The organism is Microbulbifer maximicatervae (SeqCode) (genome assembly GCF_052468295.1).
The window spans coordinates 5,049,507-5,107,177 of record NZ_CP174340.1 but is presented as its reverse complement, the minus strand read 5'-3'; the positions used below and the strand labels follow the sequence as shown (position 1 = coordinate 5,107,177).

The 57,671-nt window shown below is 49.0% G+C and carries 49 protein-coding genes and 1 tRNA gene (2 of these 50 cut by a window edge); 22 read left to right on the top strand and 28 right to left on the bottom strand.

Translation table 11 applies throughout. The features are described from left to right. From ACJJIQ_RS22535 to ACJJIQ_RS22525, 3 genes are all read left to right on the top strand, one after another. Window positions 1-1,322 carry the 3' portion of a PrkA family serine protein kinase gene (locus ACJJIQ_RS22535; RefSeq protein ID WP_413664238.1) on the top strand. 601 nt of this gene lie to the left of the window's left edge, so 1,322 of the gene's 1,923 nt are visible here — the last part of the coding sequence; its start codon lies beyond the left edge, outside the window; its stop codon occupies window positions 1,320-1,322. 238 nt (window positions 1,323-1,560) lie between these two features. Further along, a complete protein-coding gene (locus tag ACJJIQ_RS22530) occupies window positions 1,561-2,838 on the top strand; it encodes a YeaH/YhbH family protein (RefSeq protein WP_445363098.1) in 1,278 nt (425 codons plus the stop codon). Then, window positions 2,838-4,427: a SpoVR family protein gene (locus ACJJIQ_RS22525; protein WP_444912041.1), complete on the top strand. Its 1,590-nt coding sequence runs from the start codon at window positions 2,838-2,840 to the stop codon at window positions 4,425-4,427. Before ACJJIQ_RS22530 ends, ACJJIQ_RS22525 begins: the two co-directional genes overlap by 1 nt. 76 nt (window positions 4,428-4,503) lie before the next feature. Here the strand turns inward: ACJJIQ_RS22525 and ACJJIQ_RS22520 are convergent, their stop codons facing one another. Continuing rightward, entirely contained in the window at window positions 4,504-5,076 is a 573-nt protein-coding gene (locus ACJJIQ_RS22520) for a helix-turn-helix domain-containing protein (RefSeq protein ID WP_413664235.1), read from the bottom strand. A gap of 532 nt (window positions 5,077-5,608) precedes the next feature. Between ACJJIQ_RS22520 and ACJJIQ_RS22515 the strand changes: the two genes are divergently transcribed. The 5 genes from ACJJIQ_RS22515 to ACJJIQ_RS22495 all read left to right on the top strand — a co-directional run bounded on the left by ACJJIQ_RS22515 (window position 5,609) and on the right by ACJJIQ_RS22495 (window position 10,846). Next, entirely contained in the window at window positions 5,609-6,829 is a 1,221-nt protein-coding gene (locus ACJJIQ_RS22515; protein WP_445363097.1) for a multifunctional CCA addition/repair protein, read from the top strand. Then, entirely contained in the window at window positions 6,822-7,550 is a 729-nt protein-coding gene (locus tag ACJJIQ_RS22510; RefSeq protein WP_444899182.1) for a pteridine reductase, read from the top strand. Before ACJJIQ_RS22515 ends, ACJJIQ_RS22510 begins: the two co-directional genes overlap by 8 nt. Before the next feature lie 108 nt (window positions 7,551-7,658). Then, the gene (locus ACJJIQ_RS22505; RefSeq protein WP_413664232.1) at window positions 7,659-8,354 is read left to right on the top strand and encodes a response regulator transcription factor; all 696 of its coding nucleotides are present in this window, start codon (window positions 7,659-7,661) and stop codon (window positions 8,352-8,354) included. Continuing rightward, window positions 8,338-9,585: a sensor histidine kinase gene (locus ACJJIQ_RS22500; RefSeq protein WP_445363096.1), complete on the top strand. Its 1,248-nt coding sequence runs from the start codon at window positions 8,338-8,340 to the stop codon at window positions 9,583-9,585. Before ACJJIQ_RS22505 ends, ACJJIQ_RS22500 begins: the two co-directional genes overlap by 17 nt. Before the next feature lie 202 nt (window positions 9,586-9,787). Then, entirely contained in the window at window positions 9,788-10,846 is a 1,059-nt protein-coding gene (locus ACJJIQ_RS22495) for a type 1 glutamine amidotransferase domain-containing protein (protein ID WP_445363095.1), read from the top strand. A 21-nt stretch (window positions 10,847-10,867) separates the two neighbouring features. Here ACJJIQ_RS22495 and ACJJIQ_RS22490 read toward each other — a convergent pair whose 3' ends face one another. Further along, window positions 10,868-11,329: a winged helix-turn-helix transcriptional regulator gene (locus ACJJIQ_RS22490; protein WP_282934464.1), complete on the bottom strand. Its 462-nt coding sequence runs from the start codon at window positions 11,327-11,329 to the stop codon at window positions 10,868-10,870. 148 nt (window positions 11,330-11,477) lie between these two features. On the opposite strand from ACJJIQ_RS22490, the gene ACJJIQ_RS22485 reads away from it, so the two are divergent. Further along, window positions 11,478-12,590, top strand: a complete 1,113-nt coding sequence (locus ACJJIQ_RS22485) for an NADH:flavin oxidoreductase (protein WP_445363094.1) — start codon at window positions 11,478-11,480, stop codon at window positions 12,588-12,590. A 69-nt stretch (window positions 12,591-12,659) separates the two neighbouring features. Here ACJJIQ_RS22485 and folK read toward each other — a convergent pair whose 3' ends face one another. From folK to tsaD, 3 genes are read right to left on the bottom strand one after another with little or no spacing between them, the layout of a single operon-like run. After that, window positions 12,660-13,151 (bottom strand): 2-amino-4-hydroxy-6-hydroxymethyldihydropteridine diphosphokinase, encoded by a 492-nt coding sequence (gene folK, locus ACJJIQ_RS22480; RefSeq protein WP_445363093.1) that lies wholly within the window; start codon window positions 13,149-13,151, stop codon window positions 12,660-12,662. A gap of 2 nt (window positions 13,152-13,153) precedes the next feature. Beyond that, the gene (gene folB / locus ACJJIQ_RS22475; RefSeq protein WP_020411528.1) at window positions 13,154-13,543 is read right to left on the bottom strand and encodes a dihydroneopterin aldolase; all 390 of its coding nucleotides are present in this window, start codon (window positions 13,541-13,543) and stop codon (window positions 13,154-13,156) included. Window positions 13,544-13,587: 44 nt separating this feature from the next. Continuing rightward, a complete protein-coding gene (tsaD, locus tag ACJJIQ_RS22470; RefSeq protein ID WP_445363092.1) occupies window positions 13,588-14,622 on the bottom strand; it encodes a tRNA (adenosine(37)-N6)-threonylcarbamoyltransferase complex transferase subunit TsaD in 1,035 nt (344 codons plus the stop codon). 173 nt (window positions 14,623-14,795) lie between these two features. On the opposite strand from tsaD, the gene rpsU reads away from it, so the two are divergent. The 9 genes from rpsU to ACJJIQ_RS22425 all read left to right on the top strand — a co-directional run bounded on the left by rpsU (window position 14,796) and on the right by ACJJIQ_RS22425 (window position 24,845). Further along, on the top strand, window positions 14,796-15,011 hold the full coding sequence (gene rpsU / locus ACJJIQ_RS22465) for a 30S ribosomal protein S21 (protein ID WP_020411530.1): 216 nt from the start codon (window positions 14,796-14,798) through the stop codon (window positions 15,009-15,011). 197 nt (window positions 15,012-15,208) lie between these two features. Continuing rightward, on the top strand, window positions 15,209-15,655 hold the full coding sequence (locus ACJJIQ_RS22460) for a GatB/YqeY domain-containing protein (RefSeq protein ID WP_108731584.1): 447 nt from the start codon (window positions 15,209-15,211) through the stop codon (window positions 15,653-15,655). A gap of 15 nt (window positions 15,656-15,670) precedes the next feature. Continuing rightward, entirely contained in the window at window positions 15,671-17,635 is a 1,965-nt protein-coding gene (gene dnaG, locus ACJJIQ_RS22455; RefSeq protein WP_445363091.1) for a DNA primase, read from the top strand. Window positions 17,636-17,831: 196 nt separating this feature from the next. Beyond that, a complete protein-coding gene (gene rpoD / locus ACJJIQ_RS22450; RefSeq protein ID WP_444895333.1) occupies window positions 17,832-19,700 on the top strand; it encodes an RNA polymerase sigma factor RpoD in 1,869 nt (622 codons plus the stop codon). 90 nt (window positions 19,701-19,790) lie between these two features. Continuing rightward, entirely contained in the window at window positions 19,791-20,210 is a 420-nt protein-coding gene (locus ACJJIQ_RS22445) for a diacylglycerol kinase (protein ID WP_282934471.1), read from the top strand. Between the two features lie 284 nt (window positions 20,211-20,494). After that, a tRNA-Ile gene (locus tag ACJJIQ_RS22440) sits at window positions 20,495-20,571 on the top strand. Between the two features lie 317 nt (window positions 20,572-20,888). Beyond that, a complete protein-coding gene (locus tag ACJJIQ_RS22435; protein WP_445363090.1) occupies window positions 20,889-22,700 on the top strand; it encodes an ATP-dependent nuclease in 1,812 nt (603 codons plus the stop codon). Between the two features lie 22 nt (window positions 22,701-22,722). Further along, window positions 22,723-23,775: a DNA cytosine methyltransferase gene (locus tag ACJJIQ_RS22430; protein WP_444906530.1), complete on the top strand. Its 1,053-nt coding sequence runs from the start codon at window positions 22,723-22,725 to the stop codon at window positions 23,773-23,775. A 56-nt stretch (window positions 23,776-23,831) separates the two neighbouring features. Then, the gene (locus ACJJIQ_RS22425) at window positions 23,832-24,845 is read left to right on the top strand and encodes a zinc-dependent alcohol dehydrogenase family protein (RefSeq protein WP_444906531.1); all 1,014 of its coding nucleotides are present in this window, start codon (window positions 23,832-23,834) and stop codon (window positions 24,843-24,845) included. 58 nt (window positions 24,846-24,903) lie between these two features. On the opposite strand, the gene ACJJIQ_RS22420 is transcribed toward ACJJIQ_RS22425, so the two are convergent. Then, complete coding sequence (locus tag ACJJIQ_RS22420) at window positions 24,904-25,848, bottom strand: GlxA family transcriptional regulator (RefSeq protein WP_445363089.1); 945 nt, start codon at window positions 25,846-25,848, stop codon at window positions 24,904-24,906. Window positions 25,849-26,353: 505 nt separating this feature from the next. On the opposite strand from ACJJIQ_RS22420, the gene ACJJIQ_RS22415 reads away from it, so the two are divergent. Further along, window positions 26,354-27,442 (top strand): hypothetical protein, encoded by a 1,089-nt coding sequence (locus tag ACJJIQ_RS22415; RefSeq protein ID WP_445363088.1) that lies wholly within the window; start codon window positions 26,354-26,356, stop codon window positions 27,440-27,442. A 128-nt stretch (window positions 27,443-27,570) separates the two neighbouring features. Next, complete coding sequence (locus ACJJIQ_RS22410) at window positions 27,571-27,846, top strand: hypothetical protein (protein WP_444892674.1); 276 nt, start codon at window positions 27,571-27,573, stop codon at window positions 27,844-27,846. A gap of 62 nt (window positions 27,847-27,908) precedes the next feature. Here ACJJIQ_RS22410 and ACJJIQ_RS22405 read toward each other — a convergent pair whose 3' ends face one another. The 5 genes from ACJJIQ_RS22405 to pepB all read right to left on the bottom strand — a co-directional run bounded on the left by ACJJIQ_RS22405 (window position 27,909) and on the right by pepB (window position 34,095). Further along, the gene (locus ACJJIQ_RS22405) at window positions 27,909-28,625 is read right to left on the bottom strand and encodes a CARDB domain-containing protein (RefSeq protein WP_445363087.1); all 717 of its coding nucleotides are present in this window, start codon (window positions 28,623-28,625) and stop codon (window positions 27,909-27,911) included. Between the two features lie 292 nt (window positions 28,626-28,917). Beyond that, on the bottom strand, window positions 28,918-29,964 hold the full coding sequence (locus ACJJIQ_RS22400; RefSeq protein ID WP_445363086.1) for a DUF3667 domain-containing protein: 1,047 nt from the start codon (window positions 29,962-29,964) through the stop codon (window positions 28,918-28,920). A gap of 67 nt (window positions 29,965-30,031) precedes the next feature. Further along, complete coding sequence (locus tag ACJJIQ_RS22395; protein ID WP_445363085.1) at window positions 30,032-31,186, bottom strand: DUF3667 domain-containing protein; 1,155 nt, start codon at window positions 31,184-31,186, stop codon at window positions 30,032-30,034. A 232-nt stretch (window positions 31,187-31,418) separates the two neighbouring features. Then, entirely contained in the window at window positions 31,419-32,573 is a 1,155-nt protein-coding gene (locus tag ACJJIQ_RS22390; RefSeq protein ID WP_445363084.1) for a DUF3667 domain-containing protein, read from the bottom strand. 232 nt (window positions 32,574-32,805) lie between these two features. Continuing rightward, entirely contained in the window at window positions 32,806-34,095 is a 1,290-nt protein-coding gene (gene pepB, locus ACJJIQ_RS22385) for an aminopeptidase PepB (RefSeq protein WP_445363083.1), read from the bottom strand. Between the two features lie 357 nt (window positions 34,096-34,452). Between pepB and ACJJIQ_RS22380 the strand changes: the two genes are divergently transcribed. Next, entirely contained in the window at window positions 34,453-35,679 is a 1,227-nt protein-coding gene (locus tag ACJJIQ_RS22380) for a tetratricopeptide repeat protein (RefSeq protein ID WP_445363082.1), read from the top strand. 6 nt (window positions 35,680-35,685) lie between these two features. On the opposite strand, the gene ACJJIQ_RS22375 is transcribed toward ACJJIQ_RS22380, so the two are convergent. The 11 genes from ACJJIQ_RS22375 to ACJJIQ_RS22325 form a co-directional block, all read right to left on the bottom strand. Further along, complete coding sequence (locus ACJJIQ_RS22375) at window positions 35,686-36,051, bottom strand: thiol-disulfide oxidoreductase DCC family protein (protein WP_445363081.1); 366 nt, start codon at window positions 36,049-36,051, stop codon at window positions 35,686-35,688. A 35-nt stretch (window positions 36,052-36,086) separates the two neighbouring features. Further along, a complete protein-coding gene (locus tag ACJJIQ_RS22370; protein ID WP_444906539.1) occupies window positions 36,087-36,554 on the bottom strand; it encodes a cupin domain-containing protein in 468 nt (155 codons plus the stop codon). Between the two features lie 53 nt (window positions 36,555-36,607). Continuing rightward, the gene (locus ACJJIQ_RS22365; protein ID WP_444906540.1) at window positions 36,608-38,011 is read right to left on the bottom strand and encodes a rhomboid family intramembrane serine protease; all 1,404 of its coding nucleotides are present in this window, start codon (window positions 38,009-38,011) and stop codon (window positions 36,608-36,610) included. A gap of 138 nt (window positions 38,012-38,149) precedes the next feature. Continuing rightward, entirely contained in the window at window positions 38,150-40,312 is a 2,163-nt protein-coding gene (locus ACJJIQ_RS22360; protein WP_445363080.1) for a mechanosensitive ion channel family protein, read from the bottom strand. Between the two features lie 99 nt (window positions 40,313-40,411). Beyond that, window positions 40,412-40,984: a DUF6515 family protein gene (locus ACJJIQ_RS22355; protein WP_445363079.1), complete on the bottom strand. Its 573-nt coding sequence runs from the start codon at window positions 40,982-40,984 to the stop codon at window positions 40,412-40,414. Window positions 40,985-41,112: 128 nt separating this feature from the next. Continuing rightward, a complete protein-coding gene (locus ACJJIQ_RS22350) occupies window positions 41,113-42,369 on the bottom strand; it encodes a PepSY-associated TM helix domain-containing protein (protein WP_445363078.1) in 1,257 nt (418 codons plus the stop codon). 77 nt (window positions 42,370-42,446) lie between these two features. Then, window positions 42,447-44,546 (bottom strand): TonB-dependent siderophore receptor, encoded by a 2,100-nt coding sequence (locus ACJJIQ_RS22345; RefSeq protein ID WP_445363077.1) that lies wholly within the window; start codon window positions 44,544-44,546, stop codon window positions 42,447-42,449. Window positions 44,547-44,784: 238 nt separating this feature from the next. Continuing rightward, window positions 44,785-45,903, bottom strand: a complete 1,119-nt coding sequence (locus ACJJIQ_RS22340) for an efflux RND transporter periplasmic adaptor subunit (RefSeq protein WP_445363076.1) — start codon at window positions 45,901-45,903, stop codon at window positions 44,785-44,787. Further along, window positions 45,900-48,995, bottom strand: a complete 3,096-nt coding sequence (locus tag ACJJIQ_RS22335; protein ID WP_444926540.1) for an efflux RND transporter permease subunit — start codon at window positions 48,993-48,995, stop codon at window positions 45,900-45,902. Before ACJJIQ_RS22335 ends, ACJJIQ_RS22340 begins: the two co-directional genes overlap by 4 nt. A 231-nt stretch (window positions 48,996-49,226) precedes the next feature. Then, window positions 49,227-50,042 (bottom strand): LytR/AlgR family response regulator transcription factor, encoded by an 816-nt coding sequence (locus ACJJIQ_RS22330; protein ID WP_445363075.1) that lies wholly within the window; start codon window positions 50,040-50,042, stop codon window positions 49,227-49,229. A gap of 4 nt (window positions 50,043-50,046) precedes the next feature. After that, complete coding sequence (locus ACJJIQ_RS22325) at window positions 50,047-51,135, bottom strand: sensor histidine kinase (RefSeq protein ID WP_282934512.1); 1,089 nt, start codon at window positions 51,133-51,135, stop codon at window positions 50,047-50,049. 121 nt (window positions 51,136-51,256) lie between these two features. On the opposite strand from ACJJIQ_RS22325, the gene ACJJIQ_RS22320 reads away from it, so the two are divergent. Next, on the top strand, window positions 51,257-51,727 hold the full coding sequence (locus tag ACJJIQ_RS22320; RefSeq protein ID WP_445363074.1) for an EVE domain-containing protein: 471 nt from the start codon (window positions 51,257-51,259) through the stop codon (window positions 51,725-51,727). Here the strand turns inward: ACJJIQ_RS22320 and ACJJIQ_RS22315 are convergent. The 6 genes from ACJJIQ_RS22315 to ACJJIQ_RS22290 form a co-directional block, all read right to left on the bottom strand. After that, a complete protein-coding gene (locus ACJJIQ_RS22315) occupies window positions 51,724-51,915 on the bottom strand; it encodes a DUF3094 family protein (RefSeq protein WP_413664201.1) in 192 nt (63 codons plus the stop codon). The two genes, ACJJIQ_RS22320 and ACJJIQ_RS22315, sit on opposite strands and share 4 nt — an antisense overlap. Window positions 51,916-52,024: 109 nt before the next feature. Beyond that, complete coding sequence (locus ACJJIQ_RS22310; RefSeq protein ID WP_445363073.1) at window positions 52,025-53,806, bottom strand: acyl-CoA dehydrogenase C-terminal domain-containing protein; 1,782 nt, start codon at window positions 53,804-53,806, stop codon at window positions 52,025-52,027. A 175-nt stretch (window positions 53,807-53,981) separates the two neighbouring features. After that, window positions 53,982-54,347, bottom strand: a complete 366-nt coding sequence (locus tag ACJJIQ_RS22305) for an HIT family protein (RefSeq protein WP_444934754.1) — start codon at window positions 54,345-54,347, stop codon at window positions 53,982-53,984. A 575-nt stretch (window positions 54,348-54,922) separates the two neighbouring features. Continuing rightward, complete coding sequence (locus tag ACJJIQ_RS22300) at window positions 54,923-55,930, bottom strand: S66 family peptidase (RefSeq protein ID WP_413664197.1); 1,008 nt, start codon at window positions 55,928-55,930, stop codon at window positions 54,923-54,925. Between the two features lie 83 nt (window positions 55,931-56,013). Continuing rightward, window positions 56,014-56,841, bottom strand: coding sequence for a hypothetical protein (locus tag ACJJIQ_RS22295; protein WP_445363072.1), 828 nt, complete (start codon window positions 56,839-56,841; stop codon window positions 56,014-56,016). A 59-nt stretch (window positions 56,842-56,900) separates the two neighbouring features. After that, window positions 56,901-57,671, bottom strand: the 3' portion of a protein-coding gene (locus tag ACJJIQ_RS22290) for an amino acid--tRNA ligase-related protein (RefSeq protein WP_445364846.1). It continues 150 nt past the right edge of the window; only the last 771 of its 921 coding nucleotides appear in the window; its start codon lies beyond the right edge, outside the window — the gene reads right to left on this strand; the stop codon is at window positions 56,901-56,903.

Below are 57,671 nucleotides of genomic sequence, written 5' to 3'. Positions count from 1 at the left end.
ATCAAGTTGCCATCTCAAAAACAGAGCCCGGTGATGAAAATAACCAGGATATTTCATCACTAGTTGGCAAGATCGACATTCGTAAGCTTGAGGATTTCCCCCAGAATGACCCTGATGCCTATAGTTTTTCTGGTAGTTTATGTAGGGCCAACCAGGGACTGATGGAGTTTGTCGAGATGTTCAAAGCGCCTATCAAGGTGCTTCACCCCCTACTAACTGCAACACAAGAAGGGAATTACAACAGTACTGAGGGGTTGGGGTCAATTCCGTTCAACGGTACAATCCTCGCTCATTCCAATGAATCAGAATGGCAATCCTTCCGCAATAATCGCAACAATGAGGCTTTCCTGGATCGTATTTATATCGTCAAGGTGCCCTACTGTGTAAGAGTGCAGGAAGAAATACGAATCTATCAGAAACTGCTAGAAAATAGCTCCTTGTCAAAAGCTCCCTGTGCACCAGACACCCTGCGGATGTTGGCGCAATTCTCTGTATTGTCGAGAGTTAAAAACCCTGAGAACTCCAGCCTTTATTCAAAGATGCGTATCTATGACGGTGAAAACCTGAAGGATACCGACCCCAAAGCAAAAACCATTCAGGAATACAGAGATAATGCAGGGGTAGATGAAGGCATGAACGGACTATCCACCCGTTTCTCCTTTAAGATCCTCTCAAAAGTTTTCAATTTCGATGCTACTGAGGTGGCGGCAAATCCAGTCCACCTACTCTATGTTCTGGAACAGCAAATAGAGCAGGAGCAATTTCCACCAGAAGTGCAAGAGACTTACCTCGGGTTTATCAAGGAATATTTAGCTCCAAGATATGTAGAATTTATCGGTAAGGAAATCCAAACAGCTTACCTGGAATCCTACGCTGAATACGGCCAAAACTTGTTTGATCGCTATGTCACTTACGCTGATTTTTGGATACAGGACCAGGAATATCGTGACCCAGAAACCGGTGAAATACTGGATCGCGGCGCCCTTAATGAAGAGCTTGAAAAGACAGAAAAACCTGCAGGAATTTCCAATCCGAAAGATTTCCGCAATGAAATAGTCAATTTTGTACTCCGCGCCAGGGCTAACAATCAAGGAAAAAATCCCGACTGGAGATCTTACGAAAAATTACGTGCCGTTATCGAGAAAAAAATGTTCTCCAATACGGAAGATCTTCTGCCAGTTATATCCTTTAATACCAAGGCGTCAGCAGATGATAAACGCAAGCATGCAGACTTCGTTGCGCGTATGGTTGAACGGGGCTATACCGAGAAGCAGGTTAGACTGTTATCCGAATGGTATCTACGCGTGAGAAAATCTCAATAGTAAGGTTTTCCTCCATTAAGGTCACTGGAAAAACACGAGGAAGCCAAACCCGGATACTGATTAGATCATTAACTTTTAGTGAGCACTTAAATGATTTCACAGCATCTCATCGGAACTCTCAGTGGCTCGCTATAGTGAAGATACCAATAATTGTGTTTGGTGGATTCAGCAGGAAATATTCTGAATAGATTTATGGCGATGGATGCCTGTGAGCTTTATTCAGAACAAAGGCAGAAATATGAGCTATATCATCGACCGCCGCTTGAATGGAAAGAAAAAGAGTACCGTTAATCGGCAGCGATTCTTAAGGCGCTATAAGGCTCACATTAAGAAAGCTGTCGGCGACGCCATGAATAGCCGCTCTATTATGGACATGGATAAGGGAGAACAAATCAGTATCCCTACTCGGGATATCAGCGAACCCTTATTTTCTCACGGTAGCGGTGGGCACGTAGAGCGAGTATTACCCGGAAACAAGCAATTTACTGCTGGTGATCGTATCCCTCGTCAAGGTCAGCGAGGCGGTGATGGAAATGGTGGTGGTGCCAGTGATAGCGGGGAAGGGGTTGATGAATTTGTCTTCCAGATATCACAAGAAGAGTTTCTGGACTTTATGTTTGAGGGACTCCAGCTGCCCAATATGATCAAGCAACGCCTGGCCGGCAACGAGTCTTTTCAAATAGTACGTGCCGGAATTAGTAATGAAGGAACTCCAGGTCGTCTCAATGTGATCCGCTCACTCAGGGCTGCCCATGCAAGACGCATAGCCTTGACCAGTAATAAGCGAAGAAACCTACGCAATTTAGAGGAAGACCTATCCCAAGAAGAAAACAAAGATACTGCTCTGCGAGACCAGCGCAAAATTGAGGCTCTTAAAAACCAAATCGCCGAACTTCGCAGCCGTATCAATCGAGTCCCTTTCCTCGATGATTTCGACCTGAAATATAACCTGCTGATTCGACAACCAAAACCTCGATCTAGGGCGGTGATGTTTTGCCTGATGGATGTATCCGGTTCGATGAACCAAGCCACAAAGGATATGGCCAAACGCTTCTTCTTGCTTTTGTATTTGTTCCTACAGCGCAGTTATGAATATACAGAAGTCGTTTTTATTCGACACCACACTAGCGCCAAAGAAGTTGATGAAGAGGAGTTTTTCTATTCACGGGAAACTGGCGGCACCATTGTCTCAAGCGCGCTCAAATTAATGCGACGTATTATAAGAGATCGCTACCCCGCCAGCGAATGGAATATCTATGGAGCCCAGGCCTCAGATGGTGATAACTGGAACGACGACTCCAGTACCTGCCACCGAATCCTTATCGACGATATTATGCCCCATGTGCAGTATTACTCTTATGTGGAAATCACTCCCAGAGATCACCAGGCCCTGTGGGAAGAGTATGAAAGTGTCCGCACTTTATTCCCCAATCACTTTGCTATGGAGCAGATTGTCGATGTACAGGATATTTATCCGGTGTTCCGACAACTGTTCCGCCAAAAGGTGACTGCCTGATGCTCGACAAATTTGCCAGTGGCGCTGAAGCATCTGAATCTGAGTCGCGTCAGCCCATATCAACAAGCTCAGAATGGACTTTTGAATTAATTCAGGAATATGATCGCGCCATCGGCGCACTGGCAGAAGAGTTTGGGTTAGATACCTACCCAAATCAGATTGAGGTTATCTGCTCAGAGCAGATGATGGATGCCTACTCCTCGGTAGGAATGCCAGTGGGTTATCACCACTGGTCTTTTGGCAAGCAATTTATCAGCGTGGAAAATAATTACCAGCGCGGATTGATGGGGCTGGCTTATGAAATAGTCATTAATTCTAATCCCTGCATCGCTTACCTCATGGAAGAAAATACCATGACAATGCAGGCTTTGGTGATTGCTCACGCCTCCTATGGGCACAATTCTTTCTTTAAAGGGAATTACCTGTTTCGCTCCTGGACAGATGCCAGCAGTATTATTGACTATCTGATCTTTGCCAAAAATTATATTTCCCGCTGTGAAGAGCGCTACGGGCTTGATGAAGTCGAGGCCATTCTCGACTCCTGTCATGCCCTAATGAACTACGGTGTAGATCGCTATAAACGCCCTTACCCAATCTCGGCTATTGAAGAAGAACGCCAACAGCAAGAGCGAGAAGAGTACCGCCAAAGACAGCTCAATGATTTATGGAGGACCATCCCAAAACTCGGTGACGGTATAGAGGAGACAAAGGAGAAACGCTTCCCCGAAGAGCCTCAGGAGAATATCCTGTACTTTGTTGAGAAAAATGCCCCTCTCCTGGAAAACTGGCAACGGGAGCTAGTGCGCATTGTACGTAAGCTGGCCCAATACTTTTATCCACAGCGGCAAACCCAAGTAATGAATGAGGGCTGGGCTACCTTCTGGCACTACACTCTCTTAACCGAGCTGTACAAGCGCGGGCGGGTGACTGAAGGCTTTATGATGGAGTTTCTACAAAGCCACACCAATGTTATCTACCAACCCTCTTTTGACAGCCCTCACTACAGCGGTATCAATCCCTATACCCTGGGCTTCAGTATTTTTACTGACTTACGGCGTATCTGTGAAAGCCCCACTGAAGAGGATCGCCGCTGGTTCCCAGACATTGCTGGAAGTAACTGGCGTGAAACCCTTCAATTCGCCATGCGCGACTTCAAAGATGAAAGTTTTATTTTACAATTCCTGTCTCCCAAGGTTATGCGAGACATGAAACTGTTTTGTATCAGCGACAACGATAAAGAGAACGATATCATTGTCAGCGCAATTCACGATGAGAGCGGTTATCGCCAGTTAAGAGAGAACCTTGCGGGACAGTACAACCTGGGCAATCGGGAACCGAACATCCAGGTATATTCAGTAGATACCCGTGGTGACCGTTCACTGACCCTGCACCACACACAACACCGCCGTCGCCCTCTTGGTAAAGATACAGCAGAGGTATTAAGGCATCTTCACCGGCTATGGGGCTTCGATGTTCACCTGAACAGCTTGAACGGGGATCAAATAACGGCCAGTTGTCACTGCCCAGAGCAAGGTCGGGACCGACCGGAGGGTGAAGAAGAGTCTATGTTAATACCAAAACCCATATAGGTTTCAGCGCGGGAACTGTTGAAATACCAGCCCCGCACAGAATGGGGAAATAATACCCACTTGCGAATCGCGCTACTTAGGCATCAGCTTCCAACAAAAGCTTGGCCTTTGCAGAAAGTTCACCGTGCTCAGAACGGTGAGTTAAAAGAGCATCAGCTCCAGCATCCAGCCAACGGGCTTTTTCGCCATCGTCATCAGAAGGCACAACCAGAATGCTCAGGTTCGAGTATTCACTGCGGGATCTGAGGTAGTCCAGCACCTGAAACCCACTCTCCCCAAGCAATCCAGTGTCAACCACTAACAACGCCGGCTTGGCACTCGCCATCAGGATACCAGCGGAAAAACTATCACTAGCTACTTCTACTTCACACCCCATCTGCTGAAGCGCCTGGCGTCCACCTGAAGTCAGCTCAGGATCAGTCGTTAACAAAAGCACTTTTCGACTGGGAACTGCCAGGTCGTTCGGAACTGGCATTGAGTTGTCCCGCAGGAAGCCCACGAAATCCTCAACACAGATACGGTGGTCACCACGCCCTGGAAGTTTGTATGCCTTGAGCTGGCCACGCTCAATCCAGCGAATCACCGTTCGGAAGTTAACACCGCAGTACCTGGCTGCTTCCCCGGTGGTTAGCACATGTAATTCGCTCATCTTTATTCTCCCCAACAACTGCGATTAAAAAGAAGAACAGTCAACTTCCCGAAAGTATCCTCTGCCCCACAGAGTTACACGTGAAATTATCCTGCCCAGCTGAACCGCCCCTATAAATTATGCTGTTTAATGCTGCAAACCCAGCCCGAAATTCGGTCCATGTAATTAATTAACGAACAGCGGAACAACCCCCTCAAAAAATACTAATAGATATAGTTGACAGGTAAGACAGGTTTCTTAGAATGGCACTAGATTCGTGACTTGGGACTTGTCACGCGATCCCTTCCAGTGGTGTGGCCGTTAAGTCAGAGCCCCCACAGTTGGCAAAGAAATGTTTGCTAAGCGAATACCCTAAGACCCTGGGCCCCCTTGTTTTTTCGGGGCCTTTTTTTTATCTTGCCGAAGCTTCTTACACTCCTACCGCTCATCCTCCGTCCAGCAGACAAACCTGGAACAACGCCGGAACAAATGGACTTATGGCAGTACAATCACCTATCAGATCACTGGTCCCTCCAGCTCTGGAGCAAATGCTTTGAAGATCTACCTTGTTGGCGGCGCAGTGCGCGACAGACTTTTGAATCGCCCAGTCACCGAGCGTGACTGGGTAGTGGTTGGGGCAGATGCAGATAGAATGCAGGACCTCGGATACAGCCCAGTCGGCAAAGATTTTCCAGTATTCCTACACCCTGAGACCGATGAAGAATACGCGCTCGCTCGCACCGAAAGAAAGAGCGGCCACGGCTATGGCGGTTTTACCGTTAACGCCGATGCCAATATCACTCTGGAAGAGGATCTCCTGCGGCGAGACCTCACTATTAATGCCATTGCAGAAGACATCGACGGCAAGCTAATAGACCCCTACGGAGGGCAGAAAGATCTGGAGGCACGGCTTTTGCGCCATGTTTCTCCTGCATTTGCCGAAGACCCCCTAAGAATACTGCGAGTAGCCCGCTTTGCCGCCCGCTACCATCACCTTGGCTTTAGCGTTGCCCCTGAGACCATGATACTCATGCGCCAGATGGTAGAAGCGGGTGAAGTGGAATATCTGGTGGCCGAGAGGGTCTGGAAAGAGGTAAGCCGGGCGCTTACCGAGCCAGACCCCGATATATTTATTCGAGTACTGCGAGACTGCGGTGCCCTCTCGGTACTGTTACCAGAATTAGAGAATTTGTTTGGTGTTCCCCAGCCGCCCAAACACCATCCCGAAGTGGACACTGGAGAACACGTACTGCTAGCCCTGCGCGCCGCACCGGCAGAGCTCCCCTTGCGTTTTGCAGTACTGCTACACGACCTGGGCAAAGGACTGACTCCCGAGGAGATTCTCCCCAGCCACCACGGCCACGAGGCCGCAGGCGTACCTCTTGTAAAGGCCGTCTGTGAGCGCTGGCGTACCCCAAAAGACCTGACTGCACTAGCTGTCGGGGTCTGCGAATACCACCTGCATTGCCACAGAGCCTTCGAATTGCGCCCACAGACCATTATGAAAATGATCCGCAGTCTGGATGCCTTGCGACGTCCCGAGCGATTTGAAAACTTTCTTCGCGCCTGTGAGGCAGATGCCCGAGGTCGTGAGGGGCTGGAGAATCGAGATTATCCACAGGTGGAATTTTTGCGCGCCGCTCGAGATGGGGCAGCGGCAGTAACTGCCGAGGAGTTGATTAAACAGGGCTACCAGGGTGCGAAGCTGGGGCAAGCACTGGACCGGGAGCGCATCAAGGCAATCGCCAGAGTAAAGGATAACTACATTGCGTAATGTGTTGATTACCGGTGCCGCCGCACGCCTGGGCCGTGCTATTGCTGAAGAGCTGCATAGAGATCACAGAGTTGTTATTCACTATCGCAACTCGGCTGATGCTGCCAAGGCCCTGGCAAACGAGCTGAACCAACTTCGCCCCAACTCTGCCATAGCGTTGCACAGTGAATTGAATAGCGCCGAAGCCTGTTCCAATCTGGCCCAGCGCGCGCAAGAGGCCTGGGGCGGTATTGATGTTCTGGTCAACAATGCCTCTGCATTTCACCCCACACCTGTGGGAAAGGCGACCGAGGAGGACTGGGATCGGCTGGTAGGCAGTAACCTCAAAGCTCCCTTCTTTCTCACTCAGGCCCTGAAAGAAACACTCTGCCAACAACAGGGTTGCGTTGTTAATATGGCGGATATTCACGCCGAGCGCCCGATGCCCAAGCATACTATTTACTGCGCCGCCAAGGCTGGACTGGTAATGCTGACAAAAAGCCTCGCTCTGGAGCTATCGCCCCAGGTGCGGGTCAATGCAGTCGCCCCCGGTGCCATTCTTTGGCCGGAGCAAGAGGCAACTAACGAAGCCAAGAAAGCACAAATCACCCAGCGCATTCCTTTGGCCCGAACCGGTGACCCCAGCGATATCGCCAAAACCGTGCGCTTCCTGATCTGTGACGCCCCCTATATCAACGGCCAGGTTATTGCCGTTGACGGCGGCCGTAACCTCAATATCTAGAGCGGTCCAATCAATATCTAAAACAGTCCAACAACGGGGCTTCACTTCAATTTCACCGGCACTCTGTCAGAATGCTTTGTAACTTCCTCTGCCAAAAGAGATTTGCCGGTGCGCTCACTGAAGATATTGTTGATTGAAGATAACCCCACTATCGCCCGCCAGCTTGCCGAATTCCTGCACGCTGAGGGCTGGCAGATAGATTATGCCCAGCGGGGCCGCCAGGGCTTACAGCTGGCCCTGGAACAAATCTTCGACCTGATTATTCTCGACCTGGGCCTGCCGGATATGGACGGTTTAGAGGTCTGCGAAAAGATCAAGGCACAAGCGCCAGTTAACATGCCAATTCTGATGTTAACTGCCCGAGATGCTCTCGCAGATAAAGAACGCGGATTTGGTATCGGTGCCGATGACTACTTATGTAAACCCTTCGAACCAAGGGAACTGATACTGAGATGCCGCGCCCTGGCACGTAGACACCAGCTGCATACCAGTGAAGAAATTAAGGTCGGTGATTTACAGATAAACCAGCGCCAGCAAACGGCCTACCGGGATAAACAGCCTCTGCCCCTGACAACTATCGGTTTTCGCATTCTCACTATGCTCGCCCAGGCGTCGCCAGCACCAGTAAGCCGCTCGGCAATAATCCACCATATTTGGGGTGATGAACCCCCAGAAACAGACGCCTTAAAATCCCACATTTATAGTCTTCGCCAAACACTGGATAAGCCTTTCCAGGCCCCTATGTTGAAAACCATCACCAATCTCGGTTATCAGTTGGAAACTCCCAATGCGCGAAACCAGTAATTTACAGAGGAAGGTCTTCGCTATTTTTGGCAGTTTTACCCTGCTGCTATGCTTGGTGTTTTTTGCCATTTGTATGATGGTGGCCTATGTAGTTGAAGACCATTTACTTGATAACTTATTGGCCGGAGAAGTCCGCTACCTCGAACAGCAGGCAAGACTGACTAATGCGACCCCAGAGCCACGCCTACCCTATTTAACGCTATACACTGAAAGCAAAATAATTCCGGCCGAGCTGCGCACTGCCTTACCAAGCTATGCAGAAAAGGCTGAGTGGTTTAGTGATACGGAACATCACTTCCACTTACGCAGAGTACATTTTCCGGACAACCATTCCGCCGTTCTCGTAGCTGAAGTCAGTGAATTGCTCACTGTTACCCGACAATCTTCAAAGCTTCTCTGGCTTTTTGCCAGCGCCTGTATCTTGACCCTACTCTTAGCCCTCTATTGTGCCTTTCGTATTTCCCGTAAAACCATCGCGCCTGTAGTAACCCTCGCTAAAGCAGTTCAGCAGCAGAGAAACTGCGATTCTCAAATTTCCCTGCCCTATAACAATGAACAAGATGAAATCGGTTATCTCGCAAGTACGCTGCAAGATACACTTAACCAGCTCAAGCTAACATTGCGCAGGGAAACTGAGTTTACCCGGGATACAAGCCATGAATTGCGCACCGGGCTAACCATTCTGAAAAGCACACTGGCTCTCAGTCAAAATCGGGAAATGACTTTAGCTGAGAAAAGTGAGCTATTAGAAACTGTTACCGGTATGGAAAAAACCGTTAAGACACTATTAGCCCTCGCCCGCTCTGAGTCTCTACAGTCGGAAGATATCCCATTGCGTGCTGTACTAGAGGAGCGTCTTTTAACTCAACACCAGCTAATTGTACAAAAGCATTTTAATGTTGATTTAAAATTAGGGCACAAAGCCAGAGCCCTGGCTAATCGACACCTGGTAAGTCTGCTATTCGACAACTTGATCAGCAATGCATTACAGCACGCTACCAGCCCTGAGTTGGTTATTACCTATAAGGGGGACACACTCTTTTTTGAGAACGCCACAGACAACCAATTAGATCTAGAAACCTCCCTCTTACCCGGCCAAAAGAGGGAAGGCAGTGACGGTATTGGTCAAGGCCTTTTCCTGGCCAAAAGAATCTGTGAAGCCTTAAATTGGGCCATCTCTGTCCAATGTCGGAACAATATTTATCAGTGTGCTCTGTCTTTTACACAGTAGTGTTCTAAGATTCAAATTTTTACCGTATGCGCTCGAGATGCACAGTGAATCGGCATCCATACCTTATACGATCTCGAGTGCAGCTTTTTCTTTCTTCCTAAATAGCAATTACAATCTCACCTGAATTTCACCTTCCATCCCTTATTCTCCTACGAACTCACTAGAAGATTTTCCGTCTACTACTGCAATTTTGGAGATTAATATGTTGAAGAAAATTGTTATTTCCCTGGCACTGACTTTGTCCGTATTTTTTGGTTTTATTATTTGGATTAAGGGCCTAATTCCACCCCAAGAGCAGGACTTTTCCACTACGACAGTAAGTGACCTGCCGTATTTACAACAATTACCCAGGGAAAGCCGAGGAAAAATCTTAGCTGTTGTCACCAGTACTGAAACGATGGGAGATAGTGGCAAGGCAACTGGTTATGAATTAACTGAACTGGCACGCCCCTATTACATCTTTTCAGCCAACGGATTTATTGTCGATATTGCCAGTCCCAAAGGCGGCAAACCGCCTGCGGTGATCGATAAAGATGATCTAGGGCCTTTCGACTATGCCTTTCTCAATGACCCGGAGGCACAACAAAAGGTCAACAACAGTATTCCTATCGATCAGGTATCAGCAGAGAATTACCAGGCAGTATTTTTTGTCGGCGGTAAAGGCACCATGTTCGATTTCCCCGACAATCCCCATATCCAGTCCCTGGTGCGGGAAATCTATAACAGCGGCAAAATTATCGGAGCGGTATGCCACGGGCCAGCGGCCCTTGCCAATGTCACCCTGGATAATGGCAAGCCCTTAATCGCCGATCGGCAGATCAGTGCTTTTACTAACGAAGAGGAACTTTTTCTTATCCCTGACGCCGAGCAACGATTTCCATTCCTGCTTGAGGATCGCTTACGTGAGCAAGGCGCGTTTTTTCAGGCTGGGCCCACTTACCTGGAACAAGTCAGCGTGGATGGCCAGCTTATTACCGGGCAAAACCCCTGGTCCACCTGGCTGGCGGCTGAGAGTATGGTAAGCGCGATGGGGTATACCCCTGTTCCACGCCAAGTCACTCCGGCGGAGCAGACCGTCAAATTACTACTCACTTATGAGCAGCGCGGCTTTACCGAGGCCACAGAGAAATTACACAAGCTTCAGGAGAAAGGGAAAATAGACCAGCGTCTACTAGCCATGCACGGCGTTGTCTCTGTTATGCGTTGGGAGCCGGGCAGAGCTCTGGACATAATCAGACTGCTGTCCAAGAGCCAGGATTGATAGAGCCCCTCAAAAAGCCAGCTAGCCAGCCTGCTCTAGGGGCTGGCCATTTTCATCCACAAATAATACATCGCGAATACTGAGTTTTTGTCCCTGGGCATTCTGCACAGCCACTTCGGAGATAGGCTCACCACTGTTTTTATCAACCAGGTGCATCCCATCTTTATTGCCATTCCAGCGCAGATTCCACTGGCGCAGGGCGATTACCACCGTAAACAGGTCCCGACCTTTTTCCGTTAAGCGGTACTCGTAGCGAGTACCGTGTTCGCCCGCATCAAAGCGTACCAGCACCTCGTTATCCACCAGACGTGATAACCGATCCACAAGGATATTTTTGGCAATTCCCAGGTTTCTTTGGAAATCCACAAAACGGCGGGTACCCAGCATCGCCTGCTTAATTATCAGCAGGGACCACCAGTCCCCCACCTCATTTAGGGCGCAAGCCAGGGAGCAATCAAGATCATCAAAGCGTTTACGTGACATACCCCTAGTATACCGGCAAAAGAGTTGCAATACGAAACCAGATATTGAACTCAACCTTAAAATAAGGTCTTATAACGCAACCGTTTTAATTGTGACCTAGTGGGACCAGTGAGTCCCAGAGTTGAATCGAGACATTCAGGAGAGAAATATGAGTGGTTCCCTGGACAACCTACTGCGTCCTTTCGAGCATAAATCCCTAAAACTTCGCAACCGGGTCGCAATGGCCCCCATGACCCGCACCATGTCACCGGGCTATTCAGCCAATGACCAAGTGGCCGGCTATTACCGCCGCCGTGCCGAGGGCGAAGTGGGACTAATTATTACCGAAGGCACCTTCGTTAATCATAAAGCCGCAAACGGCTACGAGAATGTTCCGGCAATCTACGGTGAGGCCGCTCTTGCCGGCTGGAAAAAAGTGGTAGACGAAGTACACGCTGCCGGTGGCCAGATTATCCCGCAGTTATGGCACGTAGGCTCCGTGCGCAAAGAGGGCATAGGCCCGGATAAATCAGTGCCCGGCTATTCCCCCTCAGGCTTGTTCAAACCCGGCAAGCCCAATGGCCAGGCGATGAGCAAAGAGGACATCCAGGAGGTTATACAAGCTTTTGCAGACGCAGCCAAAGCAGCCAAGGAAATTGGGTTTGACGGTGTAGAGATTCACGGCGCCCACGGCTACCTGATCGACCAGTTTTTCTGGGAAGGTACCAACCAACGCGATGACGAGTACGGTGGCTCCATCGAAAATCGCACCCGCTTTGCAGTGGAAATTATCAAAGCGGTACGTGAAGCCGTAGGCGAAGATTTCGCCATAGTGCTGCGCTACTCCCAATGGAAGCAGCAGGATTACGAAGCCAAGTTGGCGCAAAACCCGGAAGAACTGAAACGCTTCCTAACACCGCTAGTTGAAGCCGGCGTTGATATTTTCCACGCCTCTACAAGACGCTTCTGGGTGCCAGAATTTGAGGGTTCTGATCTCAACCTGGCAGGCTGGACCAAGGAATTGACGGGAAAACCGGTAATTTCTGTCGGCAGTGTCGGCCTTGACGATGATTTTATCGGCGGCAATAACCAGGGCATGGGTGGCACGGCCAATCCTACCGATTTAGGCGAACTGACCCGCCGTATGGACAACCAGGAGTTCGACCTAATTGCCGTTGGCCGCGCGCTATTACAAGACCCACACTGGTTCGCCAAGGTGCGGGAAGATCGCGCGGAGGAAATCACTCCGTTCACTAAAGAAGCGCTAATGAGCCTAAGTTAATTACTCCTAATAAAAAAGCAGCCTCAAAGGGCTGCTTTTTTATCTACTTTTTTTAGAAATTTATTGGAATCACGGCCAAAGAAATTCCACCGGCCACAATTTTTGTGAAGCCTGGTCGTACTCATCCCACAGCTGACGGTAAGTTTTCTGCTCGACCGGGTGCAATTCTTCTGGAGCAATCTCTGCCAGAGGCTGTAAAACAAAGGCATTTTTTACAATCTCACCTCTAGGCAATTTTACCCCATCGACAGTTCCGGTCAGGTGATCATAGGTGAGAATATCAATATCCAGAGTGCGCGCGCTGAACTTGGGCCCGGAGCGCAGGCGGCCGTTGGCATCTTCAATACCGCGCAGACACAGGGCCAGCTGTCCTACCGGCAAGTCAGTTTGCAGCCCCACCACCAGGTTGTAAAAGTTATCGCCCTGGAAACCCACCGCTTCACTTTCGAAGACCCGGGACACCTGTAGTTCGCCAAACCGCCCGGTCAAGGCATCCAGCGCTGCGCGGATATATTGCGCACGATTGATATTACTGCCGAGGCTGAGATACACCTGAGCCACGTTTACACTCCCGCAGACATCGCTGCTGCACCTTTTGCCGGCCTCTCGCCGCGCTCAATAATGACACCCACATCCCTGGACCCTCTGACCGCACCCGGCTTGGACAACCGCAGTCGCAGCCAACTTACAGAAAACTCTTCCCTGACAATTGCCGCAGCCTGCTCTGCCATGGTCTCCACCAACAGAAACTCACTGCTTTCAATAAAAGCGATCAAGCGCTTGGCCACCGCTTTATAGTTAAGTGTGTACTCGATATTGTCTGTACGCGCCGCCTCACTAATATCGAAGGCCATCTCCAAATCGAGACTGACCGTCTGGCGCACTTCCCGCTCCCAATCGTAAATACCAATAATGGTATTCACCTTTAAATCCCGTATATAAACAATATCCATTTATCGGCTCTTTTCTTTTTAATGCCAGGCTATCCCTGGGATTTTTAAAGTTCGGTCTTGGGCAATTCTGTCATAGGCCAGCGCGGACGCACATCTACCGCAAGGCTCGTCTGCTCCCCTGCTTTTAAACGCAAACTACCGGCGTAGGCGATCATGGCCCCGTTATCAGTGCAGAATTCATGGCGGGGATAGTAGACGCTGGCGTTATCCTTTCGCAGGCTCGTTTCCAAACGCTCACGCAATAATTTATTTGCGGAAACTCCACCGGCAATCACCAGGGTTTTATAGCCGGAAGCCTTAATAGCGCGACGGCATTTAATCACCAGGGTGTCCACTACCGCCTCCTGGAAAGCCGCAGCAATATCTGCGCAAGTCTGCTCGTCTGGCAAACCATCCTCGAGGGCGTGTTTACGCACTGTTGTCAAAGTGAAGGTTTTAAGGCCTGAAAAACTGAAATCCAACCCCGGTCGATCAGTCATAGGACGCGGGAAAGTAAAACGTTTGGGGTCTCCTTTCTCTGCCAGGACAGCCAAACGCGGGCCACCGGGATAATCCAGGTCGAGCATTTTGGCGGCCTTATCAAAGGCTTCGCCGGCGGCGTCATCCAGGGATTCACCCATCAATTCGTAATCGCCGAGCCCCCGCACCTCCACCAGCTGGGTGTGTCCGCCGGAAACCAGCAGGGCCACAAAAGGAAAGGCAGGCGGATTATCCTCCAGCATTGGGGCCAGCAAGTGGCCTTCCATATGGTGCACCGCCACCGCCGGGATATCCCAGCCATAGGCCAGTGCACGGGCCGCGCAGGCCCCGACCATCAGCGCTCCCACCAGACCGGGGCCTGCGGTATAGGCGATGCCATTGAGGTCTGAAGGGCTCGTATCGGCCTTCTTCATTACCTGTCGAATCAGCGGCAAGAGTTTGCGCACATGATCGCGGCTCGCCAGCTCGGGGACTACACCGCCATAATCGGCATGCAGGTCCACTTGACTGAACAGGGCATGGCTGAGCAAACCGGACTCAGAATCGTAAATAGCGACGCCAGTTTCATCGCAGGAAGTTTCTATACCAAGGACGCGCACTTGATCTCATTCTCGTGACTACTTCGAGGGGTGGTTATCATACTGGAAAATGGGGTTGCGATCCCGTATAGGAGTGTTTAGAATTTGCGCCCTCGCTGTGAACCGGCCACCGGATGCAACTGCGAGAGCATTGCCGGAATGGCCGAGAGAAACGAATTTTAACAGGTATCCTAATGCCCTCTGTACGAATCAAAGACAACGAACCTTTCGATATCGCCCTGCGCCGTTTCAAGCGCTCCTGTGAAAAAGCAGGCGTACTGTCTGAAGTACGTCGTCGCGAGTTCTACGAGAAGCCCACCGCTGTTCGTAAGCGCAAAGCTGCTGCCGCTGTAAAGCGTCACGCTAAAAAGCTTCAGCGCGAAAACCGCAAGTTCCAGCGTCTCTACTAAGAGCCGCAGGCTGCATAAGCCTGTCGCAGCGAGGCGGCCGGACGGGCTTAGCCCGTAGCGGAGCTATAAAGAACGGCGTGCGAGCCATACTCGCGCGCCGTTTTTCGTTTGGGCTAACGCATTTCCCCCGCCCAGCAGACAAGCTATCCTAAGCCCCTGATCCAAAATTCATTGCCAACAATCTCGGAACACTCATTATGAGCACTCTCAAGGAAACCCTGACTCAAGCCACTAAAGACGCAATGAAAGCGCGAGACAAAGAGCGCCTGGCCACCCTGCGCCTGATCAACGCCGAGATCAAACGCGTTGAAGTCGACGAGCGCATCGACCTGGATGACGCCCGCATCCTGGCCCTGCTGGACAAAATGACCAAGCAGCGCCGCGACTCCATTACCCAGTACGAGAAAGCTGGCCGGGCTGAACTGGCAGCAGTAGAGCAGGCTGAAATTGAAGTTATCCAGGAATTCCTGCCGAAGCAGCTGAGCGAAGCTGAGATCACCGATATCGTTGCCTCCGCCGTCAAAGACACCGGTGCCAACAGCATGGCGGATATGGGCAAAGTCATCGCCCAGGTTAAACCCCAGGTGCAGGGCCGTGCAGATATGGGCGCGGTGAGCAAACTGGTGAAGGCCCAACTGGCCTAAGCTGAGCGAATCCCCATGGCCGGCAAGATACCCCAGCACTTTATTGACGATCTGCTCGCAAGGGCAGATATCGTCGAGCTGGTGGACAGCCGGGTCAAGCTGCGTAAAACAGGCAAAAACTACTCTGCCTGCTGCCCCTTCCACGACGAGAAAACCCCATCGTTTACCGTGAGTGCGGACAAGCAGTTTTATTACTGCTTCGGCTGCGGCGCCAATGGCAATGCCATCGGCTTCCTCATGGAGTACGACCGCCTGCCCTTCCCAGAAGCGGTGGAAAAACTCGCGGCCACCCGTGGACTGGAAGTTCCCAGGGAACAACTGGCACCGGGGCAAGAAAAGCGCCAGCGGGAGAGTCAATCTCTCTACCAGCTTACAGAGAAAGCCGCCGACTACTACCGTGAACAGCTGCGCAACCACCCCGCCGCAGGCAATGCGGTGGCCTACTTGCGTAATCGCGGCCTCTCCGGTGAGATTGCCCGGGACTTTGGTATCGGCCTTGCGCCCCCGGGCTGGGACAACCTGCTCAATGCATTAGCCGATACCCCCGAGAAAGCGGATCAACTGGAACTGGCAGGCCTGGCCATTCGCCGCCAGGACAGTGATGGCAATACCAAGCCCAACGCGCGCCACCACTACGACCGCTTCCGCAACCGTATTATTTTCCCGATCCGCGACCAGCGCGGGCGCGCCATCGCCTTTGGCGGGCGGGTACTGGGCGACGACAAACCCAAGTACCTGAACTCCCCGGAAACCCCGATTTTCCACAAGAGCCGCGAACTCTACGGCCTGTGGGAAGCGCGCCAGGCCAACCGCAATTTAGAGCGCCTGATTGTGGTTGAAGGCTATATGGATGTGGTGGCCCTGGCCCAGTTCGATATCCGCTACGCCGTCGCCACCCTGGGCACCGCTTGTGGCGAAGACCATATTCAACTCGCCTTCCGCCACACCTCGAAACTGCTGTTTTGCTTTGACGGCGACCGCGCCGGCCGCGCTGCCGCCCGCCGTGCTCTGGAGTCGGCCCTGCCGCAGATGCAGGACGGGCGCAGCCTGCGCTTCCTGCTGCTGCCGGAAGGCGAGGACCCGGACACCCTGGTACGCCAACTGGGCGGTGAACGTTTCCAGCAGTTAATTAAGGAGCAATCCCTACCGCTGGAAGATTTTCTCTTCGACCTACTGAGCGAAGATATCAACCTGCAGACCATGGACGGCCGCGCGCGCCTGTCCAAACTCGCCGCTCCCCTGCTGGACCTGCTGCCCGATGGCGTCTACCGCCAGCTGATGTTCCAACAACTGGCCTCGCGCACCGGGCTCGACAAGGAAACCCTACAAGAGGTTATCCGCACAGAAAAAGCTCGCGCGCCACAACAGCCTCACCCGCAACCTACAGCTGCACAGGGAGATCCAAGCCAAGCACCCTCCCCTCACGAGGACCTGGAGCACCGCACACCGCCGGAACCCTGGCAGCGCGACAACAACTTCAGTGAAAGTACAGCACCGAGTTGCGACAGTCCGCGCCGCCAGAGCCAATATCTCCTGCCGCCAGAGCGCATGCTGATCGCCCTGCTATTGCACCATCCGGAGCTGGCAGCACAAATCGAAAATCCACAGCAGTTCCCCATCGAGGGCAATGCAGACCTGGCATTGTTTATCCAGCTGGTAGAGCTGTACAAAAGCCGCCCCCAATTAAATTTCTATCAATTGATCGGCCACTGGCGTGCACACCACAGCGCAGAATCTTGCGATACCCTGGCCAAGCTCGCAATTTCTCCACTGGTATCGGTCGCGCGGCAGCTCGCCCAGGATGACAGCAACCTGGAATACGATCCGCACACCGAATTTAACGACTGTCTGCTGCGCCTGAAACAAGCTGCAGACAAACAGCGCAACCGCGATTTACTCGATCAACTCAAGAACAGCGCCCAGTTGAGCCCCGAAGAACAACTGGCTCTATTAGCCAATTGGCGAAAAAAGCAGAATTAATAAGCGCCAACCCCTTGAAAACTGCGGGCTCAGCACTATATTCACTCACCCCCGCCGGGCGGGATCGGGAACCCCAGCACCCTAAACATCGCACCTACGCCGTTACTTGACAGCTAGAGTGGTTATTGCTAGTGCAAATACGCTATAATCCCGCGTCTTTGTCCCGTATTTTCATTCCCAGAATTCAGGGTTGTGCATGACCGACAAAACCCAGCAACAGTCCCGCATTAAGGAACTGATCGCCCGCGGTAAAGAGCAGGGCTATCTGACCTATGCCGAGGTAAATGACCACCTACCGGAAGATATTTCCGATCCCGATCAGGTGGAAGACATTATTGGCATGATCAACGACATGGGCATCAAGGTGTTTGAAACCGCACCGGATGCCGAAGAGTTGTTGATGGCTGAAGGCGACAGCTCCGCTGATGAAATTGCCGCAGCCGAAGCTGCCGCTGCCCTGGCAGCCGTAGAGTCCGACGTAGGCCGAACCACCGATCCAGTACGCATGTATATGCGCGAAATGGGCACCGTAGAGCTGCTCACACGCGAAGGCGAGATCGCCATTGCCAAGCGTATCGAAGAGGGCCTGCGCGAACTGATGGCCGCCCTGGCCTACTGGCCGGGTGCAGTGCAGCAGATCATCGATGAGTACGCTCTGATCGAGAAAGAAGAGCGCCGCATCCCCGATATTATCTCCGGTTGGCTCGACCCCGCCGACGAGGTTCCGCCCGGAGCCCAGGCTGGCCAAGCCGCCGCCGCTGCCAGCGCGCCGGAGTCATCAGATTCCGATGACGACGCCGAAGACGACGACAGCGATGACGACAGCAGCGAAGAAGAAGAGGAAGCTACCGGCGGTATCGACCCCGAAGAGCTCGCCGAGCGCATGAACGCGCTGATCGCCGCACAAAAAGCTGCCGACGAGGCCATCGCCGCCCACGGCCGCGATTCCAAAGAAGCTGGCCAGGCCCTCGAAGCCGTTGGCGATGTATTCCGCTTCTTTAAACTGGCTCCCCGCCAGTTTGACCCGCTGTACGGCGAAGTTCGCTACGTACTCGACAGCGTGCGCGAGCAAGAGCGCGTGGTTATGGCCATGTGTATCAAACGCGCCCGCATGCCGCGCAAGACCTTTATCAAGGAATTCCCCGGCAACGAGACCAATGATGATTGGATTCCCGCAATCATCAAGAAAAAGCGCGATTACTCCGATGCCCTGCGCCACGTCGTAGACGAAGTTGTTCGCGCCCAGCGCAAACTGGCTCAGTTCCAGGAGCGCGCTAAGCTGGACGTGGGCCAGATCAAAGAGATCAACCGCCGCATGTCCATTGGTGAGGCCCGTTCACGCCGCGCCAAGAAAGAGATGGTCGAAGCCAACCTGCGTCTGGTTATCTCTATCGCCAAGAAGTACACCAACCGCGGCCTGCAATTCCTGGACCTGATCCAGGAGGGCAACATCGGCTTGATGAAGGCTGTGGATAAGTTCGAATACCGCCGCGGTTACAAGTTCTCCACTTATGCCACCTGGTGGATTCGCCAGGCCATTACCCGCTCTATTGCGGACCAGGCCCGTACCATCCGTATCCCGGTACATATGATTGAGACTATTAATAAGCTCAACCGTATCAGCCGCCAGATGCTGCAGGAAATGGGTCGCGAGCCCACTCCGGAAGAACTGGGCGAGCGCATGGAAATGCCGGAAGACAAGGTGCGCAAAGTCCTCAAGATCGCCAAAGAGCCGATCTCCATGGAGACGCCTATCGGCGACGACGAAGACTCCCATCTGGGTGACTTTATCGAGGACCAAAATCAATCCTCGCCGGTGGATACCGCCACTCAAACTGGCCTGCACGACGCCACCCGCTCCGTACTCTCCGGCCTCACCGCCCGTGAAGCCAAGGTACTGCGTATGCGTTTCGGTATTGATATGAATACCGACCACACTCTGGAAGAGGTGGGCAAACAGTTTGACGTAACCCGCGAGCGAATCCGTCAGATCGAAGCGAAAGCATTGCGCAAACTGCGACACCCCTCCAGGTCGGAGCATTTACGCAGCTTCCTCGACGAGTAAGCGCTAGACTAAAGCCCGGTTCAACCGGGCTTTTTTTTGTGACATAAAGATGACCTCCCCGCGCAGGCTTAGTGAAAGCAGGAGATAAGCATGCAAAAAGAAATGGCGAATAAGCAGGAAAAATCTGAAGAGCTTGCCAACAAGCCCGGCAAGAAGGGGTTTGCTCGCCTCCTGGCTGCCACTAGCTACTCCAGTCAGGGGCTCGTCGCTGCATGGCGCAATGAGGAGGCTTTTCGCCAGGAAGTAATTGCCGCCTGCCTAATGGTGCCTCTCGCACTCTGGGCCGGGGAGACACCTACTGAGCGCGCCATATTGATTGCAGCCGTGATGTTTGTCCTCCCAATCGAACTAATCAACAGCGCTATTGAGGCGACCGTGGACCGCATCGGCCCCGAGAAACACCCGCTGGCCAAGATTGCTAAAGACACAGGTTCCGCCGCCGTGGCCGTCGCCCTCTTCGCTGCATTCCTGGTTTGGTGCTGTATTCTTATCCCCAAACTGCCGATTTAAATACTTTAGTATGGAGTTTTAGCCTCCATTTCGCATAAACAAGACACTCGTACCAATTGAAGCTTCTAGTTAAGACACTCGAACCAATTAAGCTGTTTGGCAGCTCTCTCAAGGTGAGCATCTATTCCATAAAGATCAGTTGTTGGCGAAAGCTTGAGCAACAGGAAAAGAAGATTTCTAGAATTTGCCCATATCGGCTTTGAGTGCTAACAAAGGCATTGATTTGCAAGGGAAAATCTTGTACTTTTCCCAACCGCTTGCAACGATCCTCGCAAGCAATGTGTGGGCCCTTAGCTCAGTTGGTTAGAGCATCCGACTCATAATCGGCAGGTCCTGGGTTCGAGTCCCGGAGGGCCCACCATTTTCATTACCACTCATTTTATTTGAGTAACCTCAAAGCTAGATCCAAATCATCTTTCTGGCGTCCCCCATACTTGCTCTTTACCGATTCCCGGTAGTCATGACTAATCTCCAATGGCTGCCCAATAGCAGCCCCCCTTTAGTGCAATTAGCCACACAGAAGAAAGAAAAGTAGAATCATCATGTGTTGCAATCAATGCTCTTTAGGCTTTCTTCACCTAAGACAATTGCCACAATAAGCACTTTAAATGAATAACGATTAACTAATAAAAGTGAAGTCGAAAAATAACCTCATATGATATGAAGAGGCTGATGTAAATGGATTGCGTGGGCACATGGAAAATACTAGAACAAATCAAACAAAGCAAAGTCTTAGAGCCATATATTAATCACATAAGATTTCCATACTATCGAAATCTAGAGCCTAATTTAATTATCAAATTTGACTTTCCTATTACTACAATTGTTGGTCAAAATGGGACCAATAAGAGCTCAATCCTACGCGCGATTTATGGCTGCCCAAAAGATTATAGTGTCGGTAATTTTTGGTTTTCTACAGAAATTGATCCAATCAAAGATGAAAAAGGAAAACCGAGATTTATTTACTCTTATTACCAGCCCGAAGCGAAGCGCTATGTGGAAGTAATGAAAAAAAGAGTTAAATATATTAATCGGTTGACAAAGAGAGAAAATCCCGACTACTGGGAACCTTCACGCCCCCAACTATCTGACGATATGGAAAAGATGCCAAACATTGATCTAGGCATGGCAGGCAGAGAAAAAACAAGATGGAAATTGATGGAGAAAAATGTTGTCTTCATGGATTTCCGAAGTGAAATAAGCGCTTACGATAAGTTTTTTTACCATGGTGATTTAAAACAAACTTTGCGAAACAACACGAAACAGGACTTCATAAGAAACAAATCTATTCATATCAAAACTGCGATAGAAAAAAATCTAAAAACAAAACCAATGTATGCTGCGAAAAAAGAACATATTTTCAGCAATATAAATTTTCCAGTAGAGCAAGTGAAGTTCATATCGAATATTCTTGGGAGAGAATATTCTGAGATACGTTTATTAAAGCACAAGTTTTTCAAACTTGCGGGATCTACTATTATTTTAAGCTCAAGATCTCTAAAATACAGTGAAGCCTTTGCAGGAAGCGGAGAGTTTGCCGTAGCTACGCTAGTACACAAAATATGTAGCGCTGACAAAAAATCACTAATTATTCTAGATGAACCTGAAGTATCTCTTCATCCTGGTGCACAAGAACGTCTTGTGTGGTTTCTAATGGAGATGATTAAAAAAAATAAACATCAAATAATTATAGGGACTCATTCTCCATTTATAATTAAGCACCTACCAAAAACTGCAATTAAGACTCTCTTCTTAGATCCGACTACAAACAGTATAAAAGCTATTCAAGAGACCCCTGCCGAAGAAGCTTTTTTTCACCTCGAAATATCTCAAGAAAATAAAAAAGTAATTTTTGTTGAAGATCGACTTGCTGAACAAATTGTCCATAAAGCTCTGAAACCATTAGGTCAGGCCATACATGAGACGTTTGAAGTTAAATATCTACCTGGAGGCGCCAATACGCTCCTAAAAAGTATATTACCTGCTCATGCCAAAACAGGCACAAAAGGCCCCCTATTTCTAATGGATGGGGACCAGCGTGGAGATGTCGAGGTAAAAGACTCTTCAGACTTAAAATATTGTACTGACGATGACCTTTCCGGCATGATAAAATCTGTCCTAGGGTGCGATCTCCCTATTGAAACAGACTCGGGAACTGAAGAAACCAAAAAAGACCAAATACGAAGAGCTAGAATTAAAATCCTTAGGTATTGTGAAAATAACTTGAAGTACCTACCTGGCGACAATCCTGAGCAGTTTATTTGGGAAAACATGAGTTATTCTATTGACAGACATAGAGACAAACTCGACTCAGCTCATGATTATAAGGATAAATTTAAAAAGCTTTGTGAACTAGAATTAGCCAAAGCTCCTTATGAGAAGGTAAATAGTGAAGAAATTTTTCAACAACAAGCAAGATGTCTTGCAACGGTTGAAGAGGATAGGCTTTCCGAGCTTTCATCAGAAATAAAAAGCTATATAGAATCTTAACTCAGCAACGTAGCTTAAAAATATGAACATTGATGTATTTGATTTCTTTTCTGGCTGTGGAGGTACCAGCTCGGGATTGTCTGCCGCAGGCTTAAATATTAAGTTTGCACTGGACAGTGATTCAACAGCCATTGAAACATTTAAGGAAAACTTCCCTAAAGCTACTACTGTTGTTAAAGATATCACAGATATCACTCCAGATTTTCTAGATTCTTTGATTTTACCCAGAAAGTCACCACTGCTTTTTTGCGGGTGCGCCCCATGTCAGCCGTTTTCTAAACAAAATAATAATAAATCTCAAAATGATCCCAGAAGAAATCTATTGACCGAATTCTCACGCTTTGTTGAGCACTGGATGCCTGAATATATTTTAGTAGAAAACGTTCCTGGCCTACAAAAAATAAAGGGTAAAGGTCCATTTAATCAATTCATTAGTAAAATAAGGGAGCTGGGTTATAATTTTGACTATTCAGTTTTGCCCGCATGCGGATTTGGCGTACCGCAAAAGAGAGAGCGACTAGTTCTAATTGCTTCCTTATTGGGTAGTATTTCACTACCTAAACTTACACATGGCCCGACTACAAATAATGACTATAGTAAAGTTAAAGATTGGATTTCAGGGCTTTCAAAAATTAATGCGGGGGAAACCTGTAAAAAAGACCCGGATCACCAAGCTGCAAAATTATCTACAAAAAACCTAGAAAGAATTCGAGCGACGCCAGAGGGGGGAGGGCGCGACTCGTGGCCTAAATCATTATGGTTAGATTGTCACAAGAATTACCGAGGGCACACCGATGTATATGGTAGATTGCACTGGGATAAACTCGCGAGCGGATTAACAACTCGTTGCATCAGTTTGTCAAATGGCAGGTTTGGCCATCCAGAGCAGGATAGAGCCATTTCTGTTAGAGAAGCCGCTTGCCTTCAAACATTCCCTAGGGACTATAAATTTAAAGGAAACTTATCCTCAAGGGCGCGCCAGATAGGGAATGCTGTACCGCCACTAATGGCAAAGAAAATCGCTGAGGCCATCTTAGAGCATCAAAAACTGGTAATACGAAAACAATCTATATAAAGGATGTAAGTTTTAACTTTCAATGTCGAACATTGAATAAATGAGGAAGGGAATCCATGCAGGCATTGACGCTAAAATCACCAGGCGGACTAGAAAACATTTCGGCTAGCGACATCGCTGACCCGGGAGCACCCGGCCCAGGCCAAATCCGTGTTGCAATTAAAGCCTCCTCTCTCAACTTCCACGATCTTTTGGTTGCCAACGGCGGTATTCCCACAGAAGACGGCCGTATTCTGATGTCTGACGGCGGCGGTATCGTAGATGCAGTTGGTGAGGATGTTACCGATTTTCAGGTCGGCGATTCTGTTGTATCGTGCTTTTTCCCACAGTGGCCAGCAGGTACACCTATGGCTTCCGTGGGTAACTTTGCCAATACGCCTGGTGACGGTATCGATGGGATGGCCGCTGAGTTTGTTGTCCGTGATCAGAGCGCTTTTACCCTTGCTCCAAAAGGCTGGAGCCACGCTCAGGCGGCAACCATTACTACCGCAGGGCTTACTGCTTGGCGGGCATTGGTAGTAGACGGTAAGGTAAAACCTGGCGACACAATATTGACTCTAGGCACTGGCGGAGTATCTATTACGGTAATTCAGATTGCCAAAATACTGGGGGCCAAAGTTATTGTTACTTCTTCTTCCGACGAGAAACTGGAGCGCGCTAAAAAATTAGGCGCCGATCATGGCGTCAACTATCGCACCCATACACAGTGGTCAAAAAAGGTTATGGAGCTGACGGAAGGCAAAGGTGCGGACCATATTATTGAGCTCGGTGGCCCCGGTACACTAGAGCAATCGATCCATTCAGTCAGAGTTGGCGGCCATATTTCATTGATTGGTGTTTTAACGGGCCGCTCGGGAGAAGTGCCCACAGCACTGTTGATGGCCAAGCAGGCCCGGTTACAGGGCTTGATCGTTGGAAGCCGTAGGGATCAACGGGAATATGTCACCGCATTGGAAGCTAACCAGATACAGCCAGTGATTGATAAGACTTACCCTATGGAGGAACTGGCTGCGGCATTTGAGTACCAGGCCAGCGGATCGCACTTTGGCAAGATCTGCGTCGAGTGGTAATGGAGTAGCTCTCAATCTCGCCGCACTCTTAAAGCTAAGACACTTGTGAGAGCGCGGCTTAACGATTCCTACTGAAATATGAGGGGGACACACCAAATTGGCCATAAAAAGCCCGGCGAAAGCTATCATAGCTTGCAAACCCCACCTGCCGAGCTACCTGAACAAGGCTTGCTGATTCACAGGTGATTAAATCCCGCGCCCGGTTTAAACGGAGTTGGTTTAGATAATGTCCGGGGGTGCTATTCAGATGTTGCTTGAACAAGCGAGTTAACTGGCGATCGCTAACAGAAATACGCTCCGCCATATCGGAAACGCTGATTGATTTCTGGTAATTCTCCGACAGCCACTCCAATAGAGGATTGAGCCTCATGCTGTCACTGGATTGCACTTTAAGCAGATCAGAGTACTGTGACTGCCCTCCCCTGCGCTGAAGATAAACGACCAGATCTTTAGCCACACTGGCCGCAATAGTATTGCCATAATCCTGGCGAATCACCTCCAAGGCCAAGTCGACTCCAGATAGAATTCCCGCTGAAGACCACAGTTTTCCGCTTTCAATAAATAAGGGGTCCTGCTCAACCTGATAATTGACTGCTTGCTCGGCAAGCTGCCGGCAATGCCGCCAGTGAGTGGTAATACGGTGCTTTTGCTCCGGAAATATATCTGTTAGTAAGAATGCACCTGTACAGATACTCAAGACACGCTCTGCTTTATCTGCGATTGCACGCAGCGCATTTACCTGCTTAGGACTTAAGCGCAGCTGCCGCATCCCAGTACCGCCAGTAATGACCAGGTAATCAATTTCCATATCCTGGTAAATATCAAAATCCACGGATAGGGCTTGGCCGTAAGCGGTTTTAACTGGCGCCTTGCTTAAACCTATCAAACGACTTGTATAGGCCTCACTAACGAAACTATTAGTCTCCATAAAGGCATCCAAGGGGCCAAAAAGGTCTAACGCCTGGAATCCATCAGCAACAAAAAAACCTATCTTCTTGGTCATAGCATCTCCTCCACACAGGGAATTGTACTCCAGTAGATACGTCTGCTATGACACACTTACGACATAAAACGACATTGGTGCTTCACCTGAACTAGCTCAACATAGAACTATCTCCATGAAACTGAACCACCCAATCTCATAAGGCTGACAGAAAATTAGCTAGTCAGTCCAAATCCCACAGCAATTAAAACTCTCACATTCAGCTGTTCAATATTTGGAAGGTTCGTATTATCTAAACCGTTTGTACCAAATTGGTCAGCTCTTATCCTAAGTAGGAATTTTTACTTAATAAAAAATAATCTTTAAGAAAGTACTCAATATGCAAATGAACCAACTATGATGCCGATCAAGTAATAAAATTTAATTTAGAGTTAACCTTCAGTTTTATTCATCAAACAAACTGCAGTTGTATTTTTCACCCACACCAAGTTTTCACTCTATAAAAACTTATTACTCCAAAAGTACCAATACCTAAAGCACAAGAAATACAGTAAGGATGTATTAAATGGCGTTACAGAAGTCCCCCGGACAAAAAAGAAAATCAATGGTACGTACAGTATGTATTTTAGTTTTCCTTATTCTGACTTACTTTCTGTCAAACTATTATTCTCGTGCCAACAATGAATCATTAAGTTGGATCGAAAATCATCAAGCTCTAGATGCTGAAGTAGTAGCGTTAAGAGAGGAGGAAGAAGAGTACCGTGGCCGCAAAGGTAAAAAGCGCTATCGTACAAATTACTATATTGACTACCAGTTTAACTATGAAGATGAGGACTTTGAATCCTCCGCACAGGTTTCAAAAGGAATTTATAGTCAATATGAACAAGGTCAACCTATCGAAGTATGGTTTCCAGAGGGCGACATCTACGGGCATGTATTAGCGCAAAATGCTCAAAGAGATATCGAAAATAACACACCTGTAGGAAACCTGATTCAAGCAGCACCTATCACTATAGGTATCTGCCTCGTCTTATATTGGGTTTTAAGCTTCTTGTTTGTAAGGGAGTCAAAAAAAGCACTACCCAAGGGCTTTTATACTGAGACATCCTGGCTTGATATCGATGATAACTACCTCGTCGCCTTAGAAGGAGATGAACTCGTCTATTTTGATATCCCGAAAAAACAGGCTTTAACTGCTCAATCCGCCTATCAAGCGGGGAAATCTCCTGAAGAAATATATCATTTGTGTAAACCTGATACCGCAGCACGAATCCCTCTCAATGAAATAAGTTCACTTAGCAGTGACCACAATTCAGATGTAATAACTATCAAGCACGGGGGTAAGACCCATTCTGTTGAGTTCTTAAATCAAACAGTAAAAGCGCACGCATTAGAACGTATCGAGAAACAACTACCTGAGACAATGGATTATCAGCATATTCAGCGGTCTCGTTTGCAAGCCACTCTACCGTCACTTGTGATAGCAATACTGTTAATAGGCCTTATCTACTGGCTTGACTCATTTATTTTCCGTGCGATAGTTGGTTTTATTGGGCTAACCTCTGTGGCCCCGAATCTTTTGTCCAAATTAATTCGTCCGACAGAGACACGCCTCTGGGAGAAAGTCGAAGAAACCTCTGTAGAGCACGCATAGTGCAGAAGATGGCCAGCTTCAGCTGGCCGCTTTAATAGAGCTATCTGTTGCTCATAATCAAGCTCAGCTATACTGTCCCCAGAATAAACATAACGTCAGTCTGAAGACCCATTGGGATAGCAGAGATTATGAACTTCTCTTCATTAGCTTTTGCCATGCTCACCACAGCTACTACTCCTAATAGTTGCACAGATGGTATCGCTTTACTCCGTGGAGTAACAGCCATTGCCGCTGAATACCCTTGGCTGAGTGCAGATAAAAAAGATTATATAGTCCGAGACTATCCACGAATGTACCTCGTGCTACCTAAAATACCCGGGGAGCAAACAGTCGGTAATGAACAGCCTAATGCTGCGGTGGATAAAGAAAGCTGCCAGGTTATTAATGTGTTTCTTTCGAGCTGATCTTATTTAGTATCTCAAAGCTCCCTACGGCTTAGTTCAGGGAGCTCTCCCCCTATCTACTACTACCCTTGCTCGGCATAAGTCAGTGTATTGTTATTTTCGTTACACTCATCGACGAGATTGGTAAAGTCAGCAGTCACCTCTAAAACCGCATCCGGATCAAAAACCCAGTAACCCAAAGTAAATACAATACTTACAGTGCCACCTGCTGGAATTGCAGGCGTCGCCTGTACATCGTTGGCTAATGTATCAATATCTAAAAGGCGAGCCTGGCTGATTGGCGCTGCCAGAGCACCCATATTAGTGATATCGACCACGATAATGGATTGCCCGGTTCCAGGATTCCAGATCGGATCATAGATTTGGCTCACTATCAGGTCAGGTTTATTACATACACACAGGCACATATAGTGATCATCTTCTTTGACACCATAAGGGGTTCCGACATAGCAAACCGGCTTATCGTCAAACTGATTGCCATAGAGCCAGTGAGATGATGGGTCATTGACAGGTTTCTCGATTATTTCAGGGTCGCGAGTTACCTTACAAACACTGGTAGATTCAAAATCATCTATCAAGTCAGTAGCAACCTCCGACTCAGGCACCCCTCCAACCCAAATTGCGCAAGTCCGACGACATGTCAGTGGGCCCTGCCCCTGCCAATAATTTGGAAACCAACCCGCTTCATAGTTTTGCATACTTAAATCTTGAATTGGATCTGCATAACTGCTAGAAGCTAAAATCCCTAAGATAACTACACGCAATATAGATTTAAACATAACGCCCTCCATTTAAGTGAATACACCTATAAATTTACCCATTCCAGATTCATGTAACTTAGACTGAATTTATGGGCAGAGCGATTGTAAACTGTGCTTAATGAATATCTATGGAGACAGTAAAATTCTGGCGGGCATTAATTTTGCTTTCTATTGAATGAAAACAAAAAACAAACACCTTCAAACCGCGTATTTCTAATAACAATTAGAATAGAAATCCATCTATCATACAATTATAAATAGCAAAATAACGCAGCTGGCTCAAGAATCACAAATTGGAATAACTAGAAATTTATAATTCAGCCAAACTATAAAATGCTGCCATTACCGTACAGAGTATAATTAGTGGCAGATAAACAAAATTTAAAACCGAGTATTTAATACAGGTCGAGACCCACCCCTCTTTATAAATATTCTTTTGCATCAATAGTAAATTTATTGGCATCCAAAGGAAAAGCAGTAGCAAAACCCCATAACATAAAATTTCCACCCAGAACAAAGGCTCAACAAATTCTTGCAAGAGAAAAATAGCAGTTCCTAGCAGCAACGTTAGGCTCACATAGGCATGGCTATGGAGCGATACAATAACATGCTCCATGTACAATTTTTCTCTACACGCATAAAGTAACCACAATATACCTGAGTATATTGGCAGCATAAGTAACAGCATTGTAGGAAGAGATCCGAAGAAAGCCTTAGCAAAGATTGTAGGGTTTTCCGACACTCGCTCAATATTACTTCTCGCCTTTTTGAATTCGATATCAAACCAATGACGCCATGACTGCGGCATCAATTCTACGGTATAGACTTTTTTTTCAAAAATTGAGAGTACCCGATTAAAAGATATCGACCATACTTCTTGCTTATTTTCTGCTCCACGAATGTCCAATTTCCTGCCACCAGGTAAATCCCAGTCAAATTGTTTTTCTGTCTCACCTGTGGACGACGGGGCCATTTTGGCGGCAACATTATCGCTAGTGCGGATAGGCTGCTCTTGAGCAATACTCCAATCACTACTAATACGAATCAGAAAAAAGGCACTTACGCAAAGAAAGATAAACAGCTTTACCGGGCTTACATATCGTGCTCGCCTTCCAGATAAATATTCTATCGTTAAAAATCCTGGAGATAACAGTAAAGCCGGTAGTGTTCTCCACAAGCGTGAATCAAATGCCACAAGGGTATTTAGAAAGTCTCTAATCACACTTGATAAGCGTCTCACAATACCTTCTGCTGACTGTCCACAGCCATAACAGAAATGCCCCAATAAAATTGTATTACAGTTAGAGCAATAATCTTGCCTCTCTACCGAGGCTTCCTTTCGACTTTTAATACCCACTATATCTTCCGATTATATATAACTGTAAACTTTAAATGTCCATCAATTTATATCGCTAAAACCGTTGTTACAATCCAGCCAAGCTCCAAACGATGGCAAAAACCGCTCCAATTGATAATAGACACAAGTAAGCCATCCCCAATACTGAATATTTACAAAAGGTTACAAACCAGCCTTGCCTATATATACGCTTTTGCATCCAAAGGAGATAAACCAGAACCCAAAAAATCAATAAGGTTATCAGGGCCTCTAAAGCTAATGTTATAGGAGTATACCCAGCCATGTTAACACTTAGCACGTATAAGATATTTCCAATCAGGATACTTAGAAATATAAAAGCATGACTATGTAAAGCTACAATTAAGTGCTCCATATATAGTCGACGCTTAAAGATATAGAGCACCCATAACATCATGGCAAACATTGGCAACATGATTAACAGTGCATAAGGAAGCGTCTTAAGAAATGCTTTCTTGAACCGATTTGGATTTTCAGTAACTTGCTTAATATTCTGGTTGGCATTTTCAATCTTGGCATCCATCCAGTCTTGCATGGGCTTTGGTAGGCCTTTGATATCCATTCTTATCAATTTATTATCTGGATCATTGGCTGATGACTGCCAAACCGGCTCCGAGTCCTCTTGAGAAATTATTCGCCCCTTATCACTGCCTTTAACAATCTCATTTTTAATACCTCTTTTACTACCCTCTTCAACCTCCTTTTTAGCTTCGATAAGACTTATTTCAGCCTTCTTAATTTCTCCTAGCAGGCCTTTTTGTTCAGGAATTTCAGTATGTACTGGCCGATCCGCCTGCAAAAGGAGGTCGACACCCGACGCTTCTAACTGAGGTCCTTCATTTGAAGCATCAGCATCCATAAAATTGATTGTCCAGTCTCCACTCAAACGAGTTACAAAAAGACTGGTGATACAGAGAAAAATAAATAGCCGTACAGGGCTTACATATCGAACACGACGACCAGAAAAATACTCTGTTGTTAAAAACCCTGGTCGGAATAATAGCGCAGGTATGGTTTTCCATGTTCTGGAGTCAAACGCCAACAAGGTATCTAAGAAATCACCGATTACAGATGAAAAATGCCGCACCATACCTTTAACTGGCTGACCACAAGCATAACAATGGGGACCTAACAACTGTGTACAGCAGTTTTCGCACTTATTATCTTCATTACAAACACTTGCTATTAATGTCGTACTACTCAAGATCTACTTCCTTCGACATTCCCTTTAACTACTTACCACCAGTAATCGAAAGTCCAATTTTCTGAACAGAATTACGGATATAAAAATTTGCAATACAATATTCTGAATATAGACAGTGCTGCGAGTAAACTCTCTAGTTTGAATAACTTAACATCTAAACAGCACAGTTTCACCAACACCAACCATTTAACGCTTATGCGTTTAATGGTTGGAATCCTATTAGGATATATCCTTATAACTCTGCCAAACTCCAAAATACAGTAAGAGCCGCACCAACAGATAATAAAACTAGATAGGCTAAACCCAAAAAAGAATACTTAAACAATGTCATGAACCATCCCTGCTGATATACACGCTTTTGCATCCAAAAAAGATATACAGGAACCCAAAGAACTAATAGTGCCATCAGGCTATTAAGAGATGAGGATATAAATGCGTATCCTTCCAGTTGACTACTAATACTATAAAACAGGTTACCAATCAGAATACTCAGGCAGATAAAAGCCTGGCTGTGTAACGCTACAATCAGGTGCTCCATATAAAGTCTGCGTTTAAAGACGTAAAGCACCCACAGCATCATGGCAAATATTGGCAGTATGACTATAAGAGTTGACGGAAGAGCTCCCAAGAATGCTTTTTTGAAACGATTTGGATCATCGGTCACCCTTTCTACATTTTTATGGGCGTTCTCTACTTTACGGTTAACCCAATCTTCTAATGGTTTGGGAAGCCAATCAACTTGAAGAAACTCTCTATCTAACTCACTAATAGTCTCATTCAATCCTGAGGCCAGTTCCTCTTTAGAAAGGTTTTCCGATCCATTCTGGCCTCCATCAATCTCACTTAAATCTTCATTGAGTTTATGCAAACCACCGGTAAGCTTCTCTTGTTCGCTAATCAGATTTTTCTCAACATCTTCCAAAACAGCGACAGCATAACTATTGTTTACGTGCTTTTCTTTGCCTTTTCCAATATCTTCGATGGCGTCGTTATAACCTTGGCTCGCTTTTTCAACATCGACTGACTCAACGTCAACATTTCCAAAATTAATAGCCCAATCACTATTTATCTGGGTTACAAAGAAGCTGGTGATACATAGAAAGATAAACAAGCGTACAGGGCTGACATAACGGACCCGTCGACCAGAGAAATACTCAGCGGTTAAAAATCCAGGTCTAAAAAACAGAGAGGGTATTGTTTTCCATGTGCGGGAATCAAAAGCAAGCAGGGTATCAAAAAAGTCTCCAATTACTGAGGAGAAATGACGAACCATGCCTTTAACCGGTTGACCACAGGCATAGCAATGGGGCCCCAATAGCTCTGCATGACAATTGGCACAATGGTTTGGATTATAATCCGAATTATTTGTAGAGGTTGCAGTGCTCATTACCGCTCACCGAATCACTGATTATCTTATTCACCTGGCAAAAGCTTCCAGGCCCAAGTATCTGCTAACGAACCAGAACCGAAATACCTCAATTAGCAGAACTCTACTAATATCCCGATTATCAGCTGGAGTACAATTTTTTTAATGACTTATAGGTATTAAGGGAGAGGTAAAAGAAACGCGCCGACTATTAGGCGCGTTTCGAAGGGAAATTGGCATAAATTGCCGGTTGCTAATTATCCAAAAGGAAGCGTGCAATTGTACGCAGGCCGTGCCCTTTAGCACCTGGCGCCCACTGATCATTGCCACTGGGCTGGTAAGAGCCGGAAAGGTCCATATGCACCCAATTGCGCCCTTCATCCCGTACAAAGCGCGCCAGGAAGGAGGCTGCCGTAGATGCACCAGGACTTCCCTCAATACCAACATTGGCGATATCGGCAAAGTTGGATGGGGTTTGCTCAAGGTGGAAACGCTCTAAAGGAAGTCTCCACGCCTTTTCATTTTCCTCAGAAGCTGCAGACAATACCTTTTGAGCTGCTTCATCTTCAAAACTAAAGACAGAGTTGAAATCCCGACCTACAGCCATCTTTGCTGCACCGGTCAGAGTAGCGGCATCCAATAACCAGCGAGGATCTTCTTCCGAAGCTGCAATTAAACCATCGGCCAGCACCAGGCGCCCTTCAGCATCGGTATTCAGTATTTCTACACTCACTCCGTTTTTATATTTAATAATATCGCCCAATTTAAAGGCATGACCGGAGATCAGATTTTCTGCGCAACAGAGATAGAGTTTGACCCGCTTGTTGAGACCTCTGGCTATTGCAAGAGCCAAGCCTCCAGTTACCATGGCCGCGCCACCCATATCGGATTTCATTGTGGCCATGTTGTTGGACGGCTTAATGCTGTAGCCGCCGGAGTCAAAAGTAATTCCTTTACCCACCAAACACATATCAACCGGCGCCTGGTCATCACCCGTCGGGTTGAAGTCCACTTGTAACATCACCGGCTCACGTACACTACCACGCCCAACGTTGTGGATACCGACAAACCCTTCACGCAGCAGTTCATCCCCGGCAACTATACGGTAAGTTACCGCACTGGGAGCCAGCTTTTTCAGCATTTCTGCAGCGCTCTCCGCCAATACACGCGGAGACACATCATCAGGAGTACCATTAGTAATTTCACGAACCCAGCGACTGGCATTTTCACGGGCCGCGAGTTCTTTTAACTCGGCGCTGTCATCAGTCCCCCAGTCAATTTTGTTGGATTTACGCGGGTTAAAAAAACCTGCCCAAAATGCCCAGCGGCTTTCAATGCTCCAGCTTTCTCCTTTGAGGACAACATCGTTGACCCCCATACCATCGAGCTTTCGGGCAGCTCGCTGCGCTGCAACCAACACAGCGCCTTTCGCAGCGCTAATATGAATATTGGCAGCGCTACCATCAAAGCTCAGCAGTGCTGATTCTCCCCAGGGTTCCGGCGCAAAGCCCTCAACCAAATGAATATGCATAGCCTTTGTCATACAACACCTATTTTGAAACTTGTGTACCAATTTTATCGGTATTTCTCCTGCATTCTAACAGGACATTAAAAATACTTGATGATTGCACCGCCACCGAGTCGACAGATAAACTGTGAACCAAGACAAAATAACTATTAAGTAGAGAAATTCGTTAGGGAAGAATAAATGGCTGATTCCTGCCACTATCACACTAGCAAGACTGCATCCTGGCAGTGCCAGCCCTGCAACCGTCAGTTCTGTGGCGAGTGTATTCCCGGCTCCAGCGCAAATTATCACGAGCAAGGACCCGACTGTCCCCTTTGCCGGAAGAGCCTGGAGTATATTGGGGCCAGTAACAGTGCAAAACCATTTTGGCAAATGGGACTGTTTTATTTCCTTTATGCCCTCAAACCAGGTCCATTAACTCTGATGGCGGTAGCCGCTGCCGGAAGCCTGGCAATTACCTCCATTGGGCTTCTCAGCCTCATTGTATTAGTGGCCGTTGTGGCGGTGGTAGTCCGTTACAACCTTTTAGTGATTGAAAAGCTCGCCGCAGGCCAACGGGAAGCCCCAGCTCTTACGGAGGCCCTGGACGGAAATGGAGCTGTATTACTCCTCAAAGTTGTCGGAATGACGCTGATTGCAATATTTGCCGGTTACAAACTTGTGCAATCTACCGGTAGCCTTGGAGTTTTAGCTATTTATGTGGCGGTGCTTTCTTTTTTAACGCCAGCTTCTATGATTGCCCTGGCTATCACACACAGCTTGAAGGCAGCAATCAATCCACTTAAGTTACTTGAATTTACTTTGGTTATAGGCTGGCCTTATTGGTTGTTATTAATTATTACTAATGTCATATCTTTCGCTCCAACCATTCTAATGGCTGTTGTTAGCGACAAGCTTCCCTCCTGGGCAATTATGCCAACAACAGCAGCTACTGTTACTTACTTTTACATAGTCTCAAGTGCTGTAATGGGTTATATCTGCTTGACTCGACAACAAAAACTCGGGGTAGCTGCACTGTACGAAGATGACGACAATTACTTAGAGGAAAATGAATTCCTATGTAAACGAGCTCAGGCAGAAGCACAAATATTTTTGCGTGAAGGAGATTTCACTAGCGCTCGTCAGGCTTTAGTCGAGGGACTGCGCCGCTTTCCTAGCGACGAAATACTGAACGAACGCTATTACCGTCTGTTATTAGCAACCAAAGATAAAAAAGCCCTACTGGAGCTGGGGCCGCATCTTTTAGAGAAATTTGTACAGATAAATCGTCCACACAAAGCGGCGGAGCTTTATATAGCTACAGAGCCCACTCCAGCTGTGCGCAAGTCTGAAGTTCGCCACGCTATCGCGCAGGTACTATATCATCAACATAAATACCAGCTTGCTGCACAACTATTAAATAATCTACACAAAGAAGCCTATCCACAACTTGACGCCGCCTACCTGTTATTAGCTCAAGTCTATATCGATGGATTAGGCCGGGAAGACTTAGCAAAAAAGCTGCTTCACTTTCTCCGACAGAAATTCCCCGACAGCGCCTTTCGCTCTCAGATCAACACCTTGTGGAACGTATTAAACTCGACAGCAGATATACATTGAGCACGACTACCAGTGCTTGAAAGCTCGATTCCAGAGATACAACCCTCTTGCAAAAATATTGTATAGGATATTTAGGCACCACCTCAGGCCAGGGAGCTTCGACACCTTGGCCTTCCACAACTCCTTGGGGAAGTTCTCCCAAATCGTAATAAAAGCTTCGTAGCCTACTTTCAGATTTCCATCCGCATCCAATACATGCAGCCGCTCACGGATGAACTCTAAATCTGTATTCAGTTCCTTCGCTTTATCTTCATCAATATGAACATCCTCCCAATCCACTTGGCAGGAGACGGACTTTTTCTTTTGTGCTGAAATTCCTGCGTTACAGACTGGACAAGCGGAATTATAAAAAACCCGAATCTTTTCAGGCATAAGCTAAAAATCCATTCTTTTTCTACCGGCGAAAACTACTTAGGGTGGTCAATGTCATCGCGGTTCACCAACTCCCAGGGTAAACCATTATTTCGGTAGATCCGCTGATTTTTTTCTGGGTAGTCGGCAACATCATGTTGCAATCGCTGGCCTACAACTATGCAGCGCAAGGTCACTTCTCCCACATTGCGCATCACATGAGCTGGGCCACCAGCGGGGTAGCCAATAAAATCCCCTGCAGAAACCTGGTGGTGATCGTCACCAATACGCACCTCGGCCCTACCCTCCAGGATATAAACACATTCATCTTCAAAATAGTGACAATGGAATTCTGTGGATTCATAACCTGGCTCGATTTCAATCATATGGAAACCAAAGCCGGATATGCCGGTAAGATCACCCAGGGACTTGTTTTTACGCACCGCATTGGCATTAAGGAAATGTACCTTGCGCTCCCCCTCCATCCCTGCAATTTCGGTCCCGGTCAAAATATAGCGACTCACTCTGCCCCCAATACAATATTTAATTATTTATAAGACATACCGAATTATGTTCATCAACCTGAGGCAGCCATATCTTGGGTCATCTCTTTCACCTCGCGCGCGCGGCCTTCCTCACCCAGGCGACGATAGTAATTGACCAGAACCATTCCCAGCTTCGGAATCAAGGGGTGATTCACTCGCTGCTGTTTCAAGTGGCGCAGTAATTCCTCTAGCCACGGCCAGTCCTTTTCCTCCGCTGCACGCCGTGCCATCAATAAATTTGCCTTTCCGGTGAGCGCCTTTGGACTTTTTGTTGCCGCCAAGTAGCGGCGATAGCCACTTGCCAGGGTATGGCCATCGATCTCCAGATTTCCTGCCTGGGCAAATAAAGCGAGATTGGCCCGGTGGTAACCTTCACTCTCTGGCGCCGCTGAGGTCAGTTCTATATAGCGCTCAATCAGTGTTAACGCCTGTGGATATTGCCGCACCGCTGAGGCTGCCGCTTCAGTGGCTTCCAGGATTTTTCCCTCTTCCAAAAAACGATCAATCCGCGCCAAGGCTACCCTTTGGGGGGACGGGGCCTCCTCTTCCTCCGGCATAGGTTCCACCATCGGGCGCCAGTACAACACCGCCAAAGTCAGGGCAAAACCTGCAAGTAAACCACCAGTATGGGCCCAGTAGGCAATGCTGGCATCTCCATACAAATAACCGAAAATCTCTTTACCCAACCACAGCGGTAACACCAGCAGCGCCGGTGCACTGAATTCGCCAAACATAAAACCAATGGTGTAAAAGAAACGTAGCCGGCGCACACCGTAAACCGCGACGAACATGCCCATAATTGCCGAGACCGCACCGGAGGCACCCACCATCGGTACATGGCTGCCGGATTCCACCAGCACATGCAGACCTGCTGCCGCCAATCCTCCCACCAGGTAGAGCCCTATAAACCACAACCCTCCCAGGGCCAACTCAACAGACAAGCCAAACAACAGCAGAAACACCATATTGCCGATAAGGTGATCCCAGCTTCCGTGTAGAAACATATGGCCAAAGGCTCCAGCAATACTCGGGTCTGCCGGTATCAGCCCCAGTGCGTTGCTACTGACCCTATCCCGCAGTTGGGCAAACTCCTGCCTCTGTCTTAACCATTCGGTCTCACCCTCTGCTTCGAGCTTCGGCAACAACCAGTGGTGGAATTCAGGGTTACCCAGGGATTCCCGGTAAAAAAACTCCTCCCCTTCCACACCCATCTGCGCTCTCCACTCTGGGTGCATTTCATTGACATACACAAGAAAGCGTTGCTCTTCGAGGTCCGGTAAGTCACTCTCAAAATAGTAATCTTCAGCTTCCTGCCAGCGAGCTTCATCCCCCCCTTGATAGAAAACAAACATCAGTAAGTTAAGGGCAATCAACGCAAAACACATTAATGGCGGCCGGCGCCAGTCGGGTTTGTTTTGGATGGGGATGATCAGCACGGGCTTCCCTTATTGTGATTTCATCAGCGCCCTGAGAGAAAACGCAGTAACACCGGTAAATGAACTTACACCAACACAAAGGCCAGTAGACTGAAAATACTATGAAATCCCGGAGGTGTCATGCCAGCCGGACTCCAATTACTTCCTGGCGGTACGGCCAATGATCGCCGGAACATCCCAACTGCGCAGATGCAGATCTCTCTGAGGGAAAGGTACCTCAATACCCTTATCGCGAAATTCCCGCAACAACTCCAAGTTGTACAGGGCATAGGAGTCTCCCAGGGAAGTCACCATATTGCTGTTGACCCACACCACCAACTTGAAGTCGAGGGCATTATCCCCGAACCCCATCAGCCACACCTCGGTTTTTCGCTTCCAGTCGGTATGGGTGATATTGACTCGAGCGGCAGCTTCCAGGGCAGCTTCCCGCACCAAGTCTGGGTCCGAGGCATAAGACACACCAAAGGGTACGTGAATACGGCGCACAGGGTCATCCAGTGTGTGGTTAATAACCCGGCCCGCAACAAACTCAGTGTTGGGCACCAAGATGTCCACATTGTCCCGCGTGGTAATACGGGTTGAGCGCACGCTGATATCGCGGATGCGGCCAAAAACGCCCGACTCCAGCTCCACCAGATCACCCACTTTGAGAGGACGCTCAAACAGCAAAATCAAACCGGAGATAAAATTCGAGAAGATCGCCTGGAGCCCAAAGCCAATACCTACCGACAGGGCTCCAGCGACCAGGGCCAACTTGGAGGTATCCAGGCCCAACATGCTGAGCACCACAATCAGGGCCGCAGAAATAAAGATGTAGTGCAACACCCGCCCAAGATTGTACATGGAGGATTCACTGGCATGCTCCCTGCGCACAAGCCGGCGCAGGAAGGCCTGGGTGAGTCCAGACAATAGCCAGGCCCCCACCAAGACCACAATCATCTTGGCGATCAACCGCAGGGTTATCGGGTTCTGGGCAACAGTAAATAGCTGATAATCCGCCAACTTACGCCAGCGGTTATAAGCTTGTCTTGCGCCCAGTGCGACTCGTTCGCGCACTGTTGCCCACCAACCCTGGCGCTCCTTGTAAACCTCCAGCTGAGCCTTTTCATAGCGCTGAATATCCTGCTCGAGGTCATTGGCGCGGGCCAGGCCACTGCCAATACGCTCAAAGTAAGACCACCAGCGACTCAGGTCTTCGTTCTCTTCATCTTCGCGCCAGGCCACCACTTGACGCTGGCGCACCGCCAGCTCCCGCGACGCACTTTCAATCACAGAGTTGGCGTTTTCCAATAAATCCCGACTGATAATCAGCGGGCGCTCTTCGCCCTCTTCATTCAGGACTTCATTGATGGATTGCAGCAGCTCACTTTTGCGTTTTTCCAACTGCTCCTCCAACAAGTCCACTTCAAGCTGCATCAGGGTGAGGTCTTTCTGCATATTGATGGTGGGGTCAGTGGAGGGTTCTGTAGTGCTTTGAATACTGGTGCGGGTCGCAGAAATACGTTCGATTTTCTTTTCGTTCGCGGCAATATCCTTATCTATTTCCTCTGCATCTTTACTGGAGTAGACAAGGGTATCCAGAAGTCTCCGCAATTTGATTTCTGCGCTGTTAATCTTTTCCCGCCAGGTTCCCAGGAAAGTATTAACGGTACTCAGCTGCTCAATAATATTCAGGTGATTTATTTGAGCTAAAAGTAGGGCCTGCGCCGCCTCATCCTCCTCTCGCCCACTGGAATCGCGCAGTACAATCACTTGTTTACGCAGTAAAGATAGAGACTGGGACTGGGTTGATTTAAGTTGGCGAGCCTCCAGTTCTACACCTTTCAACCTACGTCGGCCACGGCTGATGGAGGAATCAGCCTTGGCCCAGTTCAATACCGTTGGGTTCTCTGGAAAATCCACATCCGGCATTAAAGGGACTTTCAGGTACTCCTCTCGTTTTTTCCAGGTAATTGCGATCCCTTGTAAACTTTGGCTAATCTTTTCTGCGCCGTCCTGTAAGGCCTCATCCTCCGGCAAATCCTTTTCCCACTCCTCCCAACTCTTTGTGACCAAGCTAAGCCATTCTCGTCGCTCTTCGGGAGAAGCACTGGTCCATCCAGTCCACCAATCTGCAGAGGGGTCAGCAAAATCCGGAACCTCCGGCTTAAACTCCTTGGGCTTACTACCGGGAAGCTGGGCGACACTGGAAACAGAGACACAGGCGACACTAAAGAAAAGGAGAAATGAAAGGGCGAGGTGAAGAAAAGAAAATTCTTTGCCGGCACTACAACGAGGGATGAAAAGGCTGGCACCCGGCATAAAATACTTCTATCCGTGAAAAAATCCGGCACTAATAAAATAGGCGCCTACTGGGCCATATTGTTCAGTGTAGCCCAGGGACTTCCCTGCCCCATGCATTTACCTGAAGCGCCGACTTTGACGCAAACATTTTCTGTATATCTTGCGATATTCACGCATAGCCCGTCTGGTTGTGTTACCAGGCTCACCCGTACTACGCAGCAAATTTGCCGCCCGGGCTTCACAGTAAATATCCCAATCCTTACGATCGACTCGTTTACCCTCTGAGCGGTGCCGCAAATGGCGGGGCGGATACGCTCGGGGGTATATTTTCTTTTTCGGAGCTAGGGGATTGCGATTAACATGCTGCCAATTGGGAGGGGGCGTGACCACCACATATTGATTGTCCCTGGGGTCTAATAAGAAAAAGGTACCATTACCCGCAAGCATATAATGCTTGTTACCCAAGTTAATGGGGGTTCCAAAAGGTACTCGGGAGACCCGAGCTCCCAGAGGCGGCTCAATCCGGGTATAGACGTCGGGGCCTTTGCGGTAGAAATAACCATTTTTATAAAAAACTGTCTGGTTATTCACTTCGATAGGCTCAGCTCCGGGAGGCAGGTGGTCCGATCGAACCTGAGACTCCGAAACAGAACAGAAGAATACAAGAAATAGGGTAAGCAGGGATCGCATGGCTAATATCATCAGCAAATTGCAATCCGCTAAGGGTATGGTGCGAACAAGTCATCTCCAAGGCTATCCCAAGCGGTAACTAGAGCGCCATTAAATTGCTCCAATTACCACTAGTCTAACCAATAGAATTATACAGCTGTACTCTGCAAGGGAGACCTGCTATCCACCCGACTACTGACTGCCACACGACGTTTACGTAACCAGATTAAAACTCCAGTCACACTCAACATCGCAATCACCACCCCCATAATTGAAATCAGTATGCGACCAGGGAGACCGAGGATCCTACCGGAATGCACTGGGAATTGCGCCTGTACAAATAAGTCTGCTGCCGTCCCTTCCCAGGGGATAAAGTCTCCGAGATATTCGCCGCTGTGGCCATCAAAAAATAGAGCTTTGTGACCAACCCCCCCGGCACCATGCCCTGCGCTGGCATCAAAAAATTCAGCTCGATATATCCCCCACTCCCGGGCATACCACAGGGAATTCAACGGTTGCCGCCAGCCAATCTGCGCAGCTTGGTTTTCTCCAATCGCGGCTATATCCCGAAAAGACAACGAGGGGGTAATTGGATTGCTGTGATCGTTAGGTGTCCGCTCTTCCAAGGGCGACGGAGTCACATCTGATACCAGCGACATCAGGGGAAAAAACACTTCTCGATAGAGATTCAGTGAGAAGGCCGTAAATGCAATTGTCAGCAGCAGCGCCCAGGTCCACAGACTGAACGCACGATGTAAATCAAATGTGAGCCTGGCACGCCCAGCGCCGGCCTTAATCATCCATGCGGGCTTCCAGCGCTGCCACCAAGTCCGAGATGGCTTTCGAGTGGATTTCTTGCGGCGAGGTAAAGCCACCGCTAGCCCCACAAAGCAATCGACTGTCCATACCAGTGCAATAACGCCCAGCAGCCAAATTCCCCAGTGGTCAGTGCCCCAAAATTCAGGAATATGAAAACTGTAATGCAGCTTGTACAAAAACGACATCAGTGTTTCAGTTGTTATCGGCCAGACACGTCCCCATTCGCGCTTACCAACAATTTCCCCACTGGTCGGATCGACAAATACCTGGTTGTAATCCACCGCAAAGAATTGACCGGTAGCGGGGTCAATTCGAGGCTCTACCCAGAAATACTGGGTATGCCCAGGCTCCTGTACTAATTCAAAATAGGATATTTGGACTTGCTGCAAGGACTCTTCAAGCCGTTCTGCCAACTCGATAGAGGCTAAGGGTTCGCCGCTGGAAGTAGTTTTATATAAGTGGGGATTGAGCCACTCATCCAGTTCGTGATCCCAAGAGATAATAGCGCCGGTTAGCCCGGTGACTATCAGGAAGACCGCAGTAGCAAGCCCCAGGTAACGATGTAAAAGAACCAGGGTTTGACGCATAACATTTACCTAAAACTAAAAAACAGAAAACCCGGCACAAGTACCGGGTTAAACTGCAACGGAGTTAACTAGGCGCCTTAGTAGCGCCAGCTCACACTCAACTGTGCCTGACGCGGAGCGCCGTAATAGCCCTGGGTCCAATAGAGGCTGTTGATATATTTCTCGTTGGTCAGGTTATCAATATTGAGGCCAACCGTTAAAGCATCAGAAATATCGTACTTGGCAAAGGCGCTGAGCAACGCATAGCTATCCTGCTCTACACGAACACCCTCGACAGGCTCAATGTATATATCATCCTGCCAATTAATACCGCCGCCGAACTTCAAGCCTTGGACTTGAGGTAAATCGTAAGCTACGGCCACCTTCAGGGTGTTGCGCGGAATATAAGTGCGATCTTCCTCACCGTCTTTATTGACTACTTCACTTAAGTGGGTAAGGCCAAAACTAACATTGAAATTCTCGGTAATTGAACCGATTAGCTCCAGCTCAACGCCCTTTGTAGTGAAATCACCACTCTCGTAAACATTCTTTCCATCAACCTTATCTAGGTATTCACCGAGATTATTCAGGTTGGATTCAAATAGCCCAACACTAGCCGTTGCTTGTCCACCCGCAAGGGTGTACTTAAACCCCACCTCGGAACTATCTCCCTCTGCGGCGCCCAGTGGTTTAAATTCAGGGTTAACCCAAGACTGCGGGGTAAAGACTTCAGTATAGCTACCGTAGAATGAGAAACTATCGTTCAAATCAAAAGTGGCCCCTACATAGGGAACAGTTTCATCCGCCGAAGTGTCAGCATCAACACCATAATTGTAGCCGGATTGTTCCACTTCCATTTTGCGTGCGCCGGCCAATAAAGACAGGCTGTCGGTAATATTCAAACGAGTGGCAAAGTACAGGGACTTGTGTTCTTGATCGTCTTCGTGGCCATCTTCATAAGGATCAAAATCAACAAAGTCAGGCCGCGCCGTTGTGCCATTAGCCCAGTCACTGCCAAGAACCGGATAACCGTCGGAGTAGCTGTAGAAAGACTGGCCGGTTAGTTCGATATCCGCATAGTTCGCTCCCACCACCAATTCGTGATCGCGGCCGAACAAATTGTAGGTTCCTGACAGGAATACATCCGCAATCTTCTGCTTTTCATCCAACTTGTAGCCAAATGCATATCCATATAAACCCAGTTCAGTCTCTCTGTCTGGAGTACCGTAGACATACATCTCCTTGACATCCATATCGATTTCATTCTGGGTCAGTAATGCAGTGACGGACCAGTTTGCGGAAAGATCCTGCTTCAGTTCAACAAAAGTCTGGGTTCTGTCTACATTGCGGAAAGCCCAGTCTGGTGCCGTACTTGTGGAAACATCGTAATCGGTAGCGCTGCCATCGGTGTAGTAAAGTGGCAGGGCACCGGACATGCTGCCATCAGTTTCACTGCGATTTTGGCTGCGGCCTAAGGTCAGGGTGGTGGAGTCAGTCAAATCTGCTTCCACAATACCGTAGTAGACACTGCCGTCAGTTTCGTAGCGGTCAAGATAAGAGTCAGCCTGATCCTCTGCAACCACCAACCGTCCTCGGACGTTATCGCTGATAGAACCTGAGATATCTCCCTGGGTGCGCAAACGTCCCTCTTCACCGGCAACCAGATCTACACCTGCCTTGAACTCTTCTGTCGGACGCTTACGGATAAAGTTAACCGTCGCGGAGGGGTTAGCCAGACCTGTGGTCAGAGCTGCTGCGCCCTTCACCACTTCAACCTGATCAAATATCGCTGTGTCTTGATGCCCATGGGATAAACCAGAGGAAAAGGGAACACCGATACCATCGTATTGGAAGTTCACAATATCAAAGCCGCGAGCAGTGTAATAAGTACGATCCGTCTCTACGTTCTCTACGGTTACCCCAGGGGTATATTTCAGCAGCTCATTAATATCCTGTAGGGCAAAGTCCTGGATTTGAGCTTGGGATATAGTTGTTACCGTTTGCGGAGTATCGTAAACAGATAGGCTTAGGCGAGAGGCAGTACTGGTCTCTTCCTGCTCTCCGTAGACACTGACTTCTTCCATGGTTTCAGCAGTTTCGCTTTCAGCAGACCAAGCAGAACTTCCCAGCGGGGCGAGCACGGCGGCAGCAATCCAGGCTGACAGCGCTTTTTTCTTCATTAAGCCGTTAATTTTCATCGGCTAAAACCTCATTCCAAATCAGTGAACGGTGCAGGGGCACCATAAACGGAGCGGATGATATTTGAAGAAATATACGTCAGTCAATGCGAATGATTATTATTTAGTCTATGTACCCACAAATAGTTTGGATGGGGAGGGAACATCATTGCTTGGTGAAAGATTAGGAGGGCCAGGGCGATCACAAGCAGCGAGTCACCCTGTATTTGATCAGAAGGCCTTCAGGAAAAATCAGGAATTAGCCACTGCCCGCCTGTAATGGCTCTTTATCTCGCACCACTTCCGACAGCACTTTAACTTCCTGTCCAGGCTGCAAGCGCTCAGCACCACGCACTATCACACGATCGCCCTTGGTGAGATCACCGCTTACCGACACCCATTCACCATCGCCACTGCCGATACGCACAGATAATCGCTCAGCCTTATCCTCCTCGCCCACTCGATATACGAAGGTATCGCCATTTCTTAAAACCAAGGCATCCCTTGGCACAGACATGGTGGCCTGCGCCTGCGCAATGGGCACAGAGACCTGTACCGGCATACCGACAATCCAGTCCCACTGCTCCGGCGCACTCTGTGGCAAAGTTACCATCAGCTTAACTCGCCGGGAGCGATCGCTGGCCACAGGCACAAATTGACGTACCCGGCCGCTAAATAATTGATCATCCACCCGTGCCTCTCCCGGCAGAGAGACAGAATCACTGCGCAGCGCCACTGTGTCACCGATGCGAATCAGCGGCAGAGCCGTCAAGGGAATATCCGCCTCCACTTCCATCTGTGACATATCCAGGGCTCGCAGTAATTCCGAACCGGTGCGCACATATTCTCCCGCCTGTAATTCGCGGCTCACCACTAAAGTATCAAAGGGTGCATCAATGGCTGTTTTAGATAATTCATAGGCCCGTCGGTCGCGCTCAATTTGAGCCGCAATCAGGTCCTGAGCCATTGCCTCGCGCTCAGCCTGCTGCTCTTCCAATGCGGCTCGGGAGGTACTATTGGTTTCCGCCAACTTACTCAGTCGATTTAACTGAGCATCCATATAGGTCAACCGCGCACGCAATTGTGCGATACGGCTGTCACTGTTGCGCAGCTGTAATCGCCAATGAGTACTGTCCAGCTCGGCCAGGCGCTCACCCTTTTTAATAAAGCTGCCAGGTTCAGCAACAAATTCCAACACACCATCCAGTTCAGAAGAAACCAGGATATCTCGTCGGCTCACCACCTCACCTGCAGACCACTGGCTCGGAGCAATTTCCCGAACTTGGGCCCGATCCACCAATACCGCAATAGGATCGCCCTGTGCCCAAACGCCATTGGCACTCAGAGATAAAACGATACCTGCGAGTAATTTTTTCATTGTGAACTCCTCAGGGCAAACCTTTCGCGCATAGCCGTAAATTTGGGTAGCGGCAGGCTGCCGGTTTGCAGTAATGCCGGCAACAAAACCAGGGTAAAGAGCGTGCTCACTGCCATGCCGCCCACAATCACTGCGGCCAGGCCGCGGTAAATAACACTGCCCTCACCGGGAGCAACCAACAGTGGCAACATGCCAAACACGCTGGTCAGGGTACTCATAAAAATAGGGCGCAAACGCAGGCGCAAGGCCTGCTCTACAGCGTCGACCCGAGTGCTACCCGCCATTTCTGCCGCTCGCGTCTGGTGTACCAGCAAAATAGCATTATTCACCACCAGGCCTAGCAATATCACAAAGCCAATCATGGTGAGCAGATCCAGTGGTTGGAAATCGATCAAGTTTAAAATTTGTAGCGCCAACACGCCGCCCACTGTCGCTAAGGGTACGGTGAGCAATACCAGAGAGGCATCCCGCAAGGAGCGGAACAGTGCACTCATCAGCAGGAATAAAATTAGCAGCGCTAACAGGAAATTCTTGGAAAGCGAAGCCAACGCCTTATCCAGGTCACTGGCATTTCCTCCCACCAAAATACTCCCGTCAGCGGGAAGAGCTTCGCGAATCTTCGGCAATACATCCGCCTCTAGCTGTGCGCGCACCTCTTCAAGGGACACATCTTCCGGCGGTACTATATTCAGTGTAATAGTGCGCCGACCATCGACCCGGCGCAAACTGCCCGGCCCCACAGTCCGCTCCACACTGGCCAGCTGACTGAGCGGCACTACTTCTCCACGGGGCGTTACCAACGGCGTATTTTGCAGTTGTTCGGGAGTACTCCAGGGCTGCGCTTTAAAAATAATATCCAGGCGCTTTTCACCGTCAAAATACTCGCCGACATAGAGACCATTGCCCAGCGTTCGAACCAATCCGCCCATATCCTGGCGATTCCAGCCCTGCTCCAGCATTGCGCGATCATTGGGGCGCACTGTCAATTCAGGTTCTGATAAAGATAAGCCTGGGTTGGTCTGCACCGGCGTTCCCGGCATCACCTCTTCAACAACCTCAACCCCAAGGGCAGCCGCACTCATCAATGCTTCGGCATCACGGGATTGCAGATGTAAAGCAATGTTTCGGTCACCACCGAATTGGCCAAACAGATTACCCCGGGCGGCGAATCCCTGGAAATCAGGAATATCCACCAGGATTTCTTCCCGCAGGATTCTCTCCATCTCCTTGGCTTGATCCATATCCTTAACCCGCACTCCCATAGTGCCGCCATTGGGCCAGGTGATCACGTAGTAGTTCTTCAGGGCTGGTTCGCGCTCACCACTCATGTAGGGTGCCATGCGCTTATCCAACTCGTTGACGATTTCTGTTTCTAAAGTTCTGGTATTAGTGGATGCGGGGAAGTTCATCCACACATCAACTGCATCTCTTTTTACCGGCGGTAAATAATCCAGGTTTGGTAAGAATAAATAAGTCGCAACCATGGGCATTAATAAAAGCCCCCCGATCACCTGCCAACGGCGGGTCCTTGTGCTCGTCAAAGCCATTACCCGCGCAGTTATTTTTTCCCACACTCGGGAGAGGCGGTCTTCAGTAGAGATAGAGGGTAGCCACAGACGCGCAGCCAGGGGAACCACAGCCACCGCAACCAACAGGGAAAACACTACAGCCACAGCAATAGTCAGGGCCAGGTCACCGAAGACCTGCCCTTCGACGCTATTAAGGAAAAATACCGGCAGGAATATCGCAACGGTTGTCGCAGTACTGGCCAACAGTGCACCCCACACCTGGCCCGCACCCTGCTCCGCAGCCTCCTCTGCCCCCCGACCTTTTTCTCTCAAGCGCACAATATTTTCCAACACTACTATCGCAGCATCGAGCACCATACCGGTAGCAAAGGCCAGTCCCGCCAGAGAAATTACATTCACGCTGCGGCCTGCGGCCGACAGCACCACAAAGGTCGAAAGTAATGAAATTGGAATCGCTGCGGCAACGATCAAGGTCGCACGCATGCGTCGCATAAACCACCAGAGCACTCCGACAGCTAATACGATACCTAAAATCATATTACCGCCGAGCAAGTTTAAAGCCCGATAAACAAATACTGATGCATCAAATGATTGCACCAGCACAAGCTGCTCAGCTTTCAATTTAGTTTCATTCAGCTCAGCGACTTTTTGCTTAACCCGCTCCAAAGTCGCCAGCATATTGGCATTGTTGGTACGGTTAATACGGAGAGAAACTGCCGGGTTGCCATTCTGCGTGGTGACACCGCGGGATTCTGAAGGCCCCACCTTGACCTCAGCAATATCGCCCAGGCGCACCGGCTGTCCATTGCGCCATTCCAACACTAATTCGGATAAGTCTTTGGGTTCATACTCGCCGACAAAGCGCAGGGTATAGCGACGCCGCCCCACGTCTGTAAATCCGCCGGAGACATCCCTGGCAGACGCCAGCTGCCGACTCACTGTAGGCAGCTCTACTCCCAGTTCAGCTGCTTTCCAGGGATCAAAAATAATCTGTAACTCTTCCTGTGCCGCACTCCCAGACTGGGCCTGGACACTGGCAACCCCGGGCACCGACTCCAACTCCGGGCGCAGTACATCTTCGATCAGGCCAGCGTAGTCATCCAGGTTATTCTGGTTATCAGGTAATTTTTGCAGAAAGAAATAGGTCAGTGCTGTGGCATCGCCACCCCAGCCACCCAGCATTACTCGCGGTGGCTCCGCATCCCTAGGCAGTGGCGGCAGGCTGCTCATACGGCTGATAACGTCAATTAGCACCTTATTCATATCGGTGCCCATGGCAAATTCCAGATTTGCCCAGGCGCCGCCGCGACCCGCGTTGACTTGCATCATTTCCAGACCGGTAAGGCCCTGTAATACGGATTCGATCGGCTCGACAATTTCCGCTTCCACCTCTTTCGGTGCGGCCGCTCTCCAGCCCGCCTGAATAGCGATACGAGGATTGTCGATATCGGGGAAAAGTTGAACCGGCAGCTGGCTGGCAAGGAAAGCTCCAAGCAGAACAGCCATAACCACTGCGACCCCCGCAGCAGCGGGATTTTTTAAAGCGGCGCGTGTTAATGCCATTACTTCAGCCCCAGTTTTTTATTGGGACTGAAGGCTAGCGGAATATGAATTCCTTACAAGGCAGTTGCGACTAGTTGCCAGGAAAATTCGATCAGGCCATGAAGAGCCCGTTTATTCGCCGGAAAGAAAATAAAAATTCACAAAATGAAATCTATGCCTTAAGAGGCAGCGTTACAGTGGAAAACCCATCTGCTTTGCTGCCTCAACTGAGAGCCATAAAAAATTTATGGATCAGAGGAAGTGCTGGACTTTATTTTTATAGCTGCGGCTCATTTTTAAACACTCGCCGCTATCTAACACCAGATGGTATTCGCCATTAATATGGGCACGAATTTCCCTTACCCGACTTAAATTGACGATTGTTGACCGATGTATGCGCTGGAAAAGTTTCGGGTCCAACTGCTGCTCCAGTTCTTTCATGGTGATACGCATCACATGGGTCTCACCCCGAGCGTGCACACACATATAATCACCGGCAGCATCGATCCAGTCGATTTCACTGGAGGGCACCAAAGTTATTTTGCCCGCATCTTTCACTGCAATTTTGTCCGGATAGGCACTGCCGGCAAATTGCCCGCTAACCAGCTTCTGCTCCAGCACCTCAGGGGATTCCTTGGTCAGGTCGGCAACAGCTTCGAGTAATTGCTCTCGTTGGTTAGCGATATCAGCATTGGCTCTCTGTTCCCTGACTCGGGTAAGAGCCAACTCCAAGCGCTCTTCTTCGATGGGTTTTAATACGTAGTCCACCGCATTGATTTCAAAAGCCTCTACCGCATACTGGTCGTAGGCCGTGACAAAAACTACATGAGGTAGAGAGTCCACCGGAATCAACTGGACCAGTTGCAAACCGTTTACGCCGGGCATCTGGATATCCACAAATGCTACATCGGGCTTCAATTCCAGTATTTTCTCCAGCGCATCGCGACCATTGCCGCTCTCTGCAACTACCTCGATATCAGCCATTTGCTCCAGGCGCAGCCGCAATCCGCGACGAGCCAGGGGTTCATCATCGACAACGATCGCCCTCAGGGTCTCTATTCCACTCATCTCTTTATTCCTGTTCAAAGGGAATACGAATATTCACCGACAAGCCCCCCTCTGGGCGGTTGCGGAAACGCACTCTCTGGTCATCGCCGTAAAGGGCCTTAAGGCGCTCACAGGTATTGCGAATGCCCACTCCGTAGCCTTTGCCAATCAGGCGCAGCTCTTCTTCCGACATGCCGGGGCCGTTATCGCTGACCTCCAACAACAATTCGCCGGCGAAAACCCGTGACTTGATGCCAATCTCACCGCCCCACTCCAGCTGTGAAATCCCATATTTGATCGCGTTTTCAACCAGCGGCTGCAACAGCAGGCTCGGCACCAAGGCCTGGGGGGACTCACCCTGCAAATCCAAATTCACCCCTAAGCGATCGGCGAAGCGCACCTTTTCAATGTCCAGATACAACATCAGCGCCTCAACTTCCTTCGCCAGGGTGACCTTTTGCATAGGATCATTATCCAGGGAGTGGCGCAGGAATTGAGACAGGCGCGTCACCATATTGTTGGCCGTGCGCCCATCATTATCGAGGATCAAGGTGGAGATTGCGTTGAGCGTATTAAACAGGAAGTGCGGATTTAACTGGTAGCGCAGCATTTTTAATTGAGCCTGGTGCGCCATTGATTCCGCCCGCAGCGCCTTCTCCTGCTGGGCCTGAGAGGAGCGGTAATATTTGATGCCGTAATAGAGCGCCGCCCAGGTCATCAGAATCAGAAATGAATAGGTGAACCAGTAGATAGCCAGGAGTGCCGGGTGCTCATCACCATCGTGACCATAAAGCCACAGGGAGCCGGCGAATTTTATTGCAGCCCAAATCACCGCCGCCATGACCACCAGCAGTAAAGAGCCTAGCAATCGCATTGCTGGAGGCTTGCTCCACAGGCGGTGAAAACCCAAGCGCATGCTCTCGCTGAGAACAACCCCCGCAGTAGTGGCAACTATGATGTAGCCCGAGTGAATCCAGTGGTCATTCACCCAGAAAAAACTGCCCACAAAGGTCAACAGCGTATAGCCCCCCCAACCAGAGAGCTGCAGGGCCCAGTACTGTGAGCGACGACTGGCCAGCTTCTGTGAGAGCCACTGAAGTGTTTTGCTTCCCATAATCTCCCGCTTATTGGGTAAAAATCTATGCGCCGATTTGACACTAATCAGCGGCTTCATACTAAATGGCGTCGAAAGCCGGCGAAACACCAACCGGCGCAGCAAAGAGACAAACTGCCGCATGACCTACTGGTTATTTAAATCTGAGCCCGATGAATACAGCCTCCAGGACCTCGCTGCCGAATCCGGCGGTTGCGGTCGCTGGGATGGTATCCGCAATTACCAGGCACGCAATTTTTTGCGCGATAAGGTGAAGGAAGGAGATGGCGTGCTGTTTTATCACAGTGCCTGTAAGGTGCCTGCAGTTGTGGGCACCGCTGAAGTGGTTCGCTCTGCCTACCCCGATCCGGCCCAGTTCGACCCGGAAAGCAAGTACTTTGACCCCAAGGCCAGCGAGGATAAACCGCGCTGGTACTGCGTCGATATTCGCTGGCGAAGTGAGTTCCAACGGCCGGTGCCCCTCGCAGAAATCAAGGGCACCCCCCAATTGGCTGAGATGGTGCTGGTAAAACAGGGGCGCCTGTCTATCCAGCCAGTTTCCGGTGATGAATGGCAGCTACTCCAGCACTTGGGAAGCTCCACGCCGCGCTAAACGATACCTTTTGTCTGGGCGATATACAGGCTCAGCAACGATAGCAGGGTCAATAACGCTAACAAGCCGAGTAACAGTACCCAGGGGCGGAAAGGCTTGCGTTCGACACTGTTGATGCCGGACTGCAGGTATTTATCGACCTTGGCTTGGTCTTCATCGGAGAGTTTCTTTTCGGAGGGATCTAACATGGGCACTTTCGCTCGTTATTTTTGTGCCCTGAGTTTAGGAGAAAGCTTTCTACAGCTCCACAAAAAAGCCCCGCAATGCGGGGCTTTTTAACACTTTCGCAGGGAGCTGTTAGAACAGCTCTTCCTCCAAGTCCATCAAGCTAGCGCTGCCTGCATTGACACTACCGGCCAATGCCTGGGTGCGTGGCAACAGGCGAGCAAAGTAGAAGCGCGCTGTCTTTATCTGGCCGTTGTAGAAGCTATCCGCCTCCGCTTTCGGCAGCGCCGCAGACACAATTTTCGCCCACATAAAGGCGTAAGCGACGTAGCCGAACAGGTGCAGGTACTCTACAGAAGCCGCACCCGGTGCGTGGGGGTCTTGCTGAGTGGCGGCAACCATATTCTCAGTTGCTTCACGCAGGCGTTGCATCTCAGCGATGAGCGGCTGGATAAACTCTGCCATTTCCTCTCGATCAATCTGGGCATCGATAAAGCCCTGTACATCTGCAGCAAACAATTCGAATAGAGCACCGCCAGTGGCTACAGTCTTACGGCCCACCAGATCCAGAGCCTGGATACCATTGGTTCCTTCATAGATCTGGGTAATACGCACATCGCGTACCAACTGTTCCTGGCCCCATTCGCGGATATAACCGTGGCCACCGAAGACCTGCTGACCGAGGATCGTGCAATCCAATCCCATATCGGTAGTAAAGGCTTTGGCTACCGGGGTCAGCAAGGCAACCATATTCTCCGCGTTCCTTTTCTCTTCACCCTCGCCGAACTTGGAAATATCCAACCACTTGGCCACGTAAGTGGACAGGGCGCGGCCACCATTCACCAAAGCTTTTTGGGTAAGCAGCATACGGCGCACATCCGGGTGCACAATGATGGGGTCTGCGGCTTTCTCCGGCTGCTTGGCGCCCGCTGGAGAGCGGCTTTGGATACGGTCGCGAGCGTATTCAACAGCATTCTGATAGGAGCGATCTGAAGCGCCGAGGCCCTGGATACCGACACCCAGACGCTCGTAGTTCATCATGGTAAACATGGCCGCGAGTCCTTTGTTCTCCTCGCCGACCAGCCAGCCTTGGGCGCCGTCGAAGTTCATCGCACAGGTAGCGGAGGCCTTGATACCCATTTTGTGCTCGATCGAGCCACAGTTCACATCATTGTGCTCGCCGATGCTGTTGTCTTCGTTCACCTTGTATTTGGGCACCAGGAACAGCGAGATGCCTCTCGGTCCCTTGGGTGCGTCTGGCAATTTTGCCAATACCAGGTGAATTATGTTTTCGGACAGATCCTGATCACCGCCGGTGATAAAGATCTTGCTGCCGCTAATGCTAAAGCTGCCATCGCCACGGGGCTCGGCCTTGGTGCGGATAATACCCAGGTCTGTACCGGCGTGAGGCTCGGTAAGGCCCATGGCACCAGCCCAGGTTCCCTCATACATCTTGGGCAGGTATTTTTCTTTCAGCGCATCACTGGCGTGGGCATCAATTGCCAGGCAGGCGCCGTTAGTCAGAACCGGGTAGAGTGCAAAAGAGATATTTGAAGCATTGATCATCTCCTCAACCTGAGCGCCCAGCATTTTCGGCATACCCATGCCGCCGTATTCCGGGTTGCCCAGCAGTCCACCCCAGCCGCCTTCACAGAAGGTGGCATAGGCTTCTTTAAAGCCTTTCGGCGTGGTCACCACACCGTCATTCCACTGGCAGCCCTCTTCGTCGCCAGTGCGATTGATCGGATCCAGGGTGTTGGCAGCCAGCTTGGCCATCTCTTCGAGAATCGCATCTGCGGTCTCACGATCTACCGCTCCAGCCAACCCGGGCAATTCCGCCCAGAGTTTTTCCGCAGCAAATACCTCGTGAAGTAGGAAGTTCATCTCCCTTAGTGGCGCCTTATAGTCGGCCATGCTCCCGGTCCTCATTCAAGTGTTTCAAACGCTCGTTTGAATCTAGGGCCGAAGCGCCCTAATGTCAACAGTCTCGGGCTTTGAGGAACCTGACAAGCACTCAGTTCTAAAGAGTGGGAACAATCTGTTGAATGGGTGCTGTACCGCTCACTAGAGCCGGCTGAAAAAACTGCTGCTAGTCTACATTGGCGCTCCTTCGCAGTAGAACGCTGACGAGTTCGGCTAACTTATCCTCAGCTAATAGTGGAATCTCATCACTGGGTACAAATGAATAGGGCTCATCTGCATATCGCGGGATGATTTGCACATGCATGTGATCTTCAGACTGGCCTGCGGACACTCCGGAATTGCAGAATGTATGAATACCATCTGGCTGAAATGCCTCTCGCAGAATATCAACACCCGTTAGGATCAAATTGCTGACATCTGATAAAACTACCGAGTCACAAGCGGTAAAATGATTCGTGTGCAAAGAAGGGATTACTAACAATGCGCCTTTACTGCGCTGCCTCGGATTTACCGCCAGGCAAGCGTGCTTCATCTCCTTTACCAGCGGAACATTCGAATGAATCAGTGTACATAGCGGGCACGGCCTTCGAACTCGAAACGTATAAGGCACAGCAAACTCAATACAAGTTATGATCGTTTTATAATAGGGGCTATTTCGAGCAATTGAGAGCACCGCGTAGACGTGCAGCTTCCTTCGCCCTCTCCGGCGAACTCCATTGCGGACACGAAAAAATATCCGTATAGCGATATTTTCTACCCGCTTTCCTGTCACTCCTGGGGACAATCTCCCAAACTAAGTGAAGATAGGATCGCCCCGTAATTTCCCCCCAATCACACCAGACATTGGTGCCATCCGGATCATAGAGGTTTTCTACTGCAAAAGTAGACTCCCTGACACACTTAAATAGATCGCGGAACTCACTCTGATTGAATGTGGAAAAATCCGTATGATAGACGTGAGGCACCACCACCACATTCCCCCTAATTCTCGGCCGTATCGGTATTAGTGCGGTCGCAACATCATTTTGGCAGACAATAAATTGCGACCTCTCCCCCGGGGTACTCAAGCAATAACCGCATGGGCATCCCTGTTTTGATAAAAGTAAGTTAGACAATTGTGATACGGGCCTCACTACCTTTCATTACACAAACATTAGCCAAAACACCGATTGGCAAAGTCAACATGGGATCTGTGTGCCCAAAGCTTAGATTCGCCACTATTGGAAAGTCGAAATCCGCACAAGCCTCAAGAACCGTATCTTTTAGCGTGACGCCGGCTATATCAGTGCAATATGGCGAGCGTCCAATAAGCATACCTCTAACGTGAGAGAGTATCCCTGATTGACGCAAATGGGTAAGGGCACGACGAACCCTCTCTAGTCGCGCTTCTTCAGCATGGGCCTCCCAGAAAAAAATAATATCTGAGGGGATATTAAGATATGGCGTACCCACAAGCATATTTAGCGTCTCTATATTCCCTCCAAACAATATCCCCTCACCCAGCCCTTCTCGATAAACTATTCGGTGACTGTCTTTTTCCATCAAACGACGACGTTGCGGACTTTCACCCCAGTCCGTAAATTCACGAGTCCATGCAGCAGGATCTCTTAGCTCTGTCAAGGTCTCATTATTACCGATGGCAGAAAAAAGGTTCTCGTCCGTAAAAGCAAAAGGCTGTGGGTATTCGCCAAACTGAGGTAACAGTGTGGGGCCAAAATAAGTAGTCCATCCACTCAAACTATAAATACCTAAAATCAAGGCTGTCGCATCGCTGTTGCCAATTAACACTTTGGGGTGTCGGCAAACAATATCTCGATTCAAGTGTTCTAATATTTCAGCTGAGTTAAATCCTCCAATTGAGCACATGATTCCCGCAATCGAGTGATCGAGTAATAAACTCTCAAGCGCCTGAGCCCGCTCCAATGCAGTCCCTGCCGTAAACCCTCTTGAAAAGCACACCTGCTCCGGCAGTACAACCTTTGTATTCAAGGTTCGCTCCAAGGCTTTAACGCTCCGAATTAATCGGTCAGGATATTTACTTGCTACATTTGAAGAGGGTGAATATATTGCTATCGCCTTTCCCGGTATTAGCTTAGGATAAAACCTGTTATTCATGTTGATAGCGTGAACTTTTCATTTCAAACATTGTTTCTCTGGGCTTATGCCCAGAGCGTCCAAAGTTTACCGACACTGCATCATTATTCAGGCCAGTCAATGGTTAGCCCCTGCCGTCGTAACACATCAATAAGCTGATTATATTTTTGCCCCTCTAGTAACAAATCAGACTTTCCTATTTCATTAACCGCTCGCAGGAAAATTTGATGAAGGCTAGCTTGACTCAAATAAAGATCCTCAGACTTCAAAGTACGAGGGTGAGTGTTATGAAGTTGTTCTACCCAGTCGGTCGGCAATCGCTGCTCTAATCGCCGATCCCCTTGTAATTTAACACCTGTAGCCTGTTGAATAAGTGGAATAATGGCATGTTTACGTGTAAAGGCGAGAGAGTCACAAGCCGCCAAATTTTCACCTCTTTTAATTTTTGCAAATGTATACCAAAGCCAGCCACAGTAGCGCGGGATAATCTCCTGCACTGACATTGATTTCGCACCAGACATGGTGTTTTGGCTGATAGGAATATCTTTACGCAAGACGATGAATGGTTCTGGGATACAGCAAGGTGGATCTGCACAATACAAAAAGCTTATATCTAACTTTACAATCCAGTCATCTTTTCGAGTGTAGAAAACAAGTAAACTTGGAATTCCCGCATGCACAGCAGAGAATGTCACGCAAATATTAAAATGCTGTGTGAACATCTGCTCAAATTCAGCTCTGGCCCTATTGAGTGGATTAGTCGACATATAGACTGCCGTGACATCCAAATCACTAAAAGCATCGGCTTCGCCAGATGCGATGCTTCCACCAATAGTTATAGTCACTGGTGCATCTTGTCCATTTGCCCATGAGTTGATAAATGAAAATATGGGGCGTAAGTGCTGAGGCAATTTATCTTCAGGTAATCCCAATGAGCTTATTCTTACCTGCTTAGAAATATTGTAACTTGAAGGGTCCCTATCGGAAGAGCTCATGGTGACAATTCAAATCCGTTTCTGCGAGGCAATATCTGGAGATCCCGAATATCATCGTGTTGGAGCACCCACATTAAAAATCGTTCAACACCCATGCCAAACCCAGCAGTTCTCAATGGATAAACCCGCTTCATATTCGTATACCACTTATAGGATTCTGGATTTACCCCATGCACCTTCATAGCTGTGAGAACAGCCAAATCGTCAACATGTCTTTCGCCACAACCGACCACTTCGCCACACCCAAATAAGAGATCACTATTTAATGCGCTATAGCCATTTTTATCCATGGCTTGATAAAAGGGAACAACCCCATGATCCCACTTGGTAACCCAAACAAAGGGGCCAATAGTTCTGATAAGCTCTCGTTCTCCCGCTCTAGTAAGATTTCGCCCGTAATCAGTTTTATCGATAAACTCAGGCTTGTCCTGAAGAAGCTTGGCGGCCTCATCAAAAGTAACAGAATTAAAAGTTAAATCTCCGTTTGCCACTGACTCTAAGTGACTTAGACTGCCGGCTGCTCGTGTAATCGACTCAGCTTGCTCCCTAAGCATCGCTTTGCTGAGCGCACGGATATATCCTTCAGCCAAAGACATAGCCTCATCCAAGTCGCCACTAATTTCTACCTCGCTGTGCATAAACTGACAGAGATGTGTAGCGTCCCAGTCCTCCCCACGAAATGACGGCATTAGATAATAAGCGCCCCGAGGCTTCATTCGACAACACAACTCAAGCTGAAACTGCATGGAGTCGGCTAGATATGTTTC

Excerpts from the sequence above, each read along its gene's own strand:
- ACJJIQ_RS22430 (WP_444906530.1), top strand. The coding sequence starts at position 22,723 with ATGAACATTGATGTATTTGATTTCTTTTCTGGCTGTGGAGGTACCAGC.
- ACJJIQ_RS22360 (WP_445363080.1), bottom strand. The coding sequence starts at position 40,312 with ATGCCGGGTGCCAGCCTTTTCATCCCTCGTTGTAGTGCCGGCAAAGAA.
- ACJJIQ_RS22405 (WP_445363087.1), bottom strand. The coding sequence starts at position 28,625 with ATGTTTAAATCTATATTGCGTGTAGTTATCTTAGGGATTTTAGCTTCT.
- rpsU (WP_020411530.1), top strand. The coding sequence starts at position 14,796 with ATGCCCTCTGTACGAATCAAAGACAACGAACCTTTCGATATCGCCCTG.
- pepB (WP_445363083.1), bottom strand. The coding sequence starts at position 34,095 with ATGACAAAGGCTATGCATATTCATTTGGTTGAGGGCTTTGCGCCGGAA.
- ACJJIQ_RS22530 (WP_445363098.1), top strand. The coding sequence starts at position 1,561 with ATGAGCTATATCATCGACCGCCGCTTGAATGGAAAGAAAAAGAGTACC.
- rpoD (WP_444895333.1), top strand. The coding sequence starts at position 17,832 with ATGACCGACAAAACCCAGCAACAGTCCCGCATTAAGGAACTGATCGCC.
- ACJJIQ_RS22500 (WP_445363096.1), top strand. The coding sequence starts at position 8,338 with ATGCGCGAAACCAGTAATTTACAGAGGAAGGTCTTCGCTATTTTTGGC.
- ACJJIQ_RS22460 (WP_108731584.1), top strand. The coding sequence starts at position 15,209 with ATGAGCACTCTCAAGGAAACCCTGACTCAAGCCACTAAAGACGCAATG.
- dnaG (WP_445363091.1), top strand. The coding sequence starts at position 15,671 with ATGGCCGGCAAGATACCCCAGCACTTTATTGACGATCTGCTCGCAAGG.
- ACJJIQ_RS22325 (WP_282934512.1), bottom strand. The coding sequence starts at position 51,135 with ATGGGAAGCAAAACACTTCAGTGGCTCTCACAGAAGCTGGCCAGTCGT.
- ACJJIQ_RS22490 (WP_282934464.1), bottom strand. The coding sequence starts at position 11,329 with ATGTCACGTAAACGCTTTGATGATCTTGATTGCTCCCTGGCTTGCGCC.
- ACJJIQ_RS22425 (WP_444906531.1), top strand. The coding sequence starts at position 23,832 with ATGCAGGCATTGACGCTAAAATCACCAGGCGGACTAGAAAACATTTCG.
- folB (WP_020411528.1), bottom strand. The coding sequence starts at position 13,543 with ATGGATATTGTTTATATACGGGATTTAAAGGTGAATACCATTATTGGT.
- ACJJIQ_RS22420 (WP_445363089.1), bottom strand. The coding sequence starts at position 25,848 with ATGACCAAGAAGATAGGTTTTTTTGTTGCTGATGGATTCCAGGCGTTA.
- ACJJIQ_RS22445 (WP_282934471.1), top strand. The coding sequence starts at position 19,791 with ATGCAAAAAGAAATGGCGAATAAGCAGGAAAAATCTGAAGAGCTTGCC.
- ACJJIQ_RS22350 (WP_445363078.1), bottom strand. The coding sequence starts at position 42,369 with ATGCGTCAAACCCTGGTTCTTTTACATCGTTACCTGGGGCTTGCTACT.
- ACJJIQ_RS22375 (WP_445363081.1), bottom strand. The coding sequence starts at position 36,051 with ATGCCTGAAAAGATTCGGGTTTTTTATAATTCCGCTTGTCCAGTCTGT.
- ACJJIQ_RS22320 (WP_445363074.1), top strand. The coding sequence starts at position 51,257 with ATGACCTACTGGTTATTTAAATCTGAGCCCGATGAATACAGCCTCCAG.
- ACJJIQ_RS22355 (WP_445363079.1), bottom strand. The coding sequence starts at position 40,984 with ATGCGATCCCTGCTTACCCTATTTCTTGTATTCTTCTGTTCTGTTTCG.
- ACJJIQ_RS22485 (WP_445363094.1), top strand. The coding sequence starts at position 11,478 with ATGAGTGGTTCCCTGGACAACCTACTGCGTCCTTTCGAGCATAAATCC.
- ACJJIQ_RS22410 (WP_444892674.1), top strand. The coding sequence starts at position 27,571 with ATGAACTTCTCTTCATTAGCTTTTGCCATGCTCACCACAGCTACTACT.
- ACJJIQ_RS22310 (WP_445363073.1), bottom strand. The coding sequence starts at position 53,806 with ATGGCCGACTATAAGGCGCCACTAAGGGAGATGAACTTCCTACTTCAC.
- ACJJIQ_RS22415 (WP_445363088.1), top strand. The coding sequence starts at position 26,354 with ATGGCGTTACAGAAGTCCCCCGGACAAAAAAGAAAATCAATGGTACGT.
- ACJJIQ_RS22435 (WP_445363090.1), top strand. The coding sequence starts at position 20,889 with ATGGATTGCGTGGGCACATGGAAAATACTAGAACAAATCAAACAAAGC.
- ACJJIQ_RS22315 (WP_413664201.1), bottom strand. The coding sequence starts at position 51,915 with ATGTTAGATCCCTCCGAAAAGAAACTCTCCGATGAAGACCAAGCCAAG.
- ACJJIQ_RS22520 (WP_413664235.1), bottom strand. The coding sequence starts at position 5,076 with ATGAGCGAATTACATGTGCTAACCACCGGGGAAGCAGCCAGGTACTGC.
- ACJJIQ_RS22330 (WP_445363075.1), bottom strand. The coding sequence starts at position 50,042 with ATGAGTGGAATAGAGACCCTGAGGGCGATCGTTGTCGATGATGAACCC.
- ACJJIQ_RS22345 (WP_445363077.1), bottom strand. The coding sequence starts at position 44,546 with ATGAAAATTAACGGCTTAATGAAGAAAAAAGCGCTGTCAGCCTGGATT.
- ACJJIQ_RS22305 (WP_444934754.1), bottom strand. The coding sequence starts at position 54,347 with ATGAAGCACGCTTGCCTGGCGGTAAATCCGAGGCAGCGCAGTAAAGGC.
- ACJJIQ_RS22335 (WP_444926540.1), bottom strand. The coding sequence starts at position 48,995 with ATGGCATTAACACGCGCCGCTTTAAAAAATCCCGCTGCTGCGGGGGTC.
- ACJJIQ_RS22300 (WP_413664197.1), bottom strand. The coding sequence starts at position 55,930 with ATGAATAACAGGTTTTATCCTAAGCTAATACCGGGAAAGGCGATAGCA.
- ACJJIQ_RS22525 (WP_444912041.1), top strand. The coding sequence starts at position 2,838 with ATGCTCGACAAATTTGCCAGTGGCGCTGAAGCATCTGAATCTGAGTCG.
- ACJJIQ_RS22495 (WP_445363095.1), top strand. The coding sequence starts at position 9,788 with ATGTTGAAGAAAATTGTTATTTCCCTGGCACTGACTTTGTCCGTATTT.
- ACJJIQ_RS22380 (WP_445363082.1), top strand. The coding sequence starts at position 34,453 with ATGGGACTGTTTTATTTCCTTTATGCCCTCAAACCAGGTCCATTAACT.
- ACJJIQ_RS22340 (WP_445363076.1), bottom strand. The coding sequence starts at position 45,903 with ATGAAAAAATTACTCGCAGGTATCGTTTTATCTCTGAGTGCCAATGGC.
- ACJJIQ_RS22390 (WP_445363084.1), bottom strand. The coding sequence starts at position 32,573 with ATGAGCACTGCAACCTCTACAAATAATTCGGATTATAATCCAAACCAT.